At 73.8% G+C, this 56,609-nt stretch carries 50 protein-coding genes and 2 pseudogenes (1 of these 52 running past the window's edge); 24 read left to right on the top strand and 28 right to left on the bottom strand.

Features of this window, described 5'->3' with window-relative positions; translation table 11 throughout:
• Together AB0E62_RS32095 and AB0E62_RS32090 are read left to right on the top strand one after the other, a co-directional pair.
• A protein-coding gene (locus AB0E62_RS32095) for a phosphocholine-specific phospholipase C (protein ID WP_362201753.1) crosses the window boundary here: on the top strand, positions 1–1,228 show its 3' portion. The gene continues 821 nt to the left of window position 1, outside the view; 1,228 of the gene's 2,049 nt are visible here — the last part of the coding sequence; its start codon lies beyond the left edge, outside the window; its stop codon occupies positions 1,226–1,228.
• 66 nt (positions 1,229–1,294) lie between these two features.
• Positions 1,295–2,149: a phospholipid scramblase-related protein gene (locus AB0E62_RS32090; protein ID WP_362201750.1), complete on the top strand. Its 855-nt coding sequence runs from the start codon at positions 1,295–1,297 to the stop codon at positions 2,147–2,149.
• Positions 2,150–2,223: 74 nt separating this feature from the next.
• On the opposite strand, the gene AB0E62_RS32085 is transcribed toward AB0E62_RS32090, so the two are convergent.
• Both AB0E62_RS32085 and AB0E62_RS32080 read right to left on the bottom strand, forming a co-directional pair.
• Complete coding sequence (locus AB0E62_RS32085; protein WP_362201747.1) at positions 2,224–3,291, bottom strand: hypothetical protein; 1,068 nt, start codon at positions 3,289–3,291, stop codon at positions 2,224–2,226.
• Positions 3,288–4,088, bottom strand: coding sequence for a phosphatase PAP2 family protein (locus tag AB0E62_RS32080; RefSeq protein ID WP_362201744.1), 801 nt, complete (start codon positions 4,086–4,088; stop codon positions 3,288–3,290). The genes AB0E62_RS32085 and AB0E62_RS32080 overlap by 4 nt, the downstream gene beginning before the upstream one ends.
• A gap of 185 nt (positions 4,089–4,273) precedes the next feature.
• Here AB0E62_RS32080 and AB0E62_RS32075 point away from each other — a divergent pair, with 185 nt between their 5' ends.
• Positions 4,274–4,888, top strand: coding sequence for a TetR/AcrR family transcriptional regulator C-terminal ligand-binding domain-containing protein (locus AB0E62_RS32075; RefSeq protein WP_362201741.1), 615 nt, complete (start codon positions 4,274–4,276; stop codon positions 4,886–4,888).
• Positions 4,889–5,339: 451 nt separating this feature from the next.
• Here the strand turns inward: AB0E62_RS32075 and AB0E62_RS32070 are convergent, their stop codons facing one another.
• Positions 5,340–5,588 (bottom strand): hypothetical protein, encoded by a 249-nt coding sequence (locus AB0E62_RS32070; protein ID WP_362201739.1) that lies wholly within the window; start codon positions 5,586–5,588, stop codon positions 5,340–5,342.
• A 331-nt stretch (positions 5,589–5,919) separates the two neighbouring features.
• A complete protein-coding gene (locus AB0E62_RS32065; protein WP_362201736.1) occupies positions 5,920–6,930 on the bottom strand; it encodes a DUF2510 domain-containing protein in 1,011 nt (336 codons plus the stop codon).
• Positions 6,931–7,215: 285 nt separating this feature from the next.
• On the opposite strand from AB0E62_RS32065, the gene AB0E62_RS32060 reads away from it, so the two are divergent.
• Positions 7,216–9,897 carry an AAA family ATPase gene (locus AB0E62_RS32060; protein WP_362201733.1) on the top strand — a complete coding sequence of 894 codons (2,682 nt, stop codon included), beginning with the start codon at positions 7,216–7,218 and terminating at the stop codon, positions 9,895–9,897.
• Between the two features lie 211 nt (positions 9,898–10,108).
• Entirely contained in the window at positions 10,109–10,798 is a 690-nt protein-coding gene (locus AB0E62_RS32055) for a class I SAM-dependent methyltransferase (RefSeq protein ID WP_362201730.1), read from the top strand.
• Positions 10,799–10,930: 132 nt separating this feature from the next.
• Here AB0E62_RS32055 and pcaD read toward each other — a convergent pair whose 3' ends face one another.
• The 7 genes from pcaD to AB0E62_RS32020 all read right to left on the bottom strand — a co-directional run bounded on the left by pcaD (position 10,931) and on the right by AB0E62_RS32020 (position 17,787).
• Positions 10,931–12,052 carry a 3-oxoadipate enol-lactonase gene (gene pcaD / locus AB0E62_RS32050; protein WP_362201727.1) on the bottom strand — a complete coding sequence of 374 codons (1,122 nt, stop codon included), beginning with the start codon at positions 12,050–12,052 and terminating at the stop codon, positions 10,931–10,933.
• Entirely contained in the window at positions 12,049–13,389 is a 1,341-nt protein-coding gene (gene pcaB, locus AB0E62_RS32045; protein ID WP_362201724.1) for a 3-carboxy-cis,cis-muconate cycloisomerase, read from the bottom strand. Before pcaB ends, pcaD begins: the two co-directional genes overlap by 4 nt.
• Positions 13,386–13,988, bottom strand: a complete 603-nt coding sequence (pcaG, locus tag AB0E62_RS32040) for a protocatechuate 3,4-dioxygenase subunit alpha (RefSeq protein WP_362201721.1) — start codon at positions 13,986–13,988, stop codon at positions 13,386–13,388. The genes pcaB and pcaG overlap by 4 nt, the downstream gene beginning before the upstream one ends.
• 5 nt (positions 13,989–13,993) lie before the next feature.
• Positions 13,994–14,767 (bottom strand): protocatechuate 3,4-dioxygenase subunit beta, encoded by a 774-nt coding sequence (gene pcaH, locus AB0E62_RS32035; protein WP_362201718.1) that lies wholly within the window; start codon positions 14,765–14,767, stop codon positions 13,994–13,996.
• Positions 14,768–14,786: 19 nt separating this feature from the next.
• The gene (locus AB0E62_RS32030) at positions 14,787–16,007 is read right to left on the bottom strand and encodes a thiolase family protein (RefSeq protein WP_362201715.1); all 1,221 of its coding nucleotides are present in this window, start codon (positions 16,005–16,007) and stop codon (positions 14,787–14,789) included.
• Between the two features lie 380 nt (positions 16,008–16,387).
• Positions 16,388–17,032, bottom strand: a complete 645-nt coding sequence (locus AB0E62_RS32025) for a CoA transferase subunit B (RefSeq protein WP_362201713.1) — start codon at positions 17,030–17,032, stop codon at positions 16,388–16,390.
• Positions 17,032–17,787 carry a CoA transferase subunit A gene (locus AB0E62_RS32020; RefSeq protein WP_362201710.1) on the bottom strand — a complete coding sequence of 252 codons (756 nt, stop codon included), beginning with the start codon at positions 17,785–17,787 and terminating at the stop codon, positions 17,032–17,034. Before AB0E62_RS32020 ends, AB0E62_RS32025 begins: the two co-directional genes overlap by 1 nt.
• Positions 17,788–17,981: 194 nt before the next feature.
• Here AB0E62_RS32020 and AB0E62_RS32015 point away from each other — a divergent pair, with 194 nt between their 5' ends.
• Both AB0E62_RS32015 and AB0E62_RS32010 read left to right on the top strand, forming a co-directional pair.
• Positions 17,982–18,488, top strand: a complete 507-nt coding sequence (locus AB0E62_RS32015; protein WP_362201707.1) for a MarR family transcriptional regulator — start codon at positions 17,982–17,984, stop codon at positions 18,486–18,488.
• Between the two features lie 113 nt (positions 18,489–18,601).
• On the top strand, positions 18,602–19,792 hold the full coding sequence (locus AB0E62_RS32010; RefSeq protein ID WP_362201704.1) for a zinc-dependent alcohol dehydrogenase: 1,191 nt from the start codon (positions 18,602–18,604) through the stop codon (positions 19,790–19,792).
• A 36-nt stretch (positions 19,793–19,828) separates the two neighbouring features.
• Here the strand turns inward: AB0E62_RS32010 and AB0E62_RS32005 are convergent, their stop codons facing one another.
• Entirely contained in the window at positions 19,829–20,911 is a 1,083-nt protein-coding gene (locus tag AB0E62_RS32005; RefSeq protein WP_362201701.1) for an ATP-dependent DNA ligase, read from the bottom strand.
• A gap of 73 nt (positions 20,912–20,984) precedes the next feature.
• Between AB0E62_RS32005 and ligD the strand changes: the two genes are divergently transcribed.
• The 4 genes from ligD (at position 20,985) to AB0E62_RS31985 (ending at position 24,786) form a co-directional block, all read left to right on the top strand.
• Positions 20,985–22,004 (top strand): non-homologous end-joining DNA ligase, encoded by a 1,020-nt coding sequence (gene ligD, locus AB0E62_RS32000; RefSeq protein WP_362201698.1) that lies wholly within the window; start codon positions 20,985–20,987, stop codon positions 22,002–22,004.
• Between the two features lie 34 nt (positions 22,005–22,038).
• Positions 22,039–22,992 (top strand): ornithine cyclodeaminase family protein, encoded by a 954-nt coding sequence (locus AB0E62_RS31995; protein ID WP_362201695.1) that lies wholly within the window; start codon positions 22,039–22,041, stop codon positions 22,990–22,992.
• 90 nt (positions 22,993–23,082) lie between these two features.
• On the top strand, positions 23,083–24,159 hold the full coding sequence (locus AB0E62_RS31990; RefSeq protein ID WP_362201692.1) for a LacI family DNA-binding transcriptional regulator: 1,077 nt from the start codon (positions 23,083–23,085) through the stop codon (positions 24,157–24,159).
• Between the two features lie 381 nt (positions 24,160–24,540).
• Positions 24,541–24,786 carry a WhiB family transcriptional regulator gene (locus tag AB0E62_RS31985; protein WP_030618234.1) on the top strand — a complete coding sequence of 82 codons (246 nt, stop codon included), beginning with the start codon at positions 24,541–24,543 and terminating at the stop codon, positions 24,784–24,786.
• A 25-nt stretch (positions 24,787–24,811) separates the two neighbouring features.
• Here the strand turns inward: AB0E62_RS31985 and AB0E62_RS31980 are convergent, their stop codons facing one another.
• The 4 genes from AB0E62_RS31980 to AB0E62_RS31965 all read right to left on the bottom strand — a co-directional run bounded on the left by AB0E62_RS31980 (position 24,812) and on the right by AB0E62_RS31965 (position 29,287).
• A complete protein-coding gene (locus AB0E62_RS31980; RefSeq protein ID WP_362201688.1) occupies positions 24,812–25,786 on the bottom strand; it encodes an acyl-ACP desaturase in 975 nt (324 codons plus the stop codon).
• Between the two features lie 243 nt (positions 25,787–26,029).
• Positions 26,030–26,806, bottom strand: a complete 777-nt coding sequence (gene ddaH / locus AB0E62_RS31975) for a dimethylargininase (RefSeq protein ID WP_362201685.1) — start codon at positions 26,804–26,806, stop codon at positions 26,030–26,032.
• Between the two features lie 131 nt (positions 26,807–26,937).
• The gene (locus AB0E62_RS31970; protein WP_362201682.1) at positions 26,938–28,563 is read right to left on the bottom strand and encodes an ABC-F family ATP-binding cassette domain-containing protein; all 1,626 of its coding nucleotides are present in this window, start codon (positions 28,561–28,563) and stop codon (positions 26,938–26,940) included.
• Between the two features lie 307 nt (positions 28,564–28,870).
• The gene (locus tag AB0E62_RS31965; RefSeq protein ID WP_362201679.1) at positions 28,871–29,287 is read right to left on the bottom strand and encodes an SsgA family sporulation/cell division regulator; all 417 of its coding nucleotides are present in this window, start codon (positions 29,285–29,287) and stop codon (positions 28,871–28,873) included.
• A 209-nt stretch (positions 29,288–29,496) separates the two neighbouring features.
• On the opposite strand from AB0E62_RS31965, the gene AB0E62_RS31960 reads away from it, so the two are divergent.
• The gene (locus AB0E62_RS31960; RefSeq protein ID WP_362201677.1) at positions 29,497–29,835 is read left to right on the top strand and encodes a plasmid stabilization protein; all 339 of its coding nucleotides are present in this window, start codon (positions 29,497–29,499) and stop codon (positions 29,833–29,835) included.
• A gap of 9 nt (positions 29,836–29,844) precedes the next feature.
• Here AB0E62_RS31960 and AB0E62_RS31955 read toward each other — a convergent pair whose 3' ends face one another.
• Positions 29,845–30,141 (bottom strand): YciI family protein, encoded by a 297-nt coding sequence (locus tag AB0E62_RS31955; protein WP_362201675.1) that lies wholly within the window; start codon positions 30,139–30,141, stop codon positions 29,845–29,847.
• A gap of 58 nt (positions 30,142–30,199) precedes the next feature.
• Here AB0E62_RS31955 and AB0E62_RS31950 point away from each other — a divergent pair, with 58 nt between their 5' ends.
• Positions 30,200–30,943 (top strand): endonuclease V, encoded by a 744-nt coding sequence (locus AB0E62_RS31950; protein ID WP_362201672.1) that lies wholly within the window; start codon positions 30,200–30,202, stop codon positions 30,941–30,943.
• On the opposite strand, the gene AB0E62_RS31945 is transcribed toward AB0E62_RS31950, so the two are convergent.
• Positions 30,907–31,095, bottom strand: coding sequence for a hypothetical protein (locus tag AB0E62_RS31945; protein WP_362201670.1), 189 nt, complete (start codon positions 31,093–31,095; stop codon positions 30,907–30,909). The genes AB0E62_RS31950 and AB0E62_RS31945 overlap by 37 nt on opposite strands.
• A gap of 86 nt (positions 31,096–31,181) precedes the next feature.
• The gene (locus AB0E62_RS31940) at positions 31,182–32,363 is read right to left on the bottom strand and encodes a saccharopine dehydrogenase NADP-binding domain-containing protein (RefSeq protein WP_362201667.1); all 1,182 of its coding nucleotides are present in this window, start codon (positions 32,361–32,363) and stop codon (positions 31,182–31,184) included.
• Between the two features lie 336 nt (positions 32,364–32,699).
• On the opposite strand from AB0E62_RS31940, the gene AB0E62_RS31935 reads away from it, so the two are divergent.
• Genes AB0E62_RS31935 through AB0E62_RS31925 form a run of 3 tightly spaced genes read left to right on the top strand, consistent with a single transcriptional unit; the run spans position 32,700 to position 37,329 of the window.
• The gene (locus AB0E62_RS31935) at positions 32,700–33,899 is read left to right on the top strand and encodes a CaiB/BaiF CoA-transferase family protein (protein ID WP_362201664.1); all 1,200 of its coding nucleotides are present in this window, start codon (positions 32,700–32,702) and stop codon (positions 33,897–33,899) included.
• Entirely contained in the window at positions 33,896–35,110 is a 1,215-nt protein-coding gene (locus AB0E62_RS31930; RefSeq protein WP_362201661.1) for an acetyl-CoA C-acetyltransferase, read from the top strand. The genes AB0E62_RS31935 and AB0E62_RS31930 overlap by 4 nt, the downstream gene beginning before the upstream one ends.
• Positions 35,111–35,151: 41 nt before the next feature.
• Positions 35,152–37,329: a 3-hydroxyacyl-CoA dehydrogenase NAD-binding domain-containing protein gene (locus AB0E62_RS31925; protein WP_362201658.1), complete on the top strand. Its 2,178-nt coding sequence runs from the start codon at positions 35,152–35,154 to the stop codon at positions 37,327–37,329.
• A 6-nt stretch (positions 37,330–37,335) separates the two neighbouring features.
• Here the strand turns inward: AB0E62_RS31925 and AB0E62_RS31920 are convergent, their stop codons facing one another.
• On the bottom strand, positions 37,336–38,124 hold the full coding sequence (locus AB0E62_RS31920) for a MerR family transcriptional regulator (RefSeq protein ID WP_362201656.1): 789 nt from the start codon (positions 38,122–38,124) through the stop codon (positions 37,336–37,338).
• Positions 38,125–38,345: 221 nt separating this feature from the next.
• Here AB0E62_RS31920 and AB0E62_RS31915 point away from each other — a divergent pair, with 221 nt between their 5' ends.
• Both AB0E62_RS31915 and AB0E62_RS31910 read left to right on the top strand, forming a co-directional pair.
• Complete coding sequence (locus tag AB0E62_RS31915) at positions 38,346–39,812, top strand: amino acid permease (protein ID WP_362201653.1); 1,467 nt, start codon at positions 38,346–38,348, stop codon at positions 39,810–39,812.
• 42 nt (positions 39,813–39,854) lie between these two features.
• A pseudogene (locus AB0E62_RS31910) lies at positions 39,855–40,260 on the top strand (Appr-1-p processing protein).
• Between the two features lie 28 nt (positions 40,261–40,288).
• Here AB0E62_RS31910 and AB0E62_RS31905 read toward each other — a convergent pair.
• A pseudogene (locus tag AB0E62_RS31905) lies at positions 40,289–40,497 on the bottom strand (adenosine kinase); the annotation flags it as partial.
• On the opposite strand from AB0E62_RS31905, the gene AB0E62_RS31900 reads away from it, so the two are divergent.
• Positions 40,444–41,160: a PfkB family carbohydrate kinase gene (locus AB0E62_RS31900; protein ID WP_362201650.1), complete on the top strand. Its 717-nt coding sequence runs from the start codon at positions 40,444–40,446 to the stop codon at positions 41,158–41,160. The pseudogene AB0E62_RS31905 and the gene AB0E62_RS31900 sit on opposite strands and share 54 nt — an antisense overlap.
• Positions 41,161–41,262: 102 nt before the next feature.
• On the opposite strand, the gene AB0E62_RS31895 is transcribed toward AB0E62_RS31900, so the two are convergent.
• The gene (locus AB0E62_RS31895) at positions 41,263–42,750 is read right to left on the bottom strand and encodes a M1 family metallopeptidase (RefSeq protein ID WP_362201647.1); all 1,488 of its coding nucleotides are present in this window, start codon (positions 42,748–42,750) and stop codon (positions 41,263–41,265) included.
• Positions 42,751–42,928: 178 nt separating this feature from the next.
• Between AB0E62_RS31895 and AB0E62_RS31890 the strand changes: the two genes are divergently transcribed.
• Positions 42,929–44,878 (top strand): Xaa-Pro dipeptidyl-peptidase, encoded by a 1,950-nt coding sequence (locus AB0E62_RS31890; protein WP_362201644.1) that lies wholly within the window; start codon positions 42,929–42,931, stop codon positions 44,876–44,878.
• A gap of 113 nt (positions 44,879–44,991) precedes the next feature.
• Here AB0E62_RS31890 and AB0E62_RS31885 read toward each other — a convergent pair whose 3' ends face one another.
• The gene (locus tag AB0E62_RS31885; protein WP_362201641.1) at positions 44,992–45,933 is read right to left on the bottom strand and encodes an FAD-dependent oxidoreductase; all 942 of its coding nucleotides are present in this window, start codon (positions 45,931–45,933) and stop codon (positions 44,992–44,994) included.
• 48 nt (positions 45,934–45,981) lie between these two features.
• On the opposite strand from AB0E62_RS31885, the gene AB0E62_RS31880 reads away from it, so the two are divergent.
• Positions 45,982–47,622: an ABC-F family ATP-binding cassette domain-containing protein gene (locus tag AB0E62_RS31880; RefSeq protein ID WP_362201638.1), complete on the top strand. Its 1,641-nt coding sequence runs from the start codon at positions 45,982–45,984 to the stop codon at positions 47,620–47,622.
• Here the strand turns inward: AB0E62_RS31880 and AB0E62_RS31875 are convergent.
• From AB0E62_RS31875 to AB0E62_RS31865, 3 genes are all read right to left on the bottom strand, one after another.
• On the bottom strand, positions 47,619–48,194 hold the full coding sequence (locus AB0E62_RS31875) for a DinB family protein (RefSeq protein ID WP_362201635.1): 576 nt from the start codon (positions 48,192–48,194) through the stop codon (positions 47,619–47,621). The genes AB0E62_RS31880 and AB0E62_RS31875 overlap by 4 nt on opposite strands.
• 85 nt (positions 48,195–48,279) lie before the next feature.
• The gene (locus AB0E62_RS31870) at positions 48,280–50,727 is read right to left on the bottom strand and encodes a Tex family protein (RefSeq protein ID WP_362201632.1); all 2,448 of its coding nucleotides are present in this window, start codon (positions 50,725–50,727) and stop codon (positions 48,280–48,282) included.
• Positions 50,728–50,925: 198 nt separating this feature from the next.
• Positions 50,926–51,681, bottom strand: a complete 756-nt coding sequence (locus tag AB0E62_RS31865; protein ID WP_362201629.1) for an enoyl-CoA hydratase/isomerase family protein — start codon at positions 51,679–51,681, stop codon at positions 50,926–50,928.
• A 221-nt stretch (positions 51,682–51,902) separates the two neighbouring features.
• Here AB0E62_RS31865 and AB0E62_RS31860 point away from each other — a divergent pair, with 221 nt between their 5' ends.
• Positions 51,903–52,433: an ATP-binding protein gene (locus tag AB0E62_RS31860; RefSeq protein ID WP_362201626.1), complete on the top strand. Its 531-nt coding sequence runs from the start codon at positions 51,903–51,905 to the stop codon at positions 52,431–52,433.
• 9 nt (positions 52,434–52,442) lie between these two features.
• On the opposite strand, the gene idi is transcribed toward AB0E62_RS31860, so the two are convergent.
• Complete coding sequence (idi, locus tag AB0E62_RS31855; protein WP_362201623.1) at positions 52,443–53,036, bottom strand: isopentenyl-diphosphate Delta-isomerase; 594 nt, start codon at positions 53,034–53,036, stop codon at positions 52,443–52,445.
• Positions 53,037–53,249: 213 nt separating this feature from the next.
• A complete protein-coding gene (locus AB0E62_RS31850) occupies positions 53,250–54,191 on the bottom strand; it encodes a cation diffusion facilitator family transporter (RefSeq protein WP_362201620.1) in 942 nt (313 codons plus the stop codon).
• 491 nt (positions 54,192–54,682) lie between these two features.
• Here AB0E62_RS31850 and AB0E62_RS31845 point away from each other — a divergent pair, with 491 nt between their 5' ends.
• Positions 54,683–56,512, top strand: a complete 1,830-nt coding sequence (locus tag AB0E62_RS31845) for a DUF5941 domain-containing protein (protein WP_362201617.1) — start codon at positions 54,683–54,685, stop codon at positions 56,510–56,512.
• Positions 56,509–56,609, top strand: a 101-nt coding sequence (locus AB0E62_RS31840) for a sugar phosphate nucleotidyltransferase (RefSeq protein WP_358262032.1), incomplete at its 3' end; no start/stop codon positions are given. The genes AB0E62_RS31845 and AB0E62_RS31840, both read left to right, overlap by 4 nt.

Below are 56,609 nucleotides of genomic sequence, written 5' to 3'. Positions count from 1 at the left end.
CCGCAAGGGGGAGGGCTTCTTCGACCGGCTGAAGGCGGACGTCCGGGCGGGCACGCTGCCCCAGGTCTCCTGGATCGTCGCCCCCGAGGCGTTCAGCGAACACCCCAACTGGCCGGCGAACTACGGCGCGTGGTACGTCTCCCAGGTCCTGGACGCGCTCACCGCCGACCCCGACGTGTGGGGCAGGACCGCGCTGTTCATCACCTACGACGAGAACGACGGCTTCTTCGACCACGTCATCCCGCCCTACCCGCCGGCCTCCACCGCCCAGGGCAAGTCGACGGTCGACCCCGCGCTCGACGTGTTCAAGGGCGACAGCGGTCATGCCGCCGGCCCCTACGGGCTCGGCCAGCGGGTGCCGATGCTGGTCGTCTCCCCGTGGAGCAAGGGCGGTTACGTCTGCTCCGAGACCTTCGACCACACCTCGGTCATCCGGTTCATCGAGCGCCGCTTCGGCGTCCAGGAACCCAACATCTCGCCCTGGCGGCGCGCCATATGCGGCGACCTGACCAGCGCCTTCGACTTCTCCCGCCAGGACACCGCCCCGGTGGCGCTGCCCTCCACGGCCGGCTACCGGCCGCCGGACGGCAACCGGCACCCGGACTACGTGCCGAAGCCCCCCGCCCAGGGTGCGCTGCCCCGCCAGGAGCCCGGCAGCCGGCCCACCCGCCCGCTGAAGTACGCCCCGGCGGTGGACGGTTCGGCGGACACGGCGGCCGGCAAGTACACGCTCACCTTCGCCTCCGGGCCCGGCGCCGGCACGGCCTTCCTGGTGACGTCCGACAGCCGTACCGATGGTCCCTGGACCTACACCACCGAGGCCGGCAAGACCCTCTCGGACACCTGGAACTCGGTGTACTCCGGCGGCAATTACGACCTCGCCGTGCACGGGCCGAACGGCTTCCTGCGCGTCTTCAAGGGCCGCAACAAGGTGGCCGGCCCGGAGGTCACCGCCCGGCACACGGGCGACGACATCGAGCTGACCTTCACCAACAAGGGCTCCGGCACGGCCCGGCTGAAGGTCACCGACGGTTACGGCGGCAGCCCGCTGACGGTGACGGTACGGCCCGGCGCGACCGTGCGGCAGACCGTCGGCCTCGCGGCGAGCAAGCGCTGGTACGACCTGACCGTGACCTCGGACGCCGACCCGGCCTTCGTGCGCGGCTTCGCCGGCCATGTGGAGAACGGGCAGCCCGGCGTCAGCGATCCGGCGATCGCCACGGGGTGAACGACCGATGAACACCGCTCCGTGCGGACTGGTCAGGTACCGGTCAGGGCAGGGTAGTGTGCCCCGGTGACCACGCAATCGAACACCCCTGCCGGCTGGTACCCGGACCCGCACGGAGCACAGAGCACGCTCCGTTACTGGGACGGCACGCAGTGGACCGACCACACCAACCCGGCCCAGCAGGCCGCCGGGCAGGTTCCGCCGCAGCAGGCCCCGGCGCAGCAGGCCGCCTTCCCGCAGCAGCAGGCCGCCACCGCCGACCCCAAGGTCCAGCGCCAGGTGCAGCAGCAGGCCGGTGTCGCGGCCGGCGGCGCCGGCGGCGGCACCCTCTTCACCGAGCCCGTCCTGGTCGTGAACCAGAAGGCCAAGCTCATCGAGCTGACCAACGAGTACAAGGTCATGGACCAGAGCGGCCGGGAGATCGGTTCGGTCACCCAGGTCGGCCAGGGCGTCCTGCGCAAGATCCTGCGCTTCGTCTCCAGCCTGGACCAGTTCCTGACCCACAAGCTGGAGATCCGCGACGCCCACGGCCGGCCGCAGCTGCTGCTGACCCGGCCCGCGAAGATCTTCAAGTCCCGGGTGATCGTGACCCGTCCGGACGGCTCCCCGGTCGGCGAGATCGTCCAGAAGAACATGATCGGCAAGATCAACTTCGCGATGATGGCGAACGGCCAGCAGGTCGGCGCGATCAAGGCGGAGAACTGGCGGGCCTGGAACTTCGCGATCGTCGACCACGCGGACAACGAGGTCGCCCGGATCACCAAGACGTGGGAGGGCCTGGCCAAGACGCTCTTCACGACCGCGGACAACTACGTCCTGCAGATCCACTACCAGCTGCCCGAGCCCCTGCTCAGCCTGGTGGTCGCGACGGCGCTGACCGTGGACACCGCGCTGAAGCAGGACGCCCGCGGCTGGGGCTGACCGGAAGCGGACGCGCGGCGGCGCGGCCGGTGCCAGGGGACTCCCCGCGCACCGGCCGCGCCGCCGTATCCGCCTCAGAGCGCCGTGAGCTGCCCCGGCTGCTCCGGCTGTTCCGGCCGCCGCGGTGCCGGCGCGGGCCCCTCGGCGGCCGTCCGCGGCGCGGGCTGCCGTGGCAGGAGGCCCGGTCGCCGTGTACCCGCTTCCGGCTCCGGCCGACGGGGCACGAGGGCCGGTTCCGCGGTGGCCGTGTCCGGCGCCAGGGCCAGTACGGCCGCCACCGGATGCTCCTCGTCCGCCGCCCGCTCGCCGGAACCGGGGGAGGTGCGGGCGGACCGGGTGAGCAGCAGCACACCCCAGGCGGCCAGTCCCGCGCCGGCCAGCGCCAGCAGCACGCCGCCGGCCCCGCCCCGCAGCCCCTGCCCCAGCAGGCTGAGGCCGATGATCGCGGCTGCGACCGGGTTGGCGAGGGTGACCACGGCCAGCGGGGCGCCCAGCCCGCCGCGGTAGGCGGTCTGGGACAGCAGCAGCCCGCCCACGGCGAACGCGGCGACGAGCACGGCGCCCACGATCACCTCGGTGCTCAGTACCGGTCCCGAGCGGTCCGTGGCCGCCACGGTCACCGTCTGGGTGAGCGCGGAGGCCACCCCGGAGGCGAAGCCGGACGCGGTCGCGTGCCTGAGGCCCGGCCGCGCGCCGGGCCAGGACAGCAGCCCGATCGCGGCCGCCGTCGCCCCCGCGACCACCAGCGCCGCCGGCAGCGACAGCACCCGCGAGGGCGCCGGACCGGAGGCGGCGACCAGCAGCGCGGCCAGCCCCAGCAGGGTGAGCGCCGTACCGCGCCACTCCACCGCGCTGACCCGCCGTCCGGCCGCCCGCGCGCCCAGCGGCACGGCCGCGACGAGGGTGAGCGCGCCCAGCGGCTGCACGACGGTGAGCGGGCCGTACTTCAGGGCGACGACGTGCAGCAGCGCGGCGGCGGCGTTCAGCCCGACCGCCGACCACCAGGCGCCGGTGCCCAGCAGCCGCAGCAGCCCGGTGCCGGCGCTGCGCGCGGCCAGTCGCTCCTGGGCGACGGCGGCCAGCGCGTAGGCGACGGCCGACACCAGCGACAGACCGAGGGCGGCCAGGGCGGCCGCGCTCATCGGCCCGCTCCCGCGAGCACGGGCTCCCGGCCGGCCGGCACACCGGTGCCGCGTCCCGCCGTGGTCGCGGTGCGCCGGGGCGGCGGGACGGCGGCGAGGGCGAGGCCGAGCATGGCCGTGGCCACCAGCGCGTCGAGCCAATAGTGGTTGGCCGTGCCCACGATCACCAGCAGGGTGATCAGCGGGTGCAGCAGCCAGAGCAGGCGCCAGCGGGACCTGGTGGCGGCGATCAGGCCGATGGCCAGCATCAGCGCCCAGCCGAAGTGCAGTGAGGGCATCGCCGCGAACTGGTTGGACAGGTGGTCGCTGGAGGGCGGTCCGTACACGGAGGGGCCGTAGACGCGGCCGGTGTCCACCAGGCCCGTGCCGGTCAGCATCCGCGGCGGGGCCAGCGGGAAGGTGAACGGCAGCGCCAGGGCGGCGGTGGTGACGGCCGCGAGGACCCGGCGGGCCCAGACGTAGTGCGCGGGCCGGCGCAGATACAGCCAGACCAGGAAGGCGAGCGTGGCCGGGAAGTGGACGGTCGCGTAGTAGGTGTTCGCCAGATGGACGAGGGTGTCGCCGTGCAGGAGGGCGGACTGCACGGCGTTCTCGTGGGGGAGGTGCGCGGTCCGCTCCAGGTCCCAGACGCGGCGGGCGTTGCGGAACGCGTCGCCGGTGTGGCCGGTGGCCAGTTGGCGGCCGAGTTTGTAGACGAGAAAGAGCCCTGCGACCAGCAGGAACTCACGTATCAGGGGCGGGCGTGCCGGGGTTCCCGGTGCGGTGTCCGCCTCCGCAGGCTCGGTTCGGGCATTCATCCCCCGGCCCCTTCGCTGACGGTGGTGCGTGTGGTGGTGCGTACGCGTCCCGGTCGGTCACCGGAACTCATCGATACGTTGGCGTACCGATACGCAAGTGTACCGATACGGTTGAGTACCGGTACACTTGCGTATCGATTGATGTGCGCCACACTGGAACCAGCACGAGCGAGGGGAAGCACCGCATGACGTCGCAGGCCGCGGAGGGACCGGAAACGGTCGTCGCCTCGCGCCGCTCCAAGATCACGCCGGAGCGTGAGCGGGAGTTCTTCGACGCCGTGCTGGAACAGATCCGCGAGTGCGGCTACGACTCCGTCACCATGGAGGGCGTCGCCGCCAGCACCCGGTGCAGCAAGTCCACGCTCTACCGGCAGTGGAAGACCAAGCCGCAGTTCGTCGCGGCGGCCCTGCGCGCCAGCCGCCGGGTGCGGTTCGCCGGCATCGACACCGGGTCGCTCGCCGAGGACCTGCGCCAGGCCGCGCGGGCCGCGGGCGACTGGTCCGGCAAGGACACCCGGCTGCTCCAGGCGCTGGGGCACGCGGTGACCTCGGACCAGGAACTGGCCCGGGCGCTGCGCGAGGCGCTGGTCCACCCGGAGATCGCCGCGCTGGAGGAGATGCTCGACCGGGGCGTCGCCCGGGGCGAGGTCCCGGCGGACCACCCCGCGCTGGAGTACATCCCCGCCATGATGTTCGGCGTCCTGCGTGTACGACCGGTCCTGAACGGGCAGTACGCCGACGCCGACTATCTGGTCCGGTTCGTGGAGGCCGCGGTGCTCCCCGCGCTCGGACTGGCATAGACGCGGGCTGCCGTTCACGGGATGACTGAACGGCGACCCGCCCGCGCCGCACCGTGGGGACGGGGGCGGCGCGCACCCCCCGGCCGGGTGGGATTCCTCTTGAGCGGAGGGGAACCCCACCCGGCCGACTCGTGCCCGCGCGGTCTCGGCCAGTACCCACCGCCGGACGGGCGGCCTCGGCCAGTACCCACCGCCGGACGGGCGGCCTCGGCCAGTACCCACCGCCGGACGGGCGGCCGGGAGTACGCCGGGCTGCGGGAACCCGCGTGTGCCGCTCAGGCCGCCGCGACGTTCCCGCGCTCGCCCCGGGCGCCCGGCGCGCGGCCGCTCGCGTTGTGCCCGCCGCCTCCGCGGCAGGAGCACCGCCGGATGCGGCTCGACGCCCGGTTCGTCCGCCCGGCCCGGCGGCGGCCACCCGCACCGAACGGAACGGCAGGGGGCGCGTCCGCGCCTACGCGCCCCGCCCGGCGACACGCTCGACCTCGCCCGGCACCAGATGCCACGGGTACTCACCCGGCTTCTCCCGACCCGGCCGGTGCGGCACGAACCCGCCCGGCCCGTACGGCACCCGCACCCCCCTCTCCCAGAGGTCGCCGACGCTCCGTTCGAACTGCCGGCGCCGGGCACGGTCCGCGTTCACGCAGGGCATCGCCACCATCGCGACGCCCTTCCCGATCCCCTCCGCGACCACGCCGACCACGAAGTCCCGGGTGGTGCCGAGCGCCCACGCGTCGACCGTGCCGAACGTGGCCGAAGGCGAACGCGATCACGTCCGCCTTCGGCCGCACATCGGGCTCGCCGGGCATCTCGTACCCGGATCGCACCGGGTACCCGGTCAGCTCGGCGAGCGCCGGGAGCCGGTCGCCGAGCCACCGGCTCGCCGTCGGCGTCAGCCCGAGGCATACGTCGGAGCCGCACGCCTCTCCTGTGCTGTACCTGTTCGGATCGGCGGCCGAGCCGGTCCTCGACGTGGCGAGCGTGATCCGGGATGCGCAGGGCCACCGGGCTCTCCCGGAGGCCGCCCGCCGGGCCTACACGGCCTGCCCGTTGCCCGTGCCGGCCGACGAGACCTTGATTCCCTCCAGGATCTCGTCCATGACGGACAACTGCCGGCCGACGTCCAGGCCGAAGCGGATCACGACGAACCGTTCGGGGGCGTTGGGGGAGGGGAAGGCGACGGACTCGACGTAGCCGTCGGCGCCCTTGCTGGTGACCGCCTTCCAGCGGACCAGGTAACCCTTCTGCCCGGCCACCGTCACGGCCTTGGAGGCCAGTACCTCGTGCGAGGTGATGCTGCCGTAGGCGGTGCCGCCGTAGGACTCCTTGGCGTTGGCCGCGATGTCCGCCTTGGCGACCTCCTCGGCGGTGTCCCCCTTGATCCGCAGCACCGGCGCCGGAGCCGAGTAGGCGCCGCCCGCGGTGCAGGTCTGTGCCGTGTCGCCGGGGCACTTGTAGGTGTCCTCGGAGGTCACCTGCGCACCGGCGGCGATCGACTGCCCGGTCCACCCCTTCGGCACCGGCAGGCTGATCCCGTTGACCGGGTCCGGCACCGAGCCGCCGCCCTCCACCTCCGGCGCCCCCGAGCGACCGGGAGACGGCGAGTCCCCACCGGATCCGCCGGGGCCTCCCGGACCGCCGGACCCGCCTGAGCCGCCGGGGCCTCCCGGACCGCCGCCCGGCCCCTGCTGCGAGCCCGCGCGGTCGCCGCCGCCGTCGTCCTTCGCCAGGGCGTACACGCCGACCCCGATGCTCGCCAGCACCGCGGCCGTCACCGCGACGGCTATTCCGGTGCGCAGCCCGCGCCGGGACCGGGCCGGCGGTTGCGCCGGATACGAGGGATACCCCGGATACCCCCCGTACCCCCCGGGCGCCGGGGCACCCGGCTGCGCCGCCTGCGGCACCGGGGGACCCCACGGGGCGGCCGTGCCCGCCGGCCGGGTCCGGTCCGTCCAGGCCGTGCCGTCCCACCAGCGCTCGGTGGGCGGAGCGTCGTTCGTCTGCCCGGGGTCGGGATACCACCCGGGAGGAGTCACCTGCGTCATGCCCCCACCGTATGAGGTGACGGTGAAAGTGTGATGAGAGGATTCGACGTCCCGCCGGCGGGTCAGGACATCCGCCTCCGGAAACCCCCGTGCCGGAGGCGTTCCAGAGCCCCGCGGCCCCGCCCCGTCGACGCCTCCGCCACCGGCCCGCCCGGGACCGCCGTCGTCCGCGCGCACCGTCTTTCACCCGGCCGGGCAGCACCTGCCCCGACCGACCCCGCGGGCCACGCCGGACGGCTACGCTCGGTGCCTGTATGCCGTGCGGGCCACCTGGGGAGGGAACGGATGACGGACGGACGGCCAACGGCGGTCGGCTCGGCACCCCTGTGGGAGCGGGACGCCGAGATCGCCACCGTCGCCGCGGCGCTCGACGCCCTGTGCGCCGACCAGGACTCCGCCGGCGGCCTGCTGGTCTTCCGCGGCAAGGCCGGCCTCGGCAAGACCGCGCTGCTGGCCGAGACCCGCCGCATGGCCGAACGCCGCGGCTGCGCCGTCTGGTCCGCCCGCGGCGCGGAGACCCTCAGGTCGGTCCCGTTCCACGTCCTGCGGCAACTGCTCCAGCCCGCGCTGCTGTCCCTCCCGCGCGACGAGGTCCGCGACCACCTCGGCGACTGGCACGCCATCGCCGGCCCCGCCCTCGGCATAACCCGACCACAAGGCGACAAGGCCGACCCGCACTACGTCCGCGACGGACTCGTCTCCGCCGTCCGCCGGATCGCCCGCCGCACCTACCCGCTCGTCCTGCTCCTCGACGACGCCCACTGGGCCGACCCGGAAACCCTGCGCTGGCTCGCCGCGTTCGCCGAACGCCTGGACGACGTACCCGTTCTCGTCGTGATCGCCCGCCGGCCCGACCAGACCGGCGGGGCCGGCGCCCGCCACCTCGACGCGGTCGCCGCCGCCGCGGGCCGGCCCGTCAACGACCTCAGCGCCCTCACCCCGGACGCCACCGCCGGACTCACCCGCGCCACCCTCGGCCGGCACGCCGACGACGCGTTCTGCCGGGAGGTCTGGGCGGTCACCGACGGCAACCCCTACGAGACCGTCGAACTCCTCGCCAAGGTGCACGACAGCGAACTGGAACCGGTCGAGGTGCACGCCGGGGAACTGCGCGCCCTCAACCGTGCGGCCCGCGGCGGCGGACTGGTCGACCGGATCAGGAGCCTCGGCCTGGAGGCCACCCGGTTCGCCTGGGCCGCCGCCATCCTCGGCACCGGCATCACCGTCGACATGGTCGCCCGTCTCGCCACCATGGACGACGACCTCGCCCGCCGCTGCGCCGACGTGCTGTGCACCGCCCGCATCCTCACCCGCCGCCCGGCCACGGACGCCGAAGGACGCGACGACGAGCTGGAGTTCGTCCACCCGCTCATCGCCACCGACGTCTACCGCTCCATCCCCGCCGGGGTGTGCACCGCCATGCACGGCGTCGCCGCGCAGATCATCACCGAGCTGGACCGCGGCGCCGCCGAGGCCGCCCGGCACCTGCTGAAGGTGCACCCGGACGAGGACGAGGAACTCGTCGAACAACTCCGCCAGGCCGCCCGCGAACACCTCGCCGTCGGCGCCCCGGACGCGGCCCGCCGCTGCCTGGAACGCGCGCTGCGGGAGCCGCCCCTGCCCGAGGTGCACGCCCACGTGCTGTACGAACTGGGCTGCGCCACCCTGCTGACCAACCCCGCCGTCTCCATCGACCAGTTGCGCGGCGCGCTCGGCATGCCCGGCCTCGACGGGGACGACCGGGCCCACGCCGTCGTCCGCCTCTCCCAGGCGCTGCTCCACAACGACCAGCTGGAGGAGGCCGTGCGCACGGTGGAGGCCGAGGCCGCCCGCCACGCGGCCGGCCCGGTGCGACTGCGGCTGCAGGCGTTCCAGTTCATGTGGGAGGGCATCCACGGCGAGACCGCCGCCCCGGCCCGCTCCCGGCGCCTCGCCGAACTCGCGGGCACCTGCACCGGCCGCGACAACGCCGAACGCGCCCTGCTGATCCTGCGCGCCTTCGACGCCATGACCCATGGCGAGAGCGCCGACGCCGTCGTAGACCTGTGCGACCGCGCCCTCGTCAACGGCCGCCTCGCGCCCGGCCTCGGCTGGACCGATCCCGAGTGGGGCATGGAGCTGCTGATGATGCTCGGCAGCGCGTACGCCTACGCCGACCGGCTCGACCGCGCCGAAAGCCTGTTCTCCGAGGCCCGGCGCGTCTACACCTCGGCCGGCTGGCGCGGCGTCCATCTCTCCCTGGCCAACGCCTTCCTGGGGCTCGCCTACCGCAGGCAGGGCCGGCTGCGCGACGCCGAGACCACCCTGCGCGAAGCCGTGCGGCTCGCCGAACGCGTCGGCCGCCGCCTGCCGTTGTACTGGTCGGCCACCTGCGGACTGGTCGACACCCTGCTGGCCCGCGGCCGGGTGGAGGAAGCCTGGTCGGTCGCCGAACAGTACGGTTTCGCACCGCCGTACCCGTCCACCATCGTGCTGCCCGACATCCGTTCCGTGCGCGGCCGGCTGCTGCTGGCCGTGGGCCGCACCGCGGAGGGCGTCAGCGAGCTGGAGGCCGCCGAGAAGACCGCCGCCTCCCGCGGCGGACACAACCCGGTCCTCGCGCCCTGGTCCGTCGACCTCGCCCGCGCCCTCGCCGGAACCGACCCGGCCCGCGCCGCCCGGCTCGCCTCCGACGCCCGCAAGCAGGCCGAGCGGTTCGGCACGGACACCGCCATCGGCGAGGCCCTGCGCTGCGCCGCCGCGCTGGAGACCGGTCAGCGCGCGGAACGGCTCGCCGCCCGGGCCGTGGCCTACCTGGAGGCCTCGCCCTGCCAGTACGAGCACGCGGCGGCCCGGATCGAGTACGGCATCGCCGCGGGCTCGGCCGTGGACCTCACCCGGGGCCTGGACCTCGCCCGCCTCTGCGGCGCCGACGGACTCGCGGCCCGGGCCGAGGAGGCACTGGACAACGGACGGGGCCTGCACTGAGCCGGCCCCGGCTCCGCCAACCGCACCGCTCGGTGACCACCGCCGGCGCCGGCACGGAGCTCCACGGTCTGATCCACCCTCACGGACCACGGCGATGTCCCTGCAGACGGCCGGGCGCGCCCCCTCGCCCCGGCCGTCCACCGGGTGGACTCGGCGAACCTCCTGGCCCGCACCGACGGCGGCGGCCGGCCGGACTGCCATGATGCCGCGGGTGTCCACCACCACAGACCTCTGGCACCACTACGGCCGCACCCGTGCCGAACGCGACCGCGCCGTGCCCGAGACCTTCTCCTGGGCGTGGAGCCAGGACAGCGGGCCCGGCCCGGAACTGCTGGGCGAGGTGGCGGGCGGCACCGTCGGTGACCTCGGCGCCGGAGCCGCCCGGCACGCCGCCTGCCTGGCCACGCACCACCTTCCCGCGCGCGTCGACGCCGTGGACGCCTCGCCCGCGCAACATGCCATGGCCACCGGCCTGTTCGGCTACCTCGCACCCCGCCTGCGCATCGTCCGTTCCGATGCCGTGCGGCACCTGCTGGATGCGGCCGGCACCTACGACGTGCTGTACAGCGTGTTCGGCGCGGTCGACTTCACCGACCCGCGAGAGCTGCTCCCGGCGGCGGCGGGAGCCCTGCGGCCCGGCGGCCGGCTGGTGTTCTCGACCCTCGCCCACTACCTGGGTGGTGCGCCCGCCGAACCCGATGCCGTGCCGGCCGAGGTCGCGGCGCGGACCCCAGGCGGGGAGGCGACCACGATGCGCCGCTGGGTACTCCAGGAACACGTCTGGACGAAGGTCCTGGACGAGTCGGGGTTCACCGGCATCGGCATCGACACGTTGCCGTCACCCGCCGACGCGCCGCGCGGCGCCGCCACTTTGCTCGTCAGGGCGGTCCGACGGGCCTGAACGACCGCCACGGAGCCGCTGCCCGCGCCGTCTCGGCGGACGTGTCGGAGCACCTACGGTGTCCCGGTGCGCGCACCGCCGGGAACGAGCCGCCGCCGAGCGTACGGCCGGCAGGGGCACCCCCGCCGCCGGTCAGCCCGTCTCCTCCTCGGCGAGCACCCGCTGGGCCGTCGCGAACGCCGAGTTGGCGGCCGGTACCCCGCAGTACACCGCGGTCTGCAACAGCACCGCGCCGATCTCCTCCGGCGTCAGACCGCCCCGCCGCGCCGCCCGGACGTGCATCGCCAGTTCGTCGTAGTGGCCGTGCGCGACCAGCGCGGTCAGCGTGATCATGCTGCGCTCACGGCGCGACAGCGTCGGGTCGGTCCAGATCTCCCCCCAGGCGTAGCGGGAGATGAAGTCCTGGAAGCGGGCGGTGAACGGGGTCTGCCGGGCCTGCGCGCGGTCCACATGGGCATCGCCCAGTACCTCGCGGCGCACCGCCAGCCCGCTCGCCGGCGGCCCGTCGAGCTGGGCGCGCAGCGCCCCCAGCACCGCCCCGGGTACCTGCGCCGGAGCCAGATGGGAGGCCCCGGGCAGCTCCACCAGCGCCGCCCCGGGCACCGCGTCCGCGATCTCCCGCAGATGCGCGGGCGGGGTCGCGGGATCCTCCCGCCCGGCCACGAGCAGCGTCGGTACGGTGATCTCCGCGAGCCGGTCGCGCAGGTCGAACGAAGCGAGCGCGTCACAGCAGGCGGCGTACGCCTCCGGGTCCGCCGACCGGTGGTCCCGGACCAGTTCCGGCACGCTGAACCCGGGCGTGAACCAGCGCGCGCCGGCGCTCTTTGCCAGCCACTCCAGGCCCTCGCGGCGCACCCGCTCCGCCCGCTCCCGCCAGGGCGCCGCCCCGCCGAAGTGGGCCGAGGAGCACAGCACGGCCAGCGAGGACAGCCGCTCGGGATGGTGGACGGCCAGGTGCAGGCCGACCGCGCCGCCCAGGGAGACGCCCGCGTAGGCGAACCGGTCGACGCCGAGTTCGTCGGCGAGCGCCAGCACCAGCGCGGCCAGGTCGCCGACGGTCGCGCCCGGTCCGATCAGGCCGGCCGCCGAACCGCCGTGCCCGGGCAGGTCCCAGCGGATCACCCGGTGGCTCGCGGACAGTTCGGGCGCCACCCGGTCCCACAGGGCGAGCGAGGTGCCGAGCGACGGCCCGAGCAGCAGCGGCGGGGCGGAAACGGGGCCTTCCGCACGGTGGTTGAGGTGGATCACGGTCAACGTCGCTCCAGAGCACGGTCGGTGAGGGGTCCGGCGAAACCGGTGTACCGGGCGGGGTCGGCCGCCTCGTCCAGATCGATGCCCGCCAACTCCTCCTGTTCGGCGAGAAGTTCGCGCAGCGGGCGGTCCTCGGTGTGGGCCCGGCGGGCCAGTTCGGTCAGCAGCTCCTTGGCCCGCGCCCGGCCGAGGACGGGTGCGAGGACGGCGGTCAGCCGCTCGGAGACGATCAGTCCCCGGGTGCGGCCGAGGCCGCGGCGCATCGCGTCCGGGTGCACCCGCAGCCCCTCGGCCAGCTGAGCCGCCTGTCCGGCCGCGCCGCCCACCAGCCGGAGCAGATCGCGCAGCGGCTCCCACTCGGCGTGCCAGGCGCCGGCCGGCCGCTCGTCCTCCGCGGCCAGGCAGCCGTACAGCGTCGCCGCGAGCTGCGGGGCGCGCCGGGCGGCGGACGCCAGGAGCGTGGCACGCACCGGGTTCGCCTTGTGCGGCATGGCGGACGAGCCGCCGCCGCTGCCCTCGCTCACCTCGCCGATCTCGGTGCGCGACAGCGTCAGCACATCCACGGCGAGCTTGCCGAGCGCGCCCGCCGTGAAGGCCAGGCACCCGGCCAGGTCCGCGACCGGTGTGCGCAGCGTGTGCCACGGCAACTCCGGTGCGGCCAGCCCGACTTCCCGGGCGTATGCCTGGGTCAGGGCCGCCGCGTCCCGGGCGCCGTACGCCTGGAAGGCCGCCAGGGTGCCGGCGGCCCCGCCGAGCTGGGCGGGGAGCGAGTCGCGCACCCGGGTGAGGCGGTCGCGCGCGTCCAGCACCAGCGAACGCCAGCCGGCCGCCTTCAGCCCGAACGTGGTCGGCACGGCGTGCTGGGTGAGCGTCCGGCCCGGCAGCACGGTGTCCCGGTGCCCGGCGGCCAGACGGGCCAACGCCCGCTCGGAGCGCGCGAGATCGGCCAGGACCGGTCCGAGGGCACGCACGGCGACCAGCATCGTCGCCGTGTCCATGATGTCCTGGCTGGTGGCGCCCCGGTGGACGTAAGGGCCGTACTCCGCGCCGACCGCCGCGGTCAGGTCGGCGGCCAGGGGAATCACCGGATTGCCGCCGCCGGCGGCACGGGCCGCCAGGGAGCCGAGGTCGAACCGGGCCGGATCGGCCGCCTCGGTCACCGCCGCCGCGGCCCCGGCCGGGGCGAGACCCAGTGCGGCCTGCGCCCGGGTCAGCGCGGCCTCGGCGTCGAGCAGCGCCCGCAGATACGCGGCGTCACCGGTCTCGGTCACCGCGCCCGCCGTCCCCCGTCCGGGGTCCAGCAGGCCGGCGTCGGTGCAGGGTGAGGACTCGGATGTCACTGGAACTCCAGGAAGACCGTCTCGCCTTCGCCCTGAAGGCGGATGTCGAAACGGTAGGTGCCGTTCCCCTCGTCACCCGCGATCAGCGTGTCCCGCCGGTCACCCACCCGGGTGAGCAGCGGGTCGGCGGCCAGGGCGGCGTCGTCACCCGGCAGGTAGACCCGAGTGAACAGATGTACGAGCAGGCCGCGCGCGAAGACACAGACGCTGAGGTAGGGCGCGTTCCGCCCGCGCGCGCCGGGACGCAGCGTACGCGCGTACCAGTGGCCGCTCGCGTCCGTCTGGACGCGCCCCCAGCCGGTGAACTCCACGCCGTTGCGGCCCAGGAAGCCGCCCGTGGCCGCGTCCCGCCGCAGCGAGCCGTCCACGTGCGGCACCGTGCCGTCGGGCCGCGGGCCCCAGAGCTCGATCAGGGCGTCCGGCAGCGGTTCGCCCGCGCCGTCGAGGACGTACCCGTGCACGGTGACGGTGTCCGGGTGGCCGAGCGGGGCGATCTCCTCGCCGCCGGGGAACGGCAGCGCGTAGCCGTAGAACGGGCCGACCGTGTGGGACGGGGTGGGCAGCGCCTGCTCCGGGCCGGCCGGGTCGATGATCGTCATGGCGGTCAGCGTCCTTCTTCGATCCAGGTGGCGGACGGGCCGTCCAGCACGATGTCCCAGCGGTAGCCCAGGGAGAACTCCGGCACCGACAGACCGTGGTCGTAGGCGGCGACCAGCCGCTGCCGGGCCGCGTCGTCCGTCACCGACTGCAGGATCGGGTCGTACGGGAACAACGGGTCGTTCGGGAAGTACATCTGGGTGACCAGCCGCTGGGTGAACGCCGTGCCGAACACCGAGAAGTGGATGTGGGCCGGACGCCAGGCGTTCACATGGTTGCGCCAGGGATAGGGGCCGGGCTGGACGGTGGTGAAGTGGTAGCGGCCCTCGGCGTCGGTGAGGGTACGGCCGAAACCGCTGAAGTTCGGATCCAGCGGCGCGTCGTGCTGCTCGCGCCGGTGGGCGTAGCGGCCGGCCGAGTTGGCCTGCCAGATCTCGATCAGCTGACCGCGCACCGGGCGCCCGTCGCGGTCCAGCAGCCGCCCGGAGACCGTGATGCGCTCACCGATGGGCTCCCCGGCGTGCTGCCGGGTGAGGTCGTTGTCGGTCTCGGTGATGTCCCGCTCCCCGAAGGCCGGGGAGCTCAGCTCCACCAGCTCCGGGTCCTGCCGGGTGTCGATCTCCACCAGGGGCTGCCCGGGGTGGCGCAGCACGGAGGAGCGGTACGGCGTGTAGCCGCGGCGCGGATGGTGCTCGACGGGCGCGCCGTCGGCCAGCCGCTCGGCGTACGCGGCGCGCTCGGCGGCCATCTCCTGGTCGATGTCCTGCTGAGTGAGGGCCATGGTGGTACCTGACGCTTCCTTATCGTTCGAGGACGAGGGCGAGGCCCTGGCCCACGCCGATGCAGAGGGTGGCCACGCCGGTGCCGGAGCCGCGGCGTGCGAGCTGGTGGGCGACGGTCCCGGCGAGCCGGGCCCCGGAGGCGCCGAGCGGATGGCCGAGCGCGATGGCGCCGCCCTGCGGGTTGAGGACCGCCGGGTCGAACTGCGGCCATTCGGCGAGGCAGCCGAGCACCTGGGCGGCGAACGCCTCGTTCAGCTCCAGGACCGACAGGTCGCCGAAGCCCTTGCCGGCCTTGGCGAGGGCCCGGTTGACGGCCTCCACGGGCGCCAGCCCGAAGTACTGCGGGTCGGTCGCGGACAGACCGGTCGCGCTGATCCGGGCCAGCGGCTCGCGGCCGGTGGCCTTCAGCCCCTCCTCGTCGGCGAGGAGCAGGGCCGCCGCACCGTCGTTGAGGGGAGAGGCGTTGCCCGCGGTGACCGTGCCGCCCTCGGCGCGGAAGGCGGGCTCGAGCTTCGCCATCGCGGCGAGGGAGGCGTCCGGCCGTACGCACTCGTCGGCGGTGAAGTCCACCGGCTCGCCCTTGCGCCGCGGTACCGGGACGGACGCCAGCTCCACGTCGAACAGCCCCTGTTCCCGCGCGGCGGCGGCCTTGCGGTGGGAGGCGAGGGCGAACTCGTCCTGCCGCTCGCGGCCGATGCCGTGCTTGTCGGCGATTCTCTCGGCGCTCTCGCCCAGCGGGATGGTCCACTGCGGGTCCATCCGCGGGTTGACCATGCGCCAGCCGAGCGTGGTCGAGTACAGCTCGGTGTGCGCGGCCGGGAACGGGCTGTCCGGCTTCGGCAGCACGTACGGCGCCCGGGTCATGGACTCCACCCCGCCGGCCACCACGAGGGACGCGTCGCCCAGGGCGATGGCACGGGCCGCCTGGATCACCGCCTCCAGGCCGGAGGCGCACAGCCGGTTCACGGTTACGCCGGGCACGGAGGTCGGCAGCCCGGCGAGCAGGGCGGCCATACGGGCGACGTTGCGGTTCTCCTCGCCGGCGCCGTTGGCGTTGCCGAGGTAGACGTCGTCGATCCGGGCCGGGTCCAGGTCGGGGGTGCGGGCGAGCAGCGCGCGGAGGGTGTGGGCGGCCAGGTCGTCGGGGCGCGCGGCGGCCAGGGCGCCGTTGTAACGGCCGAAGGGGGTGCGGACGGCGTCGACGATGTATACGGGTTTCGGGGTGTGAGCACGGTTCACGGGGCTGATAGGACTGGTGGTGCTGGTTGGGCTCATCGGGCTCATGGGTGACTGCCTTTGCGGTGTGAACGGGGTTTACAGGGGCTGCGGGAGATACGGCGGGGAGGGGCGCGGCGCTGTGAACGGGGTTCACGGCTGCGCGAGTCGTGCCTTCGCCGCGGGTCGACCGGGTTCACCACACCGGAGGACGCGCCGTCGCCGGTGTGAACCGGGTTACGGCTCCCGAGCCCACGCGGTGTGCCGGTGTGAACCGAGTTCACGGCCCCGCACGCCGCGCGCCGTCGCCGGTGCGAACCGAGTCAACGGCACAGCAGGAAGCACACCTGCGCCGGCGTGAACCCCGCTCACAGCCCCCACGCCCCCGACACTGTGAGCGCGGTTCACAGCAAGCCCTCCGCCACCCTCAGTTGCGCATCCGTCCTGGCGATGACCTCGTCCACGCTCACACCCGGCGCGGTCTCCGTGAGCATCAGCCCCTCCTCGGTGACGTCCAGCACCGCCAGATCCGTGATGACTCGGTTCACACACGCCTTGCCTGTGAGCGGCAGCGTGCACTCCTTGAGGATCTTCGGCGAGCCGTCCTTCGCGGTGTGCGTCATCACCACGATCACCCGCCGGGCACCGTGCACCAGGTCCATCGCGCCCCCGATCCCGGTGACCAGCTTCCCGGGCACCGCCCAGTTGGCCAGGTCGCCCCCGGCGGACACCTGCATCGCGCCGAGCACCGCCACATCGATGTGCCCGCCCCGGATCATCGCGAAGGACAGCGCCGAGTCGAAGAAGGCCGCGCCCGGCAGCACCGTCACGGTCTCCTTGCCCGCGTTGATCAGATCGGGGTCGACCTGGTCCTCCGTGGGGTACGGGCCGGTGCCCAGGATGCCGTTCTCCGACTCCAGCACCACCTCGACCCCCTCGGGGAGATGGTTCGGGATCAGCGTCGGCAGGCCGATCCCCAGGTTCACGTACTGCCCGTCCCGCAGCTCACGAGCCGCGCGGGCGGCCATCTCCTCGCGTGTCCACGCCATCAGCCGCTCACCGTCCGGAACTCGATCCGCTTGTCCGCCGCCTGCTCCGGGGTGAGCGGCACCACCCGCTGTACGAAGACCCCCGGCACGTGCACCGTGTCCGGATCGATCTCGCCGGGCTCGACCAGTTCCTCCACCTCGGCCACGGTGATCCGGCCGGCCATCGCGGCCAGCGGATTGAAGTTCCGGGCCGACCTGCGGAACACCAGGTTGCCGTGCCGGTCCCCCCGCGCGGCCCGCACCAGCGCGAAGTCCGTACGGATGCCCCGCTCCAGCACGTACTCCACGCCGTCGAACTCCCGCACCTCCTTCGGCGGCGAGGCCACCGCGACCCCGCCGGAGCCGTCGTAGCGCCAGGGCAGTCCGCCCTCGGCGACCTGGGTGCCGACGCCCGCCGGGGTGTAGAAGGCGGGGATGCCGGCGCCGCCCGCGCGCAGCCGCTCGGCCAGCGTGCCCTGCGGGATCAGCTCCAGCTCCAGCTCACCGCCCAGATACTGGCGGGCGAACTCCTTGTTGCCGCCGATGTACGAGCCGGTGACCCGGGTGATCCGGCCCGCGGCCAGCAGCACCGCCAGCCCGGACTCCAGCGCTCCGCAGTTGTTCGACACCACCTTCAGCCCGCCGACACCGCGCTCGTACAGCGCCTGGATCAGCACGTTCGGCACACCGCTGAGCCCGAACCCGCCGACGGCGAGGGACGCGCCGTCCGGCACATCGGCCACCGCCTCGCCGGCGGTGGCCACCACCTTGTCCATCCGTGAAGCTCCGTCTCTCCGGTCCCCAGAGTCCCCAGATAGTCAGGGCACTGAGTAATTTTTGGGATGGCGCTCACGCTGCCACCGGAGAAGGAGGCCGTCAAGACCTGCTTTCCTCGCACGCGCCGACAGGACAGCCGGTTTGGCGGCCGGGTATCGTTCAGTGCACCTACGAAACGATCAGGGGAGCGCACATGGCCGCGGTGGACCTCACCACCCATCCCGGACACCTCGCCCGGCGGCTCCAGCAGGCGCACTACCTGCTGTGGAACGCGATGGTCTCGGAGGAGATCACCTCGCCGCAGTTCGCGGTCATGAACGCGCTCGTCGCCGAGCCCGGGCTGGACCAGCGGACCGTGGGGGAGCGGGTGGGTCTCGACCGGTCCACCATCGCGGAGGTCATCAGCCGCCTCGACCGCCGTGGCCTGCTGCACAAGGCGCGCGACCCGCGGGACGGCCGGCGCTTCCTGCTCCGCCTCACCGACGACGGCGCGCGCACCCACCGCAAGCTCACCGTGCGCACCGCCCGGATGAACCAGGTCTTCCTCGCCCCGCTGTCCGCCGAGGAGCAGACCCTGTTCATCGAGCTGATCCGCCGGGTCGCCGACGCGGCCGAGGAACTGCGCCATCCGGCCGAGGGAACCCGCACCGCGGCCGGAGAGCCGCGCGACCCGGCCGAGCCGCTGGCCGTCCAGGGCTGACCAGGCCGTCGCACGACCGCCCCGCCCGCCACCGGGTTCGGTACCCGGACACCCGGGTACCCGGCCGCCACCGCACACAGGCGAGGCCGTACACGACCTAGGGAGTGCGACGCATGAAGGCAGTCACCTGGCAGGGCAAGCGGGACGTCCGGGTCGAGGACGTGCCCGACCCGCGGATCGAGGAACCCACGGACGCGGTCATCCGCGTGACATCCACCGGACTGTGCGGCTCCGACCTGCACCTGTACGAGGTCCTCACCCCGTTCATGACCCCGGGCGACATCCTCGGCCACGAACCCATGGGCATCGTGGAGGAGGTCGGTCCCGAGGTGCCGGACCTGCGCCCCGGCGACCGGGTCGTGGTGCCCTTCCAGATCGCCTGCGGGCACTGCTTCATGTGCGACACCGGTCTGCCCACCCAGTGCGAGACGACCCAGGTCACCGGCGAGGGTATGGGCGCGGCCCTGTTCGGCTACACCCGTCTGTACGGCGCCGTACCCGGCGGCCAGGCCGAGTATCTGCGCGTCCCCCAGGCGCAGTTCGGCCCGATCAAGGTCCCCGAGGGCCCGCCGGACGACCGGTTCGTCTACCTCTCCGACGTGCTGCCCACCGCCTGGCAGGCCGTCGAGTACGCGGCCGTCCCGCCCGGCGGCACCCTCGCGGTCCTCGGGCTCGGCCCCATCGGGGACATGGCCTGCCGGATCGCCAGGGCCCGCGGCGCGGAGCGCGTCCTCGGGGTGGACCTGGTGCCCGAGCGGCTGGCCCGGGCGCAGCGGCGTGGCGTCGAGACGTACGACCTCAGGGCCTTCGACGACGAGAAGGCGCTGGTCCACGCGATCCGGGAGGTGACCGGCGGGCGGGGTCCGGATTCCGTGATCGACGCAGTGGGCACCGAGGCGCACGGCAGCGCCGCCGCCAAGCTCGCGCAGACGGCGACCGCGATGATGCCCCGCAAGCTCAGCGGCCCGCTCGCCGAGCGCTTCAGCATCGACCGGCTCGGCGCGCTGTACATGGCGATCGACCTGGTGCGGCGCGGCGGCACCATCTCGCTGAGCGGTGTCTACGGCGGCATGGCCGATCCGATGCCGATGCTCACCCTCTTCGACAAGCAGATCCAGCTCCGCATGGGCCAGGCCAACGTCCGCCGCTGGACCGACCGGATCATCCCCTACCTCACGGACGAGGACCCGCTCGGCGTGGACGACTTCGCCACGCACCGGCTGCCGCTGGCGGACGCGCCGCACGCCTACGACATGTTCCAGCGCAAGCAGGACGGCGCGGTCAAGGTCCTCATGCAGCCGTAGCCCCTCGCGCGCCGCGTACGGGGCGCGCGAGGCCGCTCAGCCGGACCCGGGGCCCTTCTCGCCGAGCACCTCCGCGAGGTCGTAGCGCACCGGCTCCTCCAACTGGGCGTAGGTGCAGCTCTCCGGCGTACGGTCCGGGCGCCAGCGGCGGAAGCGGGCCGTGTGCCGGAACCGCTGTCCGTTCTCCATGTGGTCGTAGGCCACCTCGGCCACCCGCTCCGGACGCAGCGGCACCCACGACAGGTCCTTCTTCCCGGACCAGCGGCTCGGCGCACCCGGCAGCCGGGCCGTCTCGTGCGCGGCCTCGTCGGCCCAGGCGGCCCACGGGTGCCCCCAGACGTCGTCCATCCGCAGCGGCTCCAGCTCCTCGACCAGCTCGGCGCGCCTCTGCATGGAGAACGCGGCCGACACGCCGACGTGCTGGAGCCGGCCCCCCTCGTCGTACAGCCCCAGCAGCAGCGAGCCCACCACCGGCCCGCTCTTGTGCAGGCGGTACCCGGCGACGACGACGTCCGCCGTCCGCTCGTGCTTGACCTTGAACATGGCCCGCTCGTCCTGGAGGTAGCGCAGACCCGGCGGCTTGGCCACGACCCCGTCCAGTCCGGCGCCCTCGAACTGCTCGAACCACCGCCGGGCCACCTCGATGTCGGCCGTCGAGGGGGCCACGTGCACCGGCGGGGTCGCGTCCGCGAGCGCCCGGTCCAGCAGGGCACGGCGGTCGGTGAGGGGCACGTCGAGCAGGGCGTGGTCGTCCAGGGCCAGCAGGTCGAAGGCGACGAAGGAGGCCGGGTTCTTCTCGGCCAGCATCCGCACCCGGGAGGCCGCCGGATGGATGCGCTCGGTCAGCGCGTCGAAGTCCAGCCGCCCGCCGCGCGCGATCACGATCTCCCCGTCCAGCACGCACCGCTCGGGCACCCGTTCCTTCAGCGCCTCGACCAGCTCGGGGAAGTACCTGGTCAGCGGTTTGCCGGTGCGGCTTCCCAGCTCGACCTCGGCCCCGTCACGGAACACGATCGACCTGAAGCCGTCCCACTTCGCCTCGTAGTGCATCCCCGGCGGGATCCTCGCCACCGACTTGGCGAGCATCGGCTTGACGGGCGGCATGACGGGCAGATCCATGCCTCGATTCTGCGCGCACGCATACGGCTTCGCCCGGTGTGCGGGGTGTGCGGGGTGCGCCTACGGTGGCCGCATGGGCGATGCGGTGGAACTGGAGGTGGGCGGCCGGACCGTACGGCTGTCCAGCCCGGACAAGGTGTTCTTCCCGGAGCGCGGTTTCACCAAGCTGGACCTCGCCCGGTACTACGCCTCGGTGGCCCCCGGCATCCTGCGCGCCCTGCGTGACCGTCCCACCACCCTGGAGCGCTATCCGGACGGCGTCGGCGGCGAGTGGTTCTTCCAGAAGCGGGCGCCCAGGAGCATGCCCGACTGGATCCCGACCGCCCACATCACCTTCCCCAGCGGGCGCAGCGCCGACGAGATGTGCCCCACCGAGGAGGCCGCCGTGGTGTGGGCCGCCCAGTACGGCACCCTCACCTTCCACCCCTGGCCGGTCCGTGCCACCGACGTCGACCACCCCGACGAACTCCGCATCGACCTCGATCCGCAGCCCGGCACCGACTATGATGACGCGGCCTGCGCCGCCCACGAACTGCGCGCGGTACTGGAGGAGTTCGGCGGACTGCGCGGGTGGCCGAAGACCTCCGGCGGCCGGGGCCTGCACGTCTTCGTGCCCATCGAACCCCGCTGGACCTTCACCCAGGTGCGCCGCGCGGCGATCGCCGTCGGCCGGGAGATGGAACGCCGGATGCCCGGGCACGTCACCATCAAGTGGTGGAAGGAGGAACGCGGGCGCCGCATCTTCCTCGACTACAACCAGACGGCCCGGGACCGCACCATCGCCTCCGCCTATTCGGTGCGTCCCCGCCCGCACGCCCCCGTCTCGGCCCCCCTGCGCTGGGAGGAGGTCGGCGTCGCCCACCCCCGCGACTTCGACCTGGCCACCATGCCGGCCCGGTTCGCCGAACTGGGCGACGTGCACGCCGGCATGGACGACCACGCCCACTCCCTGGACGCGCTGCTGGAGCTGGCCCGCCGGGACGAGCACGACCACGGCCTGGGCGACCTGCCGTACCCGCCGGAGTACCCGAAGATGCCCGGCGAGCCCACCCGCGTCCAGCCGAGCCGGGCCCGCCGGAGACCGCCGGAGTGAACCCGCGCCCGGACGGGTGAGGGATCATGACGGGATGACCCGCGTACTGACCCGGAGCGACCTGGAGTTGCTGTTGGACCCGGCGGCCTGCCTGGCCGCGCTGCGCGACGGCTTCCGCACGGCCGGCGCGGTGTCCGTCCCCGGGCAACGGGTCCGCACCGACCTGCCGTTCCCCGGCACCGCCACCGCGCTCATCCCCGGCCTGCTGCCCGGCGTCGACGCCTACACCGTGAAGGTCAACGCCAAGTTCCCGGGGGCCCGGCCCGCCCTGCGCGGAGTGATCTGCCTGCACTCCGGGACCGACGGGGAACTCCTCGCGCTGCTGGACTCCGCCACCGTCACCGCCTGGCGCACCGGACTGGCCGCCGCCCTCGGCACCGGGCTGCTGGCGCCGACCGGGTACGGGGTCCTCGGTGTCGTCGGTGCCGGCGCGCAGGCCGAGTCGACGCTGCGCGGCCTGGCGGCCGAGGCCCGGGCGGCCGGGGGCCGGGTGCGGGACCTCGTGGTCCACGACACCGACCCGGCGCGGGCCGCCGCGTTCGCCGCCCGGCACGGCGGCCGGGTGCTCGGCTCGGCCCGGGCGGTGGCCGAGGCGGCCGACGCCGTCCTGCTCGCCACCTGGTCCCGCACCCCGTTGCTCGCCCTCGGCGACACCCGCCCCGGACAGCACTTCACCAGCCTGGGCACCGACGAGCCCGGCAAGCGGGAACTCGCCGCCGACCTGCTGGACGCGGCGCTCCTCGTCGTCGACGACCCGGAACTGGCCGCCCGGGCAGGCGCGTTGGCGGCCCCCGAGCTGACCCGCGCCGGTGCCGACGCCACCCTCACCGACATCCTGCGCGGCACCCGTCCCGGCCGGACCTCCTCCCGGCAGCGCACGGTGTACGCCCCGGTGGGGCTGCCCTGGCAGGACCTCGCGCTCGCCTGGCACGCGTTCCGGGAGGCGGAGCGCCGGGGCGCCGGCACCGCGGTCGACCTGCTCGGCTGAGCCGCCCGGCTCCGGTGGATCACGGCCCCGGCCGGGGCGGCGCCCCGCGGCTATCCTGAGGGCCGGCCGCCGAGGAGGGGGTGTCCCGAAGTGACCGAGGCAGCGCCGCGTCCCACCCTGGAGGCCGTGGCCGCGCGGGCCGGGGTGTCCCGGGCCACCGTGTCCCGGGTGGTCAACGGCGGCGACGGGGTCCGCGAGCCGCTGGCCGAGCGGGTCCGGCGGGCCGTGGCGGAGCTGGGCTACGTGCCCAACCAGGCGGCGCGCAGCCTGGTGACCCGGCGCCACGACGCCGTCGCGGTCGTCGTCGCCGAGCCCGGGAGCCGGGTCTTCGCCGACCCCTTCTTCGCGCTCCAGCTGCGCGGCATCAGCAAGGAGCTGACCGCGCAAGACAACCAGCTGGTGCTGCTGCTCACCGAGGGCCGCGCCGACCACACGCGGGTGGCCCGCTATCTCGCCGGCGGCCATGTCGACGGCGCGCTCGTCTTCTCCCTGCACCTGGACGACCCGCTGCCCGGCCTCATCCGCGCCGCCGGCGTGCCCACCGTGTTCGGCGGACGCCCCCACTGGGGCACGGACGACGCGGACCGGGGGCCCGGCGTGGTGTACGTCGACTGCGACAACCGGGGCGGGGCCCGGACGGCGGTACGGCACCTGCTCGACCTCGGCCGCCGGCGTGTCGCCCACCTCACCGGGGCGCTGGACCAGACCTCGGCGGTGGACCGGCTCGACGGCTACCGGGACGCCGTCGCCGAGGCGCCCGGCGGGTACGATCCCCGGCTGGTCGTGGAGGGCGACTTCACCCCGGCCGGCGGCGAGCGCGCCATGCGCGAACTCCTGGCCCGCTGCCCGGACGTCGACGCCGTGTTCGCCGCCAACGACCTCACCGCGCTCGGCGCCCTGCGGGTGCTGCGCGAGAGCGGCCGGCGGGTGCCCGAGGACGTGGCCGTGGCCGGCTTCGACGACATGGCGCCGGTCGCCGAGCAGACCGATCCGCCGCTGACGACGGTGCGTCAGGACATCGAGGAGATGGGCCGGCTCATGGCCCGGCTGCTGCTGGAGGGCCTGTCCGGCGGCCGGGACCGGGGAGCCGCGACGGCCGGCGCGCCGGACGCGCGGGGAAAGGGCGTCATCCTGCCGACGACCCTGATACGCCGCGCCTCCGCGTGACCCGCCCGCGGCTCGGCCGGCGGACGGCCCGATCCGATCACCGCTGACCGGGCCCCGTCCGAATCGGCGAACCTGCCCGGCCGCCCGACCCGAAGGCACCGTGACCGCCGCTTCGCACCAGCGGGCGCGCCGTGCGCATCTCGGCCTCCCCGCCAGGGCCCGTCCTGTGCGCCGCCGAGTCCGGCACCGGCCACTGACGAGGGCCGCCGGGGCACCGCACGGGCACGCGCCTCCCCGGGGGGCCGGATTTTCGTACCGTCCCGCGCGCCGCCGTGCGCGCGTCGCGAGCGAAGGGGCATCATCGGGGCGGCCGGCGGCCCCGGGCCCGTCGTTGAGCCGGCGTTGATCGAACGTTTTTCTGCCCGGGGCAGGCTCCTGGCCATGCACATCGACACCATCACCCCGGCCGACGACACCTGGCAGGCACAGGCGCTGTGCGCACAGACCGGCCCGGATTTCTTCTTCCCCGAGCCCGGCAGCTCGGTGCGCGAGGCGAAGCGCATCTGCGCCATGTGCGAGCTGCGCCCGGCCTGTCTGGAGTACGCGCTCGCCCACGACGAGCGGTTCGGCGTCTGGGGCGGTCTGTCGGAGAAGGAACGCCTCGCCCTGAGGCGTACCGCCCGCTGACCGCCCCGGCCCGGGCGCGGGGCGGTCAGCTCCCGGCGCGCGCCGCCATCCGCGCCTTGCGCGCGGCCAGCTTCTCGTCGAACTTCGAGGCCTCCGCGTTCAGCCCGCCCAGGAACAGGCCGAGTTCCTCCTGCGCCCTGCGCCCCTCGGGGCCGAGACCGTCGATCTCCAGGACCTTCAGGAAGCGCAGCACCGGCTGCAGCACGTCGTCGTGGTGGATGCGCAGGTTGTACACCTCGCCGATCGCCATCTGGGCGGCGGCCCGCTCGAAGCCGGGGATGCCGTGGCCGGGCATGCGGAAGTTCACCACGACGTCCCGGACCGCCTCCATGGTCGGGTCGGGGGCGAGCTCGAAGGCGGCCTTGAGCAGGTTGCGGTAGAACACCATGTGCAGGTTCTCGTCGGTCGCGATGCGGGCCAGCATCCGGTCGCAGACCGGGTCTCCGGACTGGTGGCCGGTGTTGCGGTGCGAGATCCGCGTGGCCAGCTCCTGGAAGGCGACGTAGGCGATCGAGTGCAGCATCGAGTGCCGGTTGTCGGACTCGAAGCCCTCGCTCATGTGCGCCATGCGGAAGCGCTCCAGCTGGTCCGGGTCCACCGCGCGCGAGGCCAGCAGATAGTCGCGCATCACGATGCCGTGCCGGCCCTCCTCGGCCGTCCAGCGGTGCACCCAGGTGCCCCAGGCGCCATCCCGGCCGAACAGCGTGGCGATCTCGTGGTGGTAGCTCGGCAGGTTGTCCTCGGTGAGCAGGTTGACCACGAGGGCGACACGGCCGACGTCCGTCACCTTCGACTGCCCCTTCTCCCAGGCCTCGCCGTCCTCGAACAGACCGGGGAAGTTACGGGCGTCGCTCCACGGCACGTACTCGTGCGGCATCCAGTCCTTGGCGACCTTCAGATGCCGGTTCAGTTCGTTCTCGACCACTTCCTCCAGTGCGTACAGAAGCCGTGCGTCGGTCCAGACGGACGGGCTGCCGAGGTGCGGGGAAGTGATCGTCACAGGAACTCCAGGGGGACGCCGGACAAAGGGCGGGGTGAAAAGGGAACGGCCCGGCGAGCGGTGCCGGAAACCTACGTGATCGTAGGCTACGAACCCGTAGGTTACGAAGCCGTAGGCTAAGGCGGCGGTAAAGAACCGCTGATCAGCTGGCAGCGACACGACTGCCGACACGCCCCGCGCACCTGCCGGACAGCCCCGGGACCCGCAGGTCCCGGGGCTGCCGGAGGGAACAAGGATCACCCGTCAGGCGTACAACTCCCGCAGGCGCACGGAGAGGCAGGTCACACAGCCCTCCAGCTTCTCGAACTCGCTGATGTCGACCGTCACCACGTCATGACCGAGGTCGGTCAGCAACTCCGCCGTCCGCGGGGCGCTCGCCGCCATCAGCAGCTTGCCGCCGCCCAGCAGCACCACGTGCGCCCCGGACTCCTCCGGTACCGACAGGAACCCCGGGAACAGCGACGGCCGGTCCACCCGCGGGATGTGCCCGATCACCGTGCCGTCGGGCAGCGCGGTCACGGCCGACTTCAGGTGCAGCACCTTGCTCACCGGTACGGCCACCACCCGGGCCCCCAGCGGTTCGAAGGCCGCCCGCACCTGCTGCACACCGGCCGCGTTGGTCCGCCCGCCGCGGCCGACGTACACCGTGTCGCCGACCTTGAGGACGTCACCGCCGTCCAGCGTGCCCGGATCCCAGATCCAGTTCACCGAGCAGCCGAGGCCCGCCACGGCCTCCTCCACACCGGCGGTCTCCGCGCGCCGGGCGGCGGCACCCGGACGGGTGATCAGCGCCACGTTCCGGAACATGACGACGGTGTCCTCGACGAACACCGAGTCCGGGCAGTCGTCGGCCGGCTCGACCTCGACCGTCTCCCAGCCGTGCGCCCGCAGCGCCGCCACATAGGCCTCCCACTGCTCCACGGCGAGTCCTACGTCGACCTTCTCCCGCGCGATGTGCGTCACCAGGCCGTCGGCGAGGCGGGGGCTGGGGCGGCGGACGAGGGCCTTCTTGCTGGGCACGACGGGCCTTTCGTATCGGTCGGGGCGATGGTGCGGTGGCCGGCGCCGGTCACCCGGCGCCGGTCCGTCATCATGCAGCGCGCTTCGGGCCGGGGCCAAACCCCGGCCGCCGGCCCGGCCCGGCCGCCCCGTCACGCCGGTTCCGCGAGCGCCTCCGGGGTCGTCTCGGTCAGCTCCCCTCCCTCCATCAGCAGCCACCGGGTGATCCCGATCGACTCCAGGAACGGCAGGTCGTGACTGGCGACCAGCAGCGCGCCCTCGTACGACCCCAGGGCCTGGGTCAGCTGCCGGACGCTGGCCATGTCCAGGTTGTTCGTCGGCTCGTCGAGCAGCAGCAACTGCGGTGCCGGCTCGGCGAGCAGCAGCGCCGCCAGGGCCGCCCGGAACCGCTCGCCGCCCGAGAGGGTGGCCGCCTTCCGGTCGGCCCTGGCACCCCGGAACAGGAAGCGGGCGAGACGGGCCCGGATCCGGTTGTGGGTGGCCTCCGGCGCGAACCGGGCCACGTTCTCGGCGACCGACAGCTCGTCGTCCAGTACGTCCAGCCGCTGCGGCAGGAAGCGGAGCGGCACGTGCGCCGTCACCGTGCCGGCCAGTGGAGCCAGCTGACCGGCGACGGTCCGCAGCAGCGTCGTCTTGCCGGAGCCGTTGCGGCCGACGAGCGCGATCCGCTCCGGGCCGCGCAGCTCGAGGGTGCCCGGCACGCGCGCGTGGCAGGCCGTCTCCAGGTTCTCCAGGGTGAGCACCTGCCGGCCGGGCGGCACGGCGGTGTACGGCAGTTCGACGCGGATCTCGTCGTCGTCCCGTACGGCCTCCACCGCCTCGTCCAGCCGTTCCCTGGCCTCGGCGAGCCGCTCCTCGTGCAGGATGCGGTGCTTGCCGGCGGACTCCTGGGCGGCACGTTTGCGGGCCCCCATGACGATCTTCGGTTCGCGCTTGGAGTCGTACATCTTCTGGCCGTACCGCTTGCGGCGGGCCAGTTTCAGCTGGGCGTCGGACAGTTCCCGCTTCTGTCTGCGCACATCCGCCTCCGCGACGCGCACCATGCGTTCGGCCGCCTCCTGCTCGACGGCCAGCGCCTCCTCGTAGGCCGAGAAGTTGCCGCCGTACCAGCCGACCTCGCCCGCGCGCAGGTCCGCGATCTGGTCGACCAGGTCGAGCAGTTCCCGGTCGTGGCTGACCACGACCAGGACGCCCGGCCAGGCGGAGACGGCCTGGTACAGCCGCCGGCGCGCGTACAGGTCGAGGTTGTTGGTGGGTTCGTCGAGCAGCAGGATGTCGGGGCGGCGCAGCAGCAGCGCGGCCAGCCGCAGCAGCACCGACTCGCCGCCGGACACCTCCCCGACGGTCCGGTCCAGGCCGATGTGGCCGAGGCCGAGCTCGCCGAGGGTGACCAGGGCGCGCTCCTCCACGTCCCAGTCGTCGCCGACGGTCTCGAAGTGCTCCGCGGAGACGTCGCCCGCCTCGATGGCGTGCAGGGCGGCCCGCCGCTCGGCGATGCCGAGGGCCTGGTCGACGCGGAGCGCGGTGTCCAGGGTGATGTTCTGCGGCAGGTAGCCGGTCTCGCCGGTCGCCTTGACGGTGCCGTCGGCCGGGGCGAGTTCCCCGGCCAGCAGTTTCAGCAGCGTGGACTTGCCGGATCCGTTGACGCCGACGAGCCCGGTCCGGCCGGGGCCGAACGCGATGTCCAGGCCGTCGAAGACGGCGGTGCCGTCGGGCCAGGCGAAGGACAGGGAGGTGCAGGTGAGGGAAGCAGACATAGGGGCGCCTCGCGAGGGTGTGGCGTTCGGGTGGACGCGTATCGAGACACCACGAGGCGGAAACCGGGGGGCCGGGCACGGAGGGCCACGGAGAGAAGGGCCTGTGCCAGGGGGACGGCTCGGACGCCGAGGTCGTCGTACGCCACGCACACCTCAGGTGCGACGCGGTGTCTCAGGACCTCAGACGAGCAACGTCTCTCTCCGATCGACGGCAACAGAACCGCTGAACACCGTAGGAGAGGCGGGGAAGGCTGTCAACGCGATTATGGGACCGAGGGCCCCTGGCGTCCCACGGCGCGCGTGCCGTTCAGCAGGCGTCCCGCATCAGCTCGGCGAGGCCGTGGTCCAGGTCGAGCTGGAGGTGCTCCCGGCCGACGGGGACCAGTTCGCCCGCCGCCTGGAGGAACCGCCGTATCTCGCCCGAGCGCACATGCACGATCGCGGTGCCCTCCGGGGCGTGGAACTCCAGCACCGTGCGGTCGTACCCGTACGGCCGCACCCGCACGTCACCCTGGCCCGCGGCCTCCTCCAGCCCGGCCGTCAGCAGCTCGCGGGCGAAGGTCCAGCACACGTCGACGCCCTCCAGGGTGGCGGGCGCCGGGAAGGTCATGCGGACCGCGAACGGGTCGCGCCGGTCGTAGCGCAGCGTGGCGGGAATGCTCGGCATGCGCGGTGCGGCGGCGACGAGTCGGGCCTCTACGGGCTGCTCGATGACGGTGGACAACGCCTTGCTCCCTCGTGACGGCTGGACTGCGCCCGGATGCGCCCACACCCGGCACTGGGAGAGACGACGGAAACGGCCGGTGCGTGCACACCCGGACCGAGTGACCTCGGTCACCGCGTTCATGCATGGGCCCGGACGGCGGCCGGTCCGGTGACGTGAACGCGCCGCGGGCGGGTACTCGTCCTGTGCCGTGAAGGAAAGGAGCGATCATGCCAGCCGGTTCCAGCCCCAAGCGCGAACGCCAGTACGAGCACATCAAGAAGAGCGCGCAGGACCGGGGCGAGAGCACCGGGCGCGCCAAGGAGATCGCCGCGCGGACGGTGAACAAGGAACGCGCCCGCTCCGGCGAGTCCAAGACCGCCAGCCGCACCTCGACCCAGGACATGTCGTCCGGCAAGCGCGGCGGTCAGCGGTCCGGCAACCGGGCCGGCTCGCACGGCCCGACCCGCGACCAGTTGTACAACGAGGCCAGGCAGCGCGGCATCGAAGGCCGTTCGCACATGAACAAGGAGCAGTTGCAGCGCGCCCTGGACCGCAAGAAGGGGTGACCCGCCGGCTCAGCCGAGCGTCTGCCGGTGCCGCTCCAGCTCGGGGGCCGTCTTCGTGGCGAGGAACTCGATGACGCGGTAGGAGCACACCCCGGCGGTGACGAACGGGTCGGTGGCGACGACCTCCTCGATCTCGGCGCGGTCCCCCGCGACGGCCAGGATGACCCCGCCGTCGCGGGGGTTCTTGCGTCCGGAGGCCAGGAAGAGGCCTTTGTCGTACTGCCGCTCCAGCCAGACCACGTGGTCGGGCAGCACGGCGTCGACGGCTTCGAGGGGCGCGGTGTAGCTCAGCTCGAGGACGAACATGATCACGACCCTACCCCCGCCCCACCGCGGTGACCGGCGTACCCGTACAGTCACCCGCGTGACGATCGTCGGCGTACCCGCGGGCTGGCCCGCGACCGAGGAGGAGGCCCGCGCCGTCCAGGACGAGCTGCGCGGCCGGGTGGTGCTCGACGAGCCCGGACCGCCGCCCGGGACGGGCCGGGTCACCGGGGTCGACGTCGCCTACGACGACGACCTGGACCTGGTCGCGGCGGCGGCCGTGGTGCTGGACGCGGCCACCCTGGACGTCGTCGCGGAGGCGACGGCCGTCGGCCGGGTCTCCTTCCCGTACGTGCCCGGTCTCCTCGCCTTCCGGGAGCTCCCGGCCGTACTGGCCGCCCTGGACCGGCTGCCCGGCCCGCCCGGCCTCGTGGTGTGCGACGGCTACGGCCTGGCCCACCCGCGCCGCTTCGGCCTGGCCAGCCACCTCGGGGTGCTCACGGGCCTGCCGGTCATCGGCGTCGCCAAGAACCCGTTCACCTTCGCCTACGACGACCCCGGACCGGCGCGCGGCAGCTCCGCGCCGCTGCTGGCGGGGAGCGAGGAGGTGGGCCGCGCCCTGCGCACCCGGGACGGCGTCAAACCGGTCTTCGTCTCCGTCGGCCACCGCGTCGGCCTGCCCGGCGCCCTGGCGCACACCCTCGCGCTGACCCCCCGGTACCGGCTCCCGGAGACCACGCGCCGGGCCGACGCCCTGTGCCGGCGGGCCCTGCGCGAGGCGGCGGGGCGCCTGCCCGGCGCCGATGGTCAGGACGCCACGACGCGCCAGGCGCCCACCTCCTGATACGCCGAGTCGTGGACGGCCGAGCCGTCGCCGGGTTCGAGGGCGTAGTGGCGCAGGTTGCCGCCCCAGTAGCGCAGGATGCGCTCCAGTTCGCGCGCCCGGTCCGGCGCCTCCACGCCGTCGTCCACAGTCACTTCCAGCACGAACTTCACGTACGTTCCGCCTCCTCGGCCGCTCCGGTCGGGACCCATCGTCGCAGCCGGGTGCCCGCGGGCAGGCCGGGACCGACGTGTTCCGGTCAGCGTCGCGCCGCCACCCGGAAGGTGATCCCGGCCGCGCGCAGCCGGCCGGTCAGGGCGTCGCCCATCGCCTCGGCCGTGGTCACCTGACCGGCCGTCGGCGGCAGTTCGTCGAAGACCAGGCACAGTGCGGCCTCGGCGAACATCTTCGCCGTCTCGTCGTACCCCGGGTCGCCGCCCGCGACCTCGGTGTACACCCGCTCCCCGCCGCCCTCGCCGGCGAACCGCACCCGGAACCAGCTCTCCGCCCGCTTCTGCGGGCTCGGACCGTCACCCGGCCGGCGCAGGTCCGACAGCCGGCGCCGCAGCGGCGGCAGCTGGGCCGCGACCGCCAGCGCGCCGACGGCGGCGGCCCCGCCGAGGGCGACCGGCAGGTGCCGTACGGCCGCGTAGTGGCGGTAGCGGAAGTCCGGGCCGTACCGTTCCAGCGCCCGCGCCGAACGGCGCACGACCTGCGGGTCGATGGTGGGCAGCGGCAGCGCCCACGCGCCGGCCTCGGGGGCGAACCTCGGCGCGCCGGGCGGCGCCGTCACCCGGCGGCCCGGCAGCCGGGGCTCGTGCCGGGCGCGTTCGCGGGCGGCGGCCCGCATCCGCCCGCTCCGGGACAGCTGGTTCAGCGCCGAGGCGAGGGTGCCGCCGGAGAAGGCCGCGTCCGCGGTCACATAGCCGTCCACGGTCAGCGGTACGCCCTCGGGCAGCTGCCGCACCGTGAAGTACACCCCCAGGTCGTGCGGCACCGAGTCGAAGCCGCAGGCGTGCACCAGGCGCGCGCCCGTCTCGCGCGCGCGTGCGTCGTACCGGACGTACATCAGGTCCACGAACTCCGGCTCGCCGGTGAGGTCCAGGTAGTCGGTGCCGTGGTCGGCGCAGGCGGCGACGAGTTCCTCGCCGTGGAGCACGTACGGCCCGACGGTCGTGGCGACCACGCGCGCGTGTCCGGCGAGGGCGCGCAGGGTGGCCGGTTCGCGCACGTCGGCCCGCAGCACACCGATGCCCTCGCCGCCGCCGGGCAGGCTCTCCCGCAGCCGCTCCAGCCGCCGTTCGTCGCGGCCGGCGACCGCCCAGCGCAGCCCCTGGGGAGCGTGCTCGGCGAGATAGCGGGCCGTGAGCGCGCCGACGAAGCCGGTCGCTCCGAAGAGCACGAGGTCGTAGGGCCGTCCGGTCCTGTCAATGCCGCTCATGTCACCCCTTGTCCACAGACCCCCGGCGCAGCCCGCGCCGCTGTCGGTGGCCGAGGCTAGCGTGAGGAGTGCGCGGTCCGTGGACCGGACCGGAGCAGCGGTGGCCGTAGCCCGGATCGCGCGGAACCGGCCGGAGGCGACGCACGCGCCGCGGCGGGCCGGACGGCGCCGCGCACACGGTGGGGCCGGGACGGGAGGCGTTCACTCGTTCGGATGATGGCCGACGTGCCGGGCACTTGGCTAAGCGCTTGCTCGTTGGGTCTTGTGCTCGGTGGAACGCGTTCTTAGCATCACCGGTGTTACAGCAACGGTGTCACACGCTTGGGGGCTGGACGGATGACAACGGCACAGACGCCGCCGGCGCCGGGCACCGGCCCGCTCTCCGGCGTGCGCGTGGTGGAGCTGGCCGGCATCGGGCCGGGGCCGTTCGCCGCCATGCTGCTGGCCGACCTGGGCGCCGACGTCGTCCGGGTGGACCGCCCGGGCGGCCCGGGCCTCGGCCTCGACCCGGCCCGCGACCTCACCAACCGCAACAAGCGCTCGGTCGTCGTCGACCTCAAGGCGCCCGACGGCCCCGCCCGCGTCCTGGACCTCGCCGAACGGGCCGACATCCTCGTGGAGGGCTACCGCCCGGGCGTCGCCGAACGGCTCGGCGTCGGCCCCGGGGACTGCCACGCCCGCAACCCCCGCCTGGTCTACGGCCGGATGACCGGCTGGGGCCAGGACGGCCCCCTCGCCCACCGCGCCGGCCACGACATCGCCTACATCGCGCTGACCGGCACCCTCGGCATGATCGGCCGCCCGGACGAACCCCCGGCCGTGCCCGCCAACCTCCTCGGGGACTACGCGGGCGGCGCCCTCTACCTGGTCGTCGGCGTCCTCGCCGCGCTGCACCACGCGCGCGCGACCGGCACCGGCCAGGTGGTCGACGCGGCCATCGTCGACGGCACGGCCCACCTGTCCACGATGATCCACGCCATGCTCGGCGCCGGCGGCTGGCAGGACCGGCGCGCCGCCAACCTCCTGGACGGCGGCTGCCCCTACTACGGCACCTACGAGACCGCCGACGGCAAGCACATGGCGGTCGGCGCCCTGGAAGAGAAGTTCTACGACGAGTTCCTGCGCCTGCTGGGCCTGACCGGCCTCGCCGCCGCCCGCACCGACTGGACCCGCTGGGGCGAACTGCGCGAACGGATCGCCGCCGCCTTCAGGACCCGCACCCGCGCCGAGTGGACGGCCGTCTTCGAGGACTCCGACGCCTGCGTGGCGCCCGTGCTCGGCCTGCGCGAGGCCCCGCACCACCCGCACCTCGCCGCCCGCGCCACCTTCACCGAGCACGACGGCGTCACCCAGCCCGCCCCCGCCCCCCGGTTCTCCGCCACCCCCACCGCCCTCCGCACCGGCCCCGCCCGCCCCGGCGCGGACACCGCGGCGGTCGCCCGGGACTGGGGCATACCGGCCCCGCCCACCGCCGCCCCCGACACCCCGGCCACCGCCCCGGCCACCGACGTCCCCTCCCGAAAGGCACCCCAGTGAGCACCGAAGCGTACGTGTACGACGCGATCCGCACCCCGCGCGGGCGCGGCAAGACGAACGGCGCCCTGCACGGCACGAAGCCCATCGACCTGGTCGTCGGCCTCATCCACGAGATCCGCGACCGCTTCCCGGACCTGGACCCGGCCGGGATCGACGACATCGTGCTCGGCGTCGTCAGCCCCATCGGCGACCAGGGCTCCGACATCGCCCGGATCGCCGCCCTCGCCGCCGGACTGCCGGACACCGTCGCCGGCGTCCAGGAGAACCGCTTCTGCGCCTCGGGCCTGGAAGCCGTCAACCTGGCCGCCGCCAAGATCCGGGCGGGCTGGGAGGACCTGGTCCTGGCCGGCGGCGTCGAGTCCATGTCCCGCGTGCCGATGGCCTCGGACGGCGGCGCCTGGTTCAACGACCCGATGACCAACCTCGCCGTCAACTTCGTGCCGCAGGGCATCGGCGCCGACCTGATCGCCACCCTCGAGGGCTTCTCCCGCCGGGACGTGGACGAGTACGCGGCCCTGTCCCAGGAGCGCGCCGCCACCGCCTGGAAGGAGGGCCGCTTCGAACGCTCGGTGGTCCCCGTCAAGGACCGCAACGGCCTGGTCGTCCTCGACCACGACGAGCACCCGCGCCCCGGCACCACCGCCGACTCCCTGGCCGCGCTCAAGCCGTCGTTCGCGGACATCGGCGACCTGGGCGGCTTCGACGCGGTCGCGCTGCAGAAGTACCACTGGGTGGAGAAGATCGACCACGTCCACCACGCGGGCAACTCCTCCGGCATCGTGGACGGCGCCGCGCTCGTCGCGATCGGCTCCCGGGAGGCAGGTGAACGCCACGGCCTCACCCCGCGCGCGCGGATCGTCTCCGCCGCCGTCTCGGGCTCCGAGCCGACCATCATGCTCACCGGCCCCGCTCCCGCCAGCCGCAAGGCCCTGGCCAAGGCAGGCCTCACCATCGACGACATCGACCTGGTCGAGATCAACGAGGCGTTCGCCGCGGTCGTCCTGCGCTACGCCAAGGACATGGGCCTGAGCCTGGACAAGGTCAACGTCAACGGCGGCGCCATCGCCTTCGGCCACCCGCTCGGCGCCACCGGCGCCATGATCCTCGGCACCCTCGTCGACGAACTGGAGCGCCAGGACAAGCGCTACGGCCTCGCCACGCTGTGCGTCGGCGGCGGCATGGGCATCGCCACCATCATCGAGCGCATCTGAACTCCCCGCGGAAACAAGCGACTTCAACGGAGACGACTGTCATGACCGAGAGCACCACCATCCGCTGGGAGCAGGACGACACCGGTGTCGTCACCCTCGTCCTGGACGACCCCGACCAGTCCGCGAACACCATGAACCAGGCGTTCCGCGACTCCCTCGCCGTGATCACCGACCGGCTGGAGGCCGAGCGGGACTCCCTCCGCGGCATCATCCTCACCTCGGCCAAGAAGACCTTCTTCGCCGGCGGCGACCTGCGCGACCTCATCCGGGCCACCCCCGAGACCGCCCAGGACCTGTTCGAAGGCGGCCTCGCCATCAAGCGCAACCTGCGCCGCATCGAGACCCTCGGCAAACCGGTCGTCGCGGCGATCAACGGCGCGGCCCTCGGCGGCGGCTTCGAACTGGCCCTCGCCTGCCACCACCGCGTCGCCCTCGACACCCCCGGCACGAAGATCGGCTGCCCCGAGGTCACCCTCGGCCTGCTCCCCGGCGGCGGCGGAGTGGTGCGCACCGTACGGCTGCTCGGCATCGCGGACGCCCTGCTGAAGGTGCTCCTCCAGGGCAACCGGTACAACGCCCGGCGCGCCCGGGACAACGGCCTCGTCCACGAGGTCGCCGAGACCCGCGAAGAGCTGATCGCCAAGGCCCGCGCGTTCATCGACGCCCACCCCGAGTCCCGGCAGCCCTGGGACACCCCGGGCTACCGGATCCCCGGCGGCACCCCGGCCCACCCCAAGTTCGCCGCCAACCTGCCCGCCTTCCCGGCCAACCTGCGCAAGCAGACGAACGGCGCCCCCTACCCGGCCCCGCGCAGCATCCTCGCCGCGGCCGTCGAGGGCTCCCAGGTCGACTTCGAGACCGCCCAGGTCATCGAGGCCCGCTACTTCGTGGAACTGGCCACCGGGCAGATCTCGAAGAACATGATCCAGGCGTTCTTCTTCGACCTCCAGGCGGTCAACTCCGGCGCCAGCCGGCCGAAGGGCGTCGCCCCCCGCCAGGTGCGCAAGGTGGCCGTCCTCGGCGCGGGCATGATGGGCGCCGGCATCGCCTACGCGTGCGCCCGCGCGGGCATCGACGTCGTCCTCAAGGACGTCTCGCCCGAAGCCGCGGCCAAGGGCAAGGGCTACTCGGAGAAGCTGTGCGCCAAGGCCGTCGCCAAGGGCCGCACCAGCCAGGAGAAGGCCGACGCCCTGCTCGCCCGCATCACCCCCACCGCGGACACGGCCGACCTCGCGGGCTGTGACGCGGTCATCGAGGCCGTGTTCGAGGACACGGCCCTCAAGCACAAGGTGTTCCAGGAGATCGAGTCGGTCGTCGCCCCGGACGCGCTGCTGTGCTCCAACACCTCCACGCTGCCGATCACCACGCTCGCCGAGGGCGTCGAGCGCCAGGCCGACTTCATCGGGCTGCACTTCTTCTCACCGGTCGACAGGATGCCGCTGGTCGAGATCATCAAGGGGGAGCGCACCGGCGAGGAGGCGCTCGCGCGCGCCTTCGACCTGGTCCGGCAGATCAACAAGACGCCGATCGTCGTCAACGACTCGCGCGGCTTCTTCACCTCCCGGGTGATCGGCCACTTCATCAACGAGGGCGTCGCCATGGTCGGCGAGGGCGTCGAGCCCGCATCCGTGGAGCAGGCCGCCGCCCAGGCCGGCTACCCCGCCAAGGTGCTCTCCCTCATGGACGAGCTGACCCTCACCCTGCCCCGCAGGATCCGGACCGAGACCAGGCGGGCCGTGGAGGAGGCCGGCGGCACCTGGACCGCCCACCCGGCGGAGGCGGTCGTCGACCGCATGGTGGACGAGTTCGGCCGCACCGGCCGCAGCGGCGGCGCCGGCTTCTACGACTACACCGACAGCGGCGAGCGGGCCGGGCTCTGGCCGGGGCTGCGCGAACACTTCACCAGGCCCGGCCACGCCATCCCGTTCCGGGACATGCAGGAACGCATGCTCTTCGCCGAGGCGCTGGACACCGTACGCCTGGTGGAGGAAGGCGTCCTGACCTCGGTCGCCGACGCCAACATCGGCTCCCTCCTCGGCATCGGCTTCCCCGGCTGGACCGGCGGCGTGCTCCAGTACATCAACGGCTACGAAGGGGGCCTGCCCGGCTTCGTCGCCCGCGCGCGCGAGCTGGCCGAGCGCTACGGCGACCGGTTCACCCCGCCCGCGCTGCTCGTCGCGAAGGCCGAGAAGGGGGAGACCTTCACCGACGCCCGCTGACCCGGTTCACCCGGACGGCGCGCCCCGGGACTCCCCGTCCGGGGCCGCCGAGCCGCCCGCGCCGTCCGGGTCCACCGCTTCCTCCCGGCCCGGCACGCCGTCCGCTCCGTCCAGCCACTGGCGCAGCTCCTCCCGCAGCGACCGCTGGAAGGTGGTGAGCAGCGCCTGGACCACGAGCGGGTGCATATGGGCCGAAAGGGACTTCACATCCCGCGTGTCGCGTTCGGCCACCGCCTCCCGCAGCAGGTCCGACAGCTCGTGCGCCGCCGCCCGCGCGTGGCCGGTCAGGACGGTCCGCGCGGCCAGGATCGTCTCCTGCGCCAGCGGTACGTCCAGCAGCCGCACCGCGAGCCGCAGCAGGCCGCAGTCCACCCGGAAGGACTCGCCGTCCCGCGTCACCACGTTCATCGCGGCCAGCCGGTCCAGCTCCTCTCCGGACAGCCGCCGCCCCGCCCGCCGCTCCAGCTCCGCGCGGGACACGGTCTCCACGGTGTCCGGCGCCCAGGAGGCGACCACCGCCCGGTGGATCGCCAGACCGTGCGGGCCGAGATCGGGCGGCAGCTGCCGCAGATGCCGCTCGATCGCGGCCAGCGTCATGCCCTGGTGCTGCATCTCCTCGATCAGCGCCAGCCGGGCCAGGTGCTCGCGGCCGTAGTGGCCCACCCGGCGCGGACCGATCACCGGCGGCGGCAGCAGCCCCTTGGTGCCGTAGAAGCGGACCGTGCGGACCGTGACGCCCGCCCGCGCGGCCAGCTCGTCGATCGTCAGGGTGGGCTCCCCGGTGTCGGTCGTCATGTACAGCAGTATCGCTGTCTCACCAATGGTGTGAAACCCGAGGGGAGCCCCGGCGATCGGTGTGAGAAGTACCGCTCTGTGGCGTGGATCACCGCTTGTCGGCGGGTGTGTCTGGGAAGCTGCTGCCTTGGTCTGTGCCGCGACAATGGGTGGTGCGGGCCAAGACCTGCACGAACCCCGGGCCCATGAGGCCTGGGCGCACCCAGGAAGTGAAACCACCCGTGAGCAAGGACGCCGTGGAATCGGCACAGGCCACCACCCACCCCCAGGTGGCCCACACGCCCGCGGACGCGGGCGACGCCGGATACAGCAAGGACCTCAAGGCCCGCCACGTCAACATGATCGCCATCGGCGGCGCCATCGGCACCGGCCTCTTCCTGGGCGCCGGCGGCCGCCTGCACAACGCGGGTCCGGCACTCGCCCTGGCCTACCTGGTCTGCGGTGTGTTCGCCTTCTTCGTCGTGCGGGCCCTGGGCGAGCTGGTCCTCTACCGTCCGTCCTCCGGGTCCTTCGTGTCGTACGCGCGCGAGTTCCTCGGCGAGAAGGGCGCCTACGTCGCCGGCTGGATGTACTTCCTGAACTGGTCGACCACCGGCATCGCGGACATCACCGCGATCGCGCTCTACACGCACTACTGGAGCATGTTCACCCCCATACCCCAGTGGGTGCTGGCGCTGATCGCCCTCGCCGTCGTCCTCACCGTGAACCTGATCTCGGTGAAGGTCTTCGGCGAGATGGAGTTCTGGTTCGCGATCATCAAGGTCGCCACCCTCGTGGGCTTCATGCTGATCGGCATCTTCCTGCTGGCCACCCAGCACGACGTCGGCGGCAGCAAGCCGGGCCTCAGTGTCATCACCGACCACGGCGGCCTCTTCCCGCACGGCATGATGCCCGTCGTCCTGGTCATGCAGGGCGTGATCTTCGCCTACGCCGCGCTGGAGCTGGTCGGCGTGGCCGCCGGCGAGACCGCCGAGCCGGAGAAGGTCGTCCCGCGCGCGGTGAACTCGATCATGTGGCGGGTGGGCCTGTTCTACGTCGGCTCGGTCGTGCTGCTCGCCCTGCTGCTGCCCGGTTCGGTGTACTCCGCCGACCAGAGCCCGTTCGTCACCGTGCTGTCCAAGATCGGCGTCTCGGCGGCCGGCGACGTGATGAACCTGGTCGTGCTGACCGCGGCCATGTCCTCGCTGAACTCCGGTCTGTACTCCACCGGCCGCATCCTGCGCTCGATGGCCATGGCCGGCTCGGCCCCCAAGTTCACCCGGGTGATGAGCCGCAGCCAGGTGCCCTACGGCGGCATCCTGCTGACCTGCGGCGTCTGCGTGCTGGGTGTCGGCCTGAACTACCTGGTGCCCAGCCAGGCCTTCGAGATCGTGCTGAACGTCGCCTCGCTCGCGATCATCAGCACCTGGGTGATCATCATGATCTGCCACCTGATCTTCGTCCGCCGCGCCCGCGCCGGCCTGGTCACCCGGCCGCACTTCCAGCTGAAGTTCAGCCCGGTCACCGAGATCGCCACCGTCGCGTTCCTGCTGGTCTGCCTCGGCATGATGTGGAACGACGAGGAGGTCGGCCGCAAGACCCTGCTGCTGATCCCGGTGATCGCCGTCATGCTGGTCGCCGGCTGGTTCGGCATCCGCCGCCAAGCGGCCAAGGACGCCGCGAAGACCTCACCCGAACCGACGAAGTAGCAGCTCAGAGCCACTGTCAGTGGCACCGCCCACGGTGGCGGCATGTCGGAGACCGAGTATGTCCGGGGTGACGCCACCGCGCCGTCGGCCCAGGGCGCCCAAGTGATCGCCCATGTCTGCAACGACATCGGCGGCTGGGGGAAGGACTTCGTCCTGGCGCTGTCGCGGCGCCGGCCCGAGCCGGAGGCCGCCTACCGCGCCTGGCACCGCGACCGCGCGCGCAACGACTTCGGTCTGGCGCGGTCCAGCCGGTGCGGGCCGGTGGCGCACGGGCACACCCTTGCCGCCCCTTCTGGTCCCCCGCTGGCCGATCATGTTGGCCACCCAGAGACGCGGGCTCGGTCTGGCGGGCGGCACGTGGTCCCGCGTGGAGCCGCTCATCACCGAGAGGCCCGTCAAGCGCGGGATCGCCGTGACGGTGTACGACCACGGGGAGGACGGCCGGTGAGCGGGCAGCAGGACGCGACCGAGGTGCTGCCCTCGGGGTCGTCGCCGAGCAGGTCGAGGTGGTGGGTGCGCAGCCCCAGCGCGGCCAGCCCGAGGGCGACGAAGTCACCGGTCTCCCGGCGCGGGTGCGGATCCCCGAGTCGATCATGTAGCTGTCGGCGTGGGGCAGGGGCAGCTCGGGGACGTGGATGACGGTGTCCACGCCGGCCCCGCCCAGCACCCCCTGCACGACGAGCACGGCATCAGCCTCACCGCGCTGCCGCAGCCGGCCGGGACCAAGCGGGCGGTCAACCTCGTCGGCCCCGACGGCCGCCGCCTGTCGCTCTACGACACCACCCGGGCCCGTCCCGGCGACCGCTTCCCCGAGGCCGCCCTGCGCACCCTGGCCGCCGCGAGCCGGCATGTGCACGTGACCATCACCCAGCCCTGCGCCCACGCGCTGCCCGTCCTCAGGGAGACCGGCGTGCCGCTCTCCACGGACCTGCACGACTGGGACGGGGAGAACCCGTACCACGAGGCGTTCGCCCACGCGGCCGACATCGTCTTCCTGTCCGCCGCCGCCCTCGCCGACCCCGAGCGGACCATGCGGCGCATCGAGGAGCGCGGCCGGGCCTCGACCGTCGTCGCCACCGCCGGAACCGAGGGCGCGTTCCTGCTCGCCGACGGCGTGCTGACCCGTGTCCCGGCGGCGGACCCGCCCGCGCCGGTGGTGGACTCCAACGGCGCGGGCGACGCCTTCGCCGCCGCGTTCCTCTACGGGCGGCTCGCCGGTGAGCCGCCCGGGCGCTGCGCTCGGTACGGCGCGGTCGCGGGCGCCCACGCCCGCACCGTCCCGGCCGACCGCGCGGACGCGATGGGCCGGGAGGAACTGCTGCGGCGGGCGGCCGGACCGAGCCGCTGAGGCCCCGGGCGCGGGAGTCGGCGTCCGCGGCCGGTCAGAGCCGGACGCGCGCGGCCTCCCGGCCGCCGCGGGCCCGGACCGGCCGACGACCTCGCGGCCGGCTCAGTGCGCGTGCACCTCGTTCGTCGCCTCGATCTTCTTCCACGACTTCGGCTGTGCCACCGCCGTGGCCGTCCTCACCAGGGCCCGGGCCGACGACGCGGCCGGCTTCGACGGCTGGAACAGCCAGGTGTCGAAGAGCGCGGCCAGCGGCTTGCCGGACACCCGCTCGGCGAACCGCTGGAAGTCGGCCACCGAGGCGTTGCCGTAGGCGTGCTCCTTCGGCCAGCCCTTCAGGATCGCGAAGAACGCGTCGTCGCCGACCTCGTTGCGCAGCGCCTGGATGGCGAGGGCGCCCCGGTCGTAGACGGCACCGGAGAACTGCTCGTCCGGACCGGGGTCGCCCGGCGCGATCGTCCAGAACGGGTCGTCGGCCGGGTGCGCGGCGTACACGTAGTCGGCCAGCTCCTGCGCGGTGCCCTCGCCCTCGTGCTCGGACCACAGCCACTGCGCGTAGCGGGCGAAGCCCTCGTTGATCCAGATGTCCTTCCAGCCCTTGACCGACACGTAGTCGCCGTACCACTGGTGGGCCAGCTCGTGCACGACCACGGAGGTGTTGGCGCCGTTCGCGAACTGCCGCGGGCTGTAGTAGACACGGCCCTGCGTCTCCAGCGCGTATCCGGTCGTGGTGTTGGGGACGTACCCGCCGGCCGCGGAGAACGGATACGGCCCGAAGTAGCCGCTCAGCCAGTCCACGACCTCCCCGGTCCGCTCCACGCTGGCCCGCGCGGCGCCCTCGTTGTCACCGAGGTCCTTGCTGTAGGCGTTGATGACGGGCACCCCGCCGTCGGAGGTGCCGGTGGTGATGTCGAACCTGCCCAGCGCCAGCGTGGCCAGATAGGTGGCCTGCGGCTTGTTCTGCCGCCAGTTGTAGCGGGTCCAGCCCAGCTTCGACGTGGCCGACTGGAGGGTGCCGTTGGAGATGGCCTGGGTGCCGTCCGGGACGGACACCGACACGTCGTAGGTGGCCTTGTCGGCCGGGTGGTCGTTGCTCGGGAACCACCACCAGGCGGCCTCGGGCTCGTTGGCGGCCACCCCGCCGTCGGGGGTGCGGTGCCAGGAGGTGAAGCCGTAGGCGCTCCTCTGCGACGGCACCCCGCTGTAGCGGACCACGACCGTGACCGGCGTGCCCTTGGGCAGCGGGTTCTTCGGGGTGACGACCAGCTCGTGCTCGCCGGAGGTGGTGAAGGAGGCCTTGGCGCCGTTGACCCGGACCTCGCTCACGTCCAGCAGGAAGTCCAGGTCGAAGCGGGACAGGTCCTGGGTGGTCTTCGCCAGGATCGTCGCGGTGCCCTGCAACTCGTCCGTCTTCGGCTGGTACTGCAGCCTCAGGTCGTAGTGCGAGACGTCGTAGCCGCCATTGCCGTAGTACGGGTAATAGGGGTCGCCGATGCCCGGCGCGCCAGGGGTGTAGCTCGCGGCCGATGCCGGGATCGCCAGCAGGACGGAGGCCGCCGCCAATGCGCCCGGCGCGATGATTCTGCGGTGCACGTCAGCTCCAAGTCGTCAGGACCACGGGTCCGTTCGGAAAGGCTCTGACCGCAGCCTAAGCATTCCCCGGTGCCTCTGACCTGTCCATGGCACCTGCTGTCACATGATCGCCATTCAGCCGTCACGCGTCCCGGAGCGTCCTCTTTTGCAAGGGAGTTGACCGGAGTACCGTCCGCGCATGCCGACACGCACGCGCTCCGCGATCCGCAGAACGCTCGTCACCGCCGCCGCGGTCGCCCTGACCGCCCTCCTCCCCACCACCCCGGCCGGCGCCCGGCCCGCGCCCCGGGAGAGCACTCCCGTCTACTCCTACGACCGGGCGATCCGCGAGTCCGTCTGGGTGGACACCGGGCTCGACGAGGACGGCGACGGCAGGGGCGACCGCGTCGCCGCCGACATCGTCCGGCCCGCCGAACCCGCCGGGCAGGGCCGCAAGGTACCGGTCATCATGGACGCCAGCCCGTACTACTCCTGCTGCGGGCGAGGCAACGAGAGCCAGCTCAAGACGTACGACGCCCAGGGCCGCGTCGTCCAGATGCCCTTGTTCTACGACAACTTCTTCGTACCGCGCGGCTACGCCTTCGTAGGCGTCGACCTCGCCGGCACCAACCGCTCCGACGGTTGCGTGGACATCGGCGGCCCCTCCGACATCCGGTCCGCGAAGGCCGTCGTCGACTGGCTGAACGGCCGCGCCAGGGCCTACACCAGCCGCACCGGCGACACTCCGGTGCGAGCCGGCTGGACGAACGGGCGCACCGGCATGATCGGCAAGAGCTGGGACGGCACCATCGCCAACGGCGTCGCCGCCACCGGCGTCAAGGGCCTGAGGACCATCGTCCCGATCAGCGCCATCTCCTCCTGGTACGACTACTACTTCGCCCAGGGCGCCCCGCTCTACGACGGCGGCCCCGACGACCTCGCCGACCGCGTCGAGAGCGCCGGCGCGCGCGCCCACTGCGCGGCCGTCCAGCGCCGGCTGGCCGAGGGCAGCCCGCGCAACGGCGACCGGACCCCGCTGTGGACCGCGCGGGACTACGTCAAGGACGCGGCCGAGGTGCGGGCCAGTGTCTTCGCGGTGCACGGCATGCAGGACCTCAACGTCCGCACCCAGCACCTCGGCCCGTGGTGGGACGCCCTCACCCGGCACGGCGTCCGCCGCAAGATCTGGCTGTCCCAGACCGGACACGTCGACCCGTTCGACTTCCGGCGCGGCGCCTGGGTCGACACCCTGCACCGCTGGTTCGACCACGAACTCCTCGGCTACGACAACGGAATCGACCGCGAGCCCATGGCCGACGTGGAGCGCCACCCCGGCCAGTGGGTGACCACCCCCGTCTGGCCCCCGTCCGGCACCCGCGCCACCGTGCTGCGCCCGGCCCCGGGCCCCGAGGCCGGCGTCGGCACGCTCGGCCTGCGCCGGGCCCACGGCACCGCGGCCTTCACGGACGACCCGCGGCTGGGCGAGACCGACTGGGCCGCCCGTGTCACCGCGGCCACGCCCGAGAAGGCCGGCTTCCTCACCGCGCCCCTCTCCCGTGCCCTGCGGCTGGCCGGATCCGCGGAGGTGACGGTCACCGCCACCCCGACCACGACCTCCGCCCATCTGTCCGCCGTCCTCGCCGACATCGGCCCGGACACCATCCGTGACTACGCCGACCCGGACGAGGGCATCACCACCCTCGCCGAACGCACCTGCTGGGGCGCGAGCACGGCCGGGGACAGCGCGTGCTTCAAGGAGACCCGGGCGAAGACGGCGGCCGTCGGCTACACCGTGGTCAGCCGCGGCTGGGCCGACCTCGGGCACTACGCCTCGGCGGCGAAGGGCGTCCCGCTCACCCCGGGCAAGGCCCGCACGATGACCCTCCGGCTCGGGGCCACCGACCATGTGGTGCCCGCGGGGCACCGGCTGGCACTGATCGTCGCGGGCACGGACAGCGGTCTCCTCGAACCTCCGTCCACTCGCCCGACGCTCACCGTGGACCTGTCCCGTACGACCGCGAAGGTGCCGCTGGTGGGCGGGGCGGGGGCGTTCGCCCGGGCCACGTCCGGCGCGGCGGGGACGCCCGAGCCGACGGTGCTGGAGGGGGTGGGGGCGCCGCGCACCGGCCGGCACCTGCCGGCCGCCTGACGGCCCGGGCACTCCGGGAGGGGCGGGGGGTGCCCGCTCGCGGAGTTCCCCGCGCCCCTGGAAAACCGCAGCCCGGTACGCCCGGAACACCGGCCCCCTCCCCGCGACGATCCTCAGCCCGCCGCGGACGCCAGTCTCGCCGCCTGACGGGCGCAGCCCCAGGCCACCGTGACGCCGGCGCCGCCGTGTCCGTAGTTGTGCACCAGGACGCGTCCGTCCGGCAGGAGCCGGCGCTCCAGGCGTACCGTCTTCCGGGCCGGGCGCAGGCCCACCCGGTGGGCGAGTATCCGGGCGCCGGCGACTTCGGGACGGACGGACGCGCAGCGGGCGACGATCGCCGCGGCGGCCCCGGGGTCGGGCTCCAGGTTCCAGTCGTCCTCCTCGGCCGTGCCGCCCAGCAGGAGCCGGTCCGGCTGCGGGATGACGTACGTGGACGCGGCCGAGGAGCCGTCGACGGCGGTGAACCACTCCGTGACGCCCGGGTTCTCCACCACGACCAGCTGCCCGCGCACCGGACGCACCGCGGGATCCGGCACCAGGGAACGGGCCCCGAGCCCCGCGCAGTTGACCACCACGGCGGCGGGCACGGACGCCAGGTCGGTCACCTCACGGAGCTCCACCGTGCCCCCGGCCCGCTCCAGCCGCCGCCGCAGCCACGCCAGATGCACCGGCATGTCGGCCACCGGCAGCCGCGCCGCCAGCCCCCCGCCCACCTCTCGCAGCCCCGGCACCCGGCCCGCCCAGGCGCCCAGCCCCGCGAGCCGCGCCCCGTGATGGACGCCGTCCACCAGGCGCACCCCGGTCTCCTCCGGGCGTGCCGCCAGCTCCCGGTACACGGCCAGGGACTCCAGGGCCCACGCCCCGACCAGCCGCTCCGGTTCGATGCGGTACGGCCACCACAGGCCGCCGGCGACCGCCGAGGTGGTCTCCTCGGCCGGCTCCCGCGCCCACACCCGTACCCGGCACCCCGCCTCGGCCAGCAGCACGGCCGTCGTCAGCCCGGCGACCCCGCCCCCGACCACGATGATCACTTCGTCACTCGGCTCAGTGTCCACGCCAGGACGATAGGCCCCGCGCGGGCCGCCATTAGGATCGGCCTCCTGATGACTGCCACCCTCGTTGCCAAGAACCTCGCCGCCGCACACGGCGACCGGCCCCTGTTCTCCGGGCTCGACCTGGTCGTCGCGCCCGGAGACGTGATCGGGCTGGTCGGCGCCAACGGCGCGGGCAAGTCGACGCTGCTGCGGATGCTCGCCGGCCTCACCCCGCCCGAGCAGGGCGGCCTCAGGCTGTCCCCGCCGGCCGCGACCGTCGGCCATCTGCCGCAGGAGCCGGAGCGCCGGCCCGGCGAGACGGTCCGGGAGTTCCTGGCCCGCCGCACCGGTGTCGCCGCCGCCCAGCGGGCCATGGACGAGGCCACCCAGGCGCTGGTCGACGGCGCGCCCGGCGCCGACGACGCCTACGCCGGCGCCCTGGAGCGCTGGCTCGGTCTCGGCGGCGCCGACCTGGACGAACGCGCGGAGGAGGTCGCCGGCTCCCTCGGCCTGGCGGTCGACCTGGACCAGCCGATGACCGCCCTGTCCGGCGGCCAGGCGGCCCGCGCCGGCCTCGCCTCCCTGCTGCTGTCCCGCTACGACGTCTTCCTCCTGGACGAGCCCACCAACGACCTCGACCTGGACGGCCTGGAGCGTCTGGAACGGTTCGTCACCGGACTGCGCGCGGGCACCGTCGTCGTCAGCCACGACCGCGAGTTCCTCACCCGCACGGTCACCAAGGTCCTCGAACTCGACCTCGCCCAGGGGCGGATCAACCTCTACGGCGGCGGCTACGCGGCCTACCTGGAGGAGCGCGACGTGGCCCGGCGGCACGCCCGCGACGAGTACGAGGAGTACGCCGACAAGAAGGCCGCCCTCCAGGACCGCGCCCAGACGCAGCGGTCCTGGATGGACAAGGGCGTGAAGAACGCCCGCCGGAAGGCGGGCAGCGACAACGACAAGATCGGCCGCAAGTTCCGCAGCGAGGCCAGCGAGAAGCAGGCCGCCAAGGCCCGGCAGACCCAGCGCATGATCGAGCGCCTGGAGGTGGTCGAGGAGCCCCGCAAGGAGTGGGAGCTGCACATGGAGATCGCCTCCGCACCGCGGTCGGGCGCGGTCGTGGCGACCCTGCGGGACGCCGAGGTGCGGCGCGACGGCTTCACCTTCGGACCGGTGTCGCTCCAGGTCGACTGGGCGGACCGGGTCGCGGTCACGGGCGCCAACGGCGCCGGCAAGTCCACCCTGCTCGGAGCCCTGCTGGGCCGGGTCCCCCTCGACGCCGGACACGCGGCCCTCGGCTCCGGTGTGCTGGTCGGCGAGGTCGACCAGGCCCGGCGGCTGTTCCACGGCTCCGAGACCCTGCTGGACGCCTTCCGCGCGGCCGTACCCGACACCGAGCCGGTCGAGGTCCGTACCCTGCTGGCGAAGTTCGGCCTGAAGTCCGACCACGTGCTGCGGCCCGCCGACACCCTCTCCCCGGGCGAACGCACCCGCGCCGCCCTCGCCCTGCTCCAGGGCCGGGGCGTCAACCTCCTGGTCCTCGACGAGCCGACGAACCACCTGGACCTGCCCGCCATCGAGCAGCTGGAGTCGGCCCTCGACGCCTACGAGGGCACCCTGCTGCTGGTCACCCACGACCGGCGCATGCTGGACGCGGTCCGGGTGACCCGGCGCCTGGAGGTGGCGGACGGCAAGGTGACGGAGCGTTAACTCGCGTCCCTCCCCGCCTCCTTCGCCGCCCGCTCGACCCGGCCGTGGTGGTCCGGGTCACGGGGCGCGACGTTGAGACCGTCCGGCCGCTGGCCCACGGCCCCGTCGATCAGCTCGCGCACGATGTCGGCGTGCCCGGCGTGCCGCTGGGTCTCGGCGACCATGTGGGTCAGCGTCCGGTGCAGCGTGATCCCCCCGGACGCGCCCGGCACCCGGCCGACCGCGTCCAGGGGGAGCGCCGCGATGGTCTCGTCCGCGTGCGCGCAGGCCCGCCGGTACCGTTCGGTGATCTCCTCGCGGGTCTCGTCGGCCCGCGCCCACAGGTCCGCGTCCGGCTCGGCGTCCCCCGTGAACCACAGCGGCGTACTGACGAAGGGCCGGTCGAAGGCCGTGCCGAAGTACAGGGCCTCGGCACCCGCCAGATGCTTGACCAGGCCCAGCAAGTTTGAGCCGGTGGGCGTCAGCGGGCGCCGGATGTCGTACTCCGTGAGGCCGTCGAGCTTCCAGAGCAGCACGTCACGCGCGTCCTGGAGGTACACCTGAAGGTCGGCTTTGGGATCTGATCCTGTCATGGGACGAGTCTGACGACCAGGTGATCATTGTCCACGGGATATCCGGGGCCGGGCGGACGCACCGCCCGCCCCCGGACTCGCCGCGTCAGCGCTTCTTCGGGTCCAGCAGCCCCGCGCGGCGCAGGGCGTCCGCCATCGCGCTGTTGGCGGGCGCCGCGGCCTGGCGCCCGCCCCGGTCGCCGGCGCCGCGGCCCTGCCGCTGCCCCTGGCCGCCGCCCTGCCGCTGACCCTGTCCCTGGCCGCCGCCCTGCCGCCGGCCGTGCTCCTGGCCGCCGCCCTGCCGCTGCTGGGGCGGGCGGGCACCGCCGCGCTGCGGCCGGCCGCCGCCCTGCCCCTGCGGGGCCGCCTCGTCGTCCAGCCGCAGCGTCAGGGCGATCCGCTTGCGCGGGATGTCCACGTCCAGGACCTTCACCTTGACGATGTCACCGGGCTTGGCGACATCGCGCGGGTCCTTCACGAACGACTTGGACATGGCCGACACGTGCACCAGCCCGTCCTGGTGCACACCGATGTCCACGAACGCGCCGAACGCCGCCACGTTCGTCACCACGCCCTCCAGGACCATCCCGGCGGACAGGTCGGAGATCTTCTCCACACCCTCCTTGAAGGTGGCCGTCCTGAACGCGGGACGCGGGTCGCGGCCCGGCTTCTCCAGCTCCTTGAGGATGTCGGTGACGGTCGGCAGACCGAAGGTGTCGTCCACGAAGTCGGCCGGGCGCAGCGAGCGCAGCACCCCGGTGTTGCCGACGAGGGACGCCACCTCCTGGCCCGTGGTCTTCACCATGCGACGGACCACCGGGTAGGCCTCCGGGTGCACGCTGGAGGCGTCCAGCGGGTCCGTGCCGCCCCGGATGCGCAGGAAGCCCGCGCACTGCTCGTACGCCTTCGGGCCGAGCCGCGCCACCTTCTTCAGCTCCGCGCGGGAGGTGAACGGACCGTTGGCGTCCCGGTGCGCGACGATGTTCTCGGCCAGCCCGGCGGAGATGCCCGACACGCGCGACAGCAGCGGCACGGACGCCGTGTTGACGTCCACGCCGACGCCGTTCACACAGTCCTCGACGACCGCGTCCAGCGAACGGGACAACTTCGCCTCGGACAGGTCGTGCTGGTACTGGCCGACCCCGATGGACTTCGGGTCGATCTTCACCAGCTCGGCCAGCGGGTCCTGCAGACGCCGCGCGATGGACACCGCGCCCCGCAGCGACACGTCCAGGTCCGGCAGCTCCCGCGAGGCGTACTGCGACGCCGAGTACACCGACGCGCCCGCCTCGGACACCATCACCTTGGTGAGGCTCAGCTCCGGGTGCTTCGCGATGAGCTCACCGGCGAGCTTGTCGGTCTCGCGGGAGGCCGTGCCGTTGCCGATCGCGATCAGCTCGACCGCGTGCTCCTTCGCCAGCCGCGCCAGCGTGGCGATCGCCTGGTCCCACTTGTTGGCCGGGACGTGCGGGTGGATCACGTCCGTGGCGACGACCTTGCCGGTGGCGTCGACCACGGCGACCTTCACCCCCGTACGGAACCCCGGGTCGAGGCCGAGCGTGGCGCGGGTGCCGGCCGGGGCGGCCAGCAGCAGGTCCCGCAGGTTCGCCGCGAACACGTTCACCGCCTCGTCCTCGGCGGCCGTGCGCAGCCTCAGGCGCAGGTCGATGCCGAGGTGCACCAGGATCCGGGTGCGCCAGGCCCAGCGGACCGTGTCCGTCAGCCACTTGTCGCCCGGGCGGCCCCGGTCGGCGATCCCGAACCGCGACGCGACGATGCCCTCGTACGACGACGGGCCCTCGGTGGGCTCCTCCGGCTCCAGGACGAGGTCCAGGACCTCCTCCTTCTCCCCGCGCAGCATCGCCAGGATCCGGTGCGAGGGCAGCTCGGTGAACGGCTCCGCGAAGTCGAAGTAGTCGGCGAACTTGGCGCCCGTCTCCTCCTTGCCCTCGCGCACCTTCGAGGCCAGCCGCCCGCGCACCCACATGCGCTCGCGCAACTCGCCGATCAGATCGGCGTCCTCGGCGAACCGCTCGGTGAGGATCGCCCGGGCACCGTCCAGCGCGGCCTGCGGATCCGCCACGCCCTTGTCCGCGTCCACGAACGCGGCGGCCGCGGCCCGCGGTTCCACCGCCGGATCGGCCAGCAGCCCGTCAGCGAGCGGCTCCAGGCCCGCCTCGCGCGCGATCTGCGCCTTGGTGCGCCGCTTGGGCTTGTACGGCAGGTAGATGTCCTCCAGCCGCGCCTTGGTCTCGGCGCCGCGGATCCGCGCCTCCAGTTCCCCGGTGAGCTTGCCCTGCTCCCGCACCGACTCCAGGATCGCCGTCCGCCGGTCCTCCAGCTCCCGCAGATAGCGCAGCCGCTCCTCGACGGTGCGCAGCTGCGCGTCGTCGAGCATCTCGGTCGCTTCCTTGCGGTAGCGCGCGATGAAGGGCACCGTGGAGCCGCTGTCCAGCAGCTCCACCGCGGCCTTGACCTGCCGCTCCCGTACGCCGAGTTCCTCGGCGATCCTGCCTTCGATGGACCCTGCTCCGAGGGACCCGGGTGTGGTCACGATCCCGTACCGCCTTCTCCACTGAGGTTGCGCGGCAATTGTGGCAGGTGACACCGACATCCGGGGATCAGGGCGGCGTCCGGCGGGGCGCCGGGCCCGGAGCCGTCGGGCCCGGCTGCCGCGCGCGGCGGACGAGGCTCCGCCGAACAGCCGGGCGCACCGGGCACCACGCCGCGGCCCGGGAAACGGCGGACCGCGTCAACCCCTCGCGGGCGGCGTCCAGGTGAAGCGCGGCCGCCGGCGCTCCAGGAACGCCGCGACCCCCTCCGCCGTGTCGCCGCTGTCCCGCGCCTGCGCCGCCCAGTGAGCCTCCCGGCCGGTGCGGCCGTCCGCGAACTCCTTGGCGGCGGCCTGCGTCAGCTGCGCACGGGACACCAGTACCCGGGTCAGCTCCGCGATCCGCTTGTCCAGTTCCCCCTCGGGCAGCACCTCGTCCACCAGGCCGGTGCGCAGCGCCCGCCCGGCGTCGATCAACTCGGCCGTGAACAGCAGATACTTGGCGGTGGCCGGGCCGACCAGACGGACCAGCCGGCGGGTCGAGGAGGCCGGGTAGACGATGCCGAGCCGCGCCGGGGTCACCCCGAACAGCGCCCCCTCCTCGGCCAGCCGCAGATCGCAGGCCGCCGCCAGCTGGGTCCCGCCGCCCACACAGTGCCCGCGCACCGCGGCGACGGTCGGCTTGGGGAACGCGGCCAGGGCCTCCTCGGCGGCCACCGCGAGAGCCGGTGCCTCCTCGGGCGAGCCCTGGAGCGTGGTGATGTCGGCGCCCGCGCAGAACGTGCCGCCCTCGCCGGTCAGCACCAGCGCCCGTACGTCCGGGTCGGCCGCCAGGGTGTCCAGCAGCGGGGGCAGGGCCCGCCACATCGCCGTCGTCATGGCGTTGCGCCGGGCGGGATGACGGATCACCACGGTGGCGACGGAGTCGGCGACGTCATGGGACAGCTGGGCGACCATGCGGCGGATCGTAGCGGAGGCGCCGCGCGGCACCTCAGGGGGAGCGGGCGGCACGACCGGGCAAACCCGTACAACCCGACTAGTTCGCGAACCGGCGCCCGGAGGACAGGAACAGTCCCGCCCGCGACCGGGTCGGACGCGGTCGGTCGGAAACCGTTCGATACCCGCCGACTTGCGCTCAGGCATCCGGACGGCAGCGCATCGTTGCCAACACTCGACGTGTGGTGACAATCGAGCGCGAGGACGGCGACCGGACGTGGGACGACCAGGGGCACGGGGAGGGCCTGTGCCCGCCGGGGGGCGGCGAGCGGCCGCCGGACCCCCTGCCGTACGAGGGGGTCTGGCGGTTCACCGCGGCCGCGGTGGACGCCTCGGTGCCGCAGGCCCGGCACGCCGTACGGGACCTGCTGCTGCGCCAGGGCGTGCCGGCCTCCGACGACCTGGTCCACGGGCTGCTGCTGATCGTCACCGAACTGGTCACCAACGCGGTGCGGCACGCGGCGCTGCTCTCCCCGGTGCTCGCCGTGGAGGTGGCCGTCGGGGCCGAGTGGGTGCGGGTGTCGGTGGAGGACAACCACCCCTACCGCCCCACCGCCCTGGAGGCCGACCACGGCCGGACCGGCGGCCGGGGTCTGCTCCTGGTCCGCGAGGTGGCCCGGGAGGCGGGCGGGGTGGTCGACGTGGAGCACACCGCGAGCGGCGGCAAGGTGATCTGGGCCGCCCTGCCGCTCAAGCCCCCGGCGCTGCCGTGACGGACGGGGTCACCAGCCGGCGGCCGGGCCGGTCAGCTCCCTGATCGCCGGCCGGGCCGCGTCCAGCACGGTCATGAACCAGGCCGAGAACGGGTCCCGGGCGTGCCGCTCGGCCAGCTCGTCCGCCGTCACGAAGACGGTCTCGGCGACCTCCTCCGGATCCGGTGCGGGCGAGGCCTGCACCAGGCCGACGAACAGGTGGTTGTACTCCTGCTCCACCAGGCCCGAGAGGGGGTCCGGGTGGTTGTAGCGGACCGTGCCGGCCGCCGCGAGCAGCGACGGCGACACGCCCAGCTCCTCGTGGGTGCGCCGGGCCGCCGCCGTGAACGGCGCCTCGCCCGGGTACGGGTGACCGCAGCAGGTGTTGGACCACACACCGGGGGAGTGGTACTTGCCGAGCGCCCGCTGCTGGAGCAGCAGCCGGCCCCGCTCGTCGAAGAGGAACACCGAGAACGCCCGGTGCAGCCGCCCCGGCGGCTGATGGGCGGCGAGCTTCTCCTCGGTGCCGATCGTCACCCCGTTCTCGTCGACCAGTTCCAGCAAGATCGCCTCTGCGGTGTCCTCCGACGAGCCGTGCGTCGCGGTGGCGGGTGTGATCGGCATACGCATCCTTCGCTTCGGTCCCAGCATCCCAAGTCTGCCGTACGGATCCGGCGCCCCGGGCACGCCCCGCGGCCTGGCGCGGCGCGGCCCCGGGCACCGGAGCCGGTAGCCCATCGTGCCCGCCGCCCGCCGCCGGAAACCGGCCGGGGTGCGCCGGACGCCCGGACGCGCCGGACGGGCGACACGCCGTACGGCGGTGCGCGCCGCCCCCGGTCAGTGGCAGAGCCGCGCCTCGTGCTCCGCGTGGCCGCCCGGTTCCAGCTGGAACGTGCAGTGCTCCACGTCGAAGTGGTCGCCGACGCAGCCCTGCAGCTCGTGCAGCATCTTCTCGTTCCCGATGGCGTTCAGCACCTCGGAGCTGACCACCACGTGCGCCGACAGCACCGGCATGCCCGAGGTGATGGTCCAGGCGTGCAGGTCGTGCACGTCCTCCACGCCGTCCAGCGCCAGGATGTGCGCCCGCACCTCGGCCATGTCGACGCCCTTGGGTGCCGCCTCCAGCAGCACGTCCAGCGTCTCGCGCAGCAGCTTCAGCGTGCGCGGCACGATCATCAGCCCGATGACCAGGGAGGCGACCGGGTCCGCCGACTGCCAGCCGGTGGCCAGGATCACCGCCGCCGACAGCAGTACCGCCACCGAGCCCAGCGCGTCCGCGGCCACCTCCAGGAACGCGCCGCGCACGTTCAGGCTCTCCTTCTGCCCGCGCATCAGCAGCACCAGCGAGACGGAGTTCGCGACCAGGCCCACCAGGCCAAACACAATCATCAGCCCGCCCCGGGTCGGCGCGGGCTCGACGAACCGCTGGACCGCCTCGTACAGGACGTAGCCGCCGACCCCGAGCAGCAGCAGACAGTTGGCCAGGGCCGCGAGGATCTCGGCACGGGCGTAGCCGAAGGTGCGGTTGGTGCTCGGCGGGCGGTTCGCGAAGTGGATCGCGAGCAGTGCCATCCCGAGGCCGACCGCGTCCGTCGCCATGTGCGCCGCGTCCGCGATCAGCGCGAGCGAGTCCGCGGCCAGGCCGCCGACGATCTCGACCACCATGACCGTGAGCGTGATGCCCAGCGCGACGCGCAGCCGCCCGCGGTACGCGGCCGTGGCCGTACCCGGGGCCGGCGCGTGCGAGTGCGCGTGCCCGTGGTCGTGCCCTGCCCCCATGACTACCGCCTTCCGTTTGCCTGCCCGGAGGGCCAGTGAACTACGGGTGGGGGGTATTGGCAACGCGGCACTGAACACCGTTGTCATATGCCGTGACCTGCGGAAACGTTCCGCAGGTCAGCGCGGTCCGGCCCGCCCGGCGCGGCGTGCCCCGGCCCGCCGCGATCCCGGGGGACCGCTTTCGGCGGCGGCCCGGCCGCGCCGCGGCGGATCCGGCACCGCCGACGGGGCGGCCGGGTGTCCGGACCGCCCGGTGTCCCGGTTGCCCGGGTCTGCTCCACGGGTTTGTGGGCGGGGGCCCGGATCACCGATGATGATCGCGGCAAAGGCCGGGGCAGGCCCGGTGGACCGGGCCGTGAACGGCCGGTGAACGCGGGCTCCGGCCCATCCGATAGCCTCTGCCGACATGCCGCCCGGGTGCCGCAGGCCGGGGCGCCCCACCACGCAGCAGACCGGCGCCGCGCGCGTCGGCACCCAGGGAGTGAGTTCGGTTGTCGACCGCCATCGTCACCGGTCAGCCGGTCCCCGGATCGTCACTGGAGAGCGATCTGCGGTCCCTCGGCTTCGACGTGCGCGTGGCCGCCGACGCCGCCGAGACGCGGAACCTGCTCGCCACCGTGCCGGCCGACCGGCGCGTCGCCCTGGTCGACGCCCGCTTCGTGGGCCATCCGCACGCCCTGCGCCTCGGCCTGACCGACCCGCGCTTCCCGCTCGCCGCCGTCCCCGGCGCCGTCACCGCCCAGCCCGCCGCCCGGCCGGCCCTCGCCCGGGCCGTGGCCCGCGCGACCCCGGCACCCGGCGCCACGGCCGCCCGCGCCGCCGAGGGCGGCGCCCCCGCGCTCGCCGTGGACAGCCTCGCCGACCGCGTGGCCGGCGCCCTGGACGACGACGGCGGCGCGGTGCACCGGCCCGAGCTGGGCAGCCTGGTCGCCACTGTGCCGGACGGTCCGAGCGCGCTGGACGAGGCCCGGCGGGCCGTCGCCGCCGTCGACGAGGAGGCCGTCCGCCTGAAGTCGGCCGTGAAGTCCCGCGACGGCTTCTTCACCACGTTCTTCATCAGCCCCTACTCGCGCTACCTCGCCCGCTGGTGCGCCCGCCGCGGCCTGACCCCCAACCAGGTCACCACGGCCTCGCTGCTCACCGCGCTGATCGCGGCCGGCTGCGCGGCCACCGGCACCCGCGGCGGCTTCGTCGCGGCCGGCGTGCTGCTCATCGCCTCCTTCGTGCTGGACTGCACCGACGGCCAGCTCGCCCGTTACGCGCTGAAGTACTCCACCCTCGGCGCCTGGCTCGACGCCACCTTCGACCGGGCCAAGGAGTACGCCTACTACGCCGGCCTCGCCCTCGGCGCGGCCCGCGGCGGCGACGACGTCTGGGCGCTCGCCCTCGGCGCGATGGTCCTGCAGACCTGCCGGCACGTGGTCGACTTCTCCTTCAACGAGGCCAACCACGACGCCACCGCCAACACCAGCCCCACCGCCGCGCTCTCCGACAAGCTGGACAGCGTCGGCTGGACGGTCTGGGTGCGCCGCATGATCGTGCTGCCGATCGGCGAGCGCTGGGCGATGATCGCGGTCCTCACCGCGGCCACCACCCCGCGCATCACCTTCTACGTCCTGCTGGCCGGCTGCGCCCTGGCGGCGGCGTACACCACGGCGGGCCGGGTGCTGCGCTCGGTGACCCGCAGGGCGCGCCGCACCGACCGGGCCGCGCGGGCGCTCGCCGACCTCGCCGACCCCGGTCCGCTCGCCAACGCGCTCGGCCGGGTGTTCCGGCGCGGCCTGCCCGGTTTCGCCGTGCCCGCCGTCGCCCTGCTGGGCGGCGCCGCGGTCGTGGCCTGCTCGGCCCTCACGGACTTCGGCGGCACCCTCCCGGTGGCCGGGGCCCTGGTCTACGTCCTGACCTCGGCCCTCGCCGTCGCCCGCCCGCTCAAGGGCGCCCTGGACTGGCTGGTCCCCCCGCTGTTCCGGGCCGCCGAGTACGGCACCGTCCTCGCCCTCGCCGGTGAAGCGGGGGTGAACGGAGCCCTTCCGGCCGCCTTCGGCCTGGTGGCGGCCGTCGCCTACCATCACTACGACACGGTGTACCGCATCCGCGGCAACGCCGGAGCGCCCCCGGCCTGGCTGGTGCGCGCCATCGGTGGGCAGGAGGGGCGGACGCTGCTCGTCACCGTCCTGGCCGCCGTGCTCACCGCCGCGCAGTTCAAGGCCGCGCTCACGGTTCTCGCCGTGGCCGTCGCCCTGGTGGTGCTCGTCGAGAGCGTCCGCTTCTGGGTGTCCGCCGGGGCGCCCGCCGTACACGATGAAGGAGAAACCGCATGATCGGCCTTGTGCTGGCGGCCGGCGCCGGACGGCGTCTGCGCCCCTACACCGACACGCTGCCCAAGGCGCTGGTGCCGGTGGGGCCGGAGGGCGTGGA

This window comes from Streptomyces sp. NPDC038707, from assembly GCF_040636485.1.
GTDB lineage: Bacteria > Actinomycetota > Actinomycetes > Streptomycetales > Streptomycetaceae > Streptomyces.
The sequence above is the reverse complement of the archived record's forward strand: the minus strand, read 5'-3'. Positions and strand labels throughout refer to the sequence as shown.

Excerpts from the sequence above, each read along its gene's own strand:
- AB0E62_RS32085 (WP_362201747.1), bottom strand. The coding sequence starts at position 3,291 with ATGAGCGCGGCCGCCCTGGCCGCCCTCGGTCTGTCGCTGGTGTCGGCC.
- AB0E62_RS32080 (WP_362201744.1), bottom strand. The coding sequence starts at position 4,088 with ATGAATGCCCGAACCGAGCCTGCGGAGGCGGACACCGCACCGGGAACC.
- AB0E62_RS32075 (WP_362201741.1), top strand. The coding sequence starts at position 4,274 with ATGACGTCGCAGGCCGCGGAGGGACCGGAAACGGTCGTCGCCTCGCGC.
- AB0E62_RS32065 (WP_362201736.1), bottom strand. The coding sequence starts at position 6,930 with ATGACGCAGGTGACTCCTCCCGGGTGGTATCCCGACCCCGGGCAGACG.
- AB0E62_RS32060 (WP_362201733.1), top strand. The coding sequence starts at position 7,216 with ATGACGGACGGACGGCCAACGGCGGTCGGCTCGGCACCCCTGTGGGAG.
- pcaG (WP_362201721.1), bottom strand. The coding sequence starts at position 13,988 with ATGACGATCATCGACCCGGCCGGCCCGGAGCAGGCGCTGCCCACCCCG.
- pcaH (WP_362201718.1), bottom strand. The coding sequence starts at position 14,767 with ATGGCCCTCACTCAGCAGGACATCGACCAGGAGATGGCCGCCGAGCGC.
- AB0E62_RS32025 (WP_362201713.1), bottom strand. The coding sequence starts at position 17,032 with ATGGCGTGGACACGCGAGGAGATGGCCGCCCGCGCGGCTCGTGAGCTG.
- AB0E62_RS32020 (WP_362201710.1), bottom strand. The coding sequence starts at position 17,787 with ATGGACAAGGTGGTGGCCACCGCCGGCGAGGCGGTGGCCGATGTGCCG.
- AB0E62_RS32015 (WP_362201707.1), top strand. The coding sequence starts at position 17,982 with ATGGCCGCGGTGGACCTCACCACCCATCCCGGACACCTCGCCCGGCGG.
- AB0E62_RS32010 (WP_362201704.1), top strand. The coding sequence starts at position 18,602 with ATGAAGGCAGTCACCTGGCAGGGCAAGCGGGACGTCCGGGTCGAGGAC.
- AB0E62_RS32005 (WP_362201701.1), bottom strand. The coding sequence starts at position 20,911 with ATGGATCTGCCCGTCATGCCGCCCGTCAAGCCGATGCTCGCCAAGTCG.
- ligD (WP_362201698.1), top strand. The coding sequence starts at position 20,985 with ATGGGCGATGCGGTGGAACTGGAGGTGGGCGGCCGGACCGTACGGCTG.
- AB0E62_RS31995 (WP_362201695.1), top strand. The coding sequence starts at position 22,039 with ATGACCCGCGTACTGACCCGGAGCGACCTGGAGTTGCTGTTGGACCCG.
- AB0E62_RS31985 (WP_030618234.1), top strand. The coding sequence starts at position 24,541 with ATGCACATCGACACCATCACCCCGGCCGACGACACCTGGCAGGCACAG.
- AB0E62_RS31970 (WP_362201682.1), bottom strand. The coding sequence starts at position 28,563 with ATGTCTGCTTCCCTCACCTGCACCTCCCTGTCCTTCGCCTGGCCCGAC.
- AB0E62_RS31960 (WP_362201677.1), top strand. The coding sequence starts at position 29,497 with ATGCCAGCCGGTTCCAGCCCCAAGCGCGAACGCCAGTACGAGCACATC.
- AB0E62_RS31955 (WP_362201675.1), bottom strand. The coding sequence starts at position 30,141 with ATGTTCGTCCTCGAGCTGAGCTACACCGCGCCCCTCGAAGCCGTCGAC.
- AB0E62_RS31940 (WP_362201667.1), bottom strand. The coding sequence starts at position 32,363 with ATGAGCGGCATTGACAGGACCGGACGGCCCTACGACCTCGTGCTCTTC.
- AB0E62_RS31935 (WP_362201664.1), top strand. The coding sequence starts at position 32,700 with ATGACAACGGCACAGACGCCGCCGGCGCCGGGCACCGGCCCGCTCTCC.
- AB0E62_RS31925 (WP_362201658.1), top strand. The coding sequence starts at position 35,152 with ATGACCGAGAGCACCACCATCCGCTGGGAGCAGGACGACACCGGTGTC.
- AB0E62_RS31920 (WP_362201656.1), bottom strand. The coding sequence starts at position 38,124 with ATGACGACCGACACCGGGGAGCCCACCCTGACGATCGACGAGCTGGCC.
- AB0E62_RS31890 (WP_362201644.1), top strand. The coding sequence starts at position 42,929 with ATGCCGACACGCACGCGCTCCGCGATCCGCAGAACGCTCGTCACCGCC.
- AB0E62_RS31880 (WP_362201638.1), top strand. The coding sequence starts at position 45,982 with ATGACTGCCACCCTCGTTGCCAAGAACCTCGCCGCCGCACACGGCGAC.
- AB0E62_RS31875 (WP_362201635.1), bottom strand. The coding sequence starts at position 48,194 with ATGACAGGATCAGATCCCAAAGCCGACCTTCAGGTGTACCTCCAGGAC.
- AB0E62_RS31865 (WP_362201629.1), bottom strand. The coding sequence starts at position 51,681 with ATGGTCGCCCAGCTGTCCCATGACGTCGCCGACTCCGTCGCCACCGTG.
- idi (WP_362201623.1), bottom strand. The coding sequence starts at position 53,036 with ATGCCGATCACACCCGCCACCGCGACGCACGGCTCGTCGGAGGACACC.
- AB0E62_RS31850 (WP_362201620.1), bottom strand. The coding sequence starts at position 54,191 with ATGGGGGCAGGGCACGACCACGGGCACGCGCACTCGCACGCGCCGGCC.